At 55.2% G+C, this 55,341-nt stretch carries 55 protein-coding genes, 1 tRNA gene and 1 pseudogene (1 of these 57 only partly in view); 25 read left to right on the forward strand and 32 right to left on the reverse strand.

Annotated elements, in window-relative coordinates:
- Window positions 1-83: 83 nt before the first annotated feature.
- Window positions 84-161 (reverse strand) — tRNA-Glu (locus E3E36_RS07805).
- Between the two features lie 115 nt (window positions 162-276).
- Between E3E36_RS07805 and E3E36_RS07810 the strand changes: the two genes are divergently transcribed.
- On the forward strand, window positions 277-1,272 hold the full coding sequence (locus tag E3E36_RS07810; protein WP_167894903.1) for a class I SAM-dependent methyltransferase family protein: 996 nt from the start codon (window positions 277-279) through the stop codon (window positions 1,270-1,272).
- Window positions 1,273-1,379: 107 nt separating this feature from the next.
- Here the strand turns inward: E3E36_RS07810 and E3E36_RS07815 are convergent, their stop codons facing one another.
- Window positions 1,380-2,705 (reverse strand): TldD/PmbA family protein, encoded by a 1,326-nt coding sequence (locus E3E36_RS07815; protein ID WP_167895324.1) that lies wholly within the window; start codon window positions 2,703-2,705, stop codon window positions 1,380-1,382.
- Window positions 2,706-2,715: 10 nt separating this feature from the next.
- Window positions 2,716-4,083, reverse strand: a complete 1,368-nt coding sequence (locus E3E36_RS07820; RefSeq protein WP_167895325.1) for a TldD/PmbA family protein — start codon at window positions 4,081-4,083, stop codon at window positions 2,716-2,718.
- A 316-nt stretch (window positions 4,084-4,399) separates the two neighbouring features.
- Here E3E36_RS07820 and E3E36_RS07825 point away from each other — a divergent pair, with 316 nt between their 5' ends.
- The 4 genes from E3E36_RS07825 to E3E36_RS07840 are packed head-to-tail and all read left to right on the forward strand — an operon-like array spanning window position 4,400 to window position 6,966.
- Window positions 4,400-4,648 carry a hypothetical protein gene (locus E3E36_RS07825; protein ID WP_167894904.1) on the forward strand — a complete coding sequence of 83 codons (249 nt, stop codon included), beginning with the start codon at window positions 4,400-4,402 and terminating at the stop codon, window positions 4,646-4,648.
- A gap of 35 nt (window positions 4,649-4,683) precedes the next feature.
- Entirely contained in the window at window positions 4,684-5,028 is a 345-nt protein-coding gene (locus tag E3E36_RS07830) for a cupin domain-containing protein (RefSeq protein ID WP_167894905.1), read from the forward strand.
- A 2-nt stretch (window positions 5,029-5,030) separates the two neighbouring features.
- Window positions 5,031-5,759: an amino acid racemase gene (locus E3E36_RS07835; RefSeq protein WP_167894906.1), complete on the forward strand. Its 729-nt coding sequence runs from the start codon at window positions 5,031-5,033 to the stop codon at window positions 5,757-5,759.
- A gap of 13 nt (window positions 5,760-5,772) precedes the next feature.
- Window positions 5,773-6,966 (forward strand): redox-regulated ATPase YchF, encoded by a 1,194-nt coding sequence (locus E3E36_RS07840; protein WP_167895326.1) that lies wholly within the window; start codon window positions 5,773-5,775, stop codon window positions 6,964-6,966.
- Window positions 6,967-6,980: 14 nt separating this feature from the next.
- Here E3E36_RS07840 and cyaB read toward each other — a convergent pair whose 3' ends face one another.
- The 3 genes from cyaB to E3E36_RS07855 are packed head-to-tail and all read right to left on the reverse strand — an operon-like array spanning window position 6,981 to window position 8,520.
- Window positions 6,981-7,502, reverse strand: a complete 522-nt coding sequence (gene cyaB / locus E3E36_RS07845) for a class IV adenylate cyclase (RefSeq protein ID WP_167894907.1) — start codon at window positions 7,500-7,502, stop codon at window positions 6,981-6,983.
- The gene (locus E3E36_RS07850) at window positions 7,503-7,985 is read right to left on the reverse strand and encodes an Lrp/AsnC family transcriptional regulator (RefSeq protein WP_167894908.1); all 483 of its coding nucleotides are present in this window, start codon (window positions 7,983-7,985) and stop codon (window positions 7,503-7,505) included.
- A gap of 1 nt (window position 7,986) precedes the next feature.
- Window positions 7,987-8,520: a UbiX family flavin prenyltransferase gene (locus E3E36_RS07855; protein WP_167894909.1), complete on the reverse strand. Its 534-nt coding sequence runs from the start codon at window positions 8,518-8,520 to the stop codon at window positions 7,987-7,989.
- Window positions 8,521-8,622: 102 nt separating this feature from the next.
- Here E3E36_RS07855 and E3E36_RS07860 point away from each other — a divergent pair, with 102 nt between their 5' ends.
- Entirely contained in the window at window positions 8,623-9,426 is an 804-nt protein-coding gene (locus tag E3E36_RS07860; protein WP_167895327.1) for a diadenylate cyclase, read from the forward strand.
- A gap of 4 nt (window positions 9,427-9,430) precedes the next feature.
- Here the strand turns inward: E3E36_RS07860 and E3E36_RS07865 are convergent, their stop codons facing one another.
- The 4 genes from E3E36_RS07865 to E3E36_RS07880 form a co-directional block, all read right to left on the reverse strand.
- Window positions 9,431-10,672 (reverse strand): NDP-sugar synthase, encoded by a 1,242-nt coding sequence (locus E3E36_RS07865; protein ID WP_167894910.1) that lies wholly within the window; start codon window positions 10,670-10,672, stop codon window positions 9,431-9,433.
- A gap of 87 nt (window positions 10,673-10,759) precedes the next feature.
- A complete protein-coding gene (locus E3E36_RS07870; protein ID WP_167894911.1) occupies window positions 10,760-11,014 on the reverse strand; it encodes a FeoC-like transcriptional regulator in 255 nt (84 codons plus the stop codon).
- Window positions 11,015-11,023: 9 nt separating this feature from the next.
- A complete protein-coding gene (feoB, locus tag E3E36_RS07875) occupies window positions 11,024-13,003 on the reverse strand; it encodes a ferrous iron transport protein B (RefSeq protein ID WP_167894912.1) in 1,980 nt (659 codons plus the stop codon).
- 9 nt (window positions 13,004-13,012) lie between these two features.
- A complete protein-coding gene (locus E3E36_RS07880; RefSeq protein WP_167895328.1) occupies window positions 13,013-13,240 on the reverse strand; it encodes a FeoA domain-containing protein in 228 nt (75 codons plus the stop codon).
- A gap of 198 nt (window positions 13,241-13,438) precedes the next feature.
- Here E3E36_RS07880 and E3E36_RS07885 point away from each other — a divergent pair, with 198 nt between their 5' ends.
- The 3 genes from E3E36_RS07885 to E3E36_RS07895 are packed head-to-tail and all read left to right on the forward strand — an operon-like array spanning window position 13,439 to window position 15,655.
- Complete coding sequence (locus E3E36_RS07885) at window positions 13,439-13,801, forward strand: DUF4870 domain-containing protein (RefSeq protein WP_167894913.1); 363 nt, start codon at window positions 13,439-13,441, stop codon at window positions 13,799-13,801.
- 37 nt (window positions 13,802-13,838) lie between these two features.
- The gene (locus E3E36_RS07890) at window positions 13,839-14,636 is read left to right on the forward strand and encodes a 7-cyano-7-deazaguanine synthase (RefSeq protein ID WP_167894914.1); all 798 of its coding nucleotides are present in this window, start codon (window positions 13,839-13,841) and stop codon (window positions 14,634-14,636) included.
- A gap of 5 nt (window positions 14,637-14,641) precedes the next feature.
- Complete coding sequence (locus E3E36_RS07895; RefSeq protein WP_167894915.1) at window positions 14,642-15,655, forward strand: AIR synthase family protein; 1,014 nt, start codon at window positions 14,642-14,644, stop codon at window positions 15,653-15,655.
- Between the two features lie 8 nt (window positions 15,656-15,663).
- Here E3E36_RS07895 and E3E36_RS07900 read toward each other — a convergent pair whose 3' ends face one another.
- The 4 genes and pseudogenes from E3E36_RS07900 to pepQ all read right to left on the reverse strand — a co-directional run bounded on the left by E3E36_RS07900 (window position 15,664) and on the right by pepQ (window position 19,442).
- Entirely contained in the window at window positions 15,664-16,359 is a 696-nt protein-coding gene (locus E3E36_RS07900; RefSeq protein WP_167894916.1) for a multidrug transporter, read from the reverse strand.
- A pseudogene (locus E3E36_RS07905) lies at window positions 16,356-17,186 on the reverse strand (ABC transporter ATP-binding protein); the annotation flags it as partial. The pseudogene E3E36_RS07905 and the gene E3E36_RS07900, both read right to left, overlap by 4 nt.
- Window positions 17,187-17,261: 75 nt before the next feature.
- On the reverse strand, window positions 17,262-18,335 hold the full coding sequence (locus E3E36_RS07910) for an mRNA surveillance protein pelota (protein ID WP_167895329.1): 1,074 nt from the start codon (window positions 18,333-18,335) through the stop codon (window positions 17,262-17,264).
- 60 nt (window positions 18,336-18,395) lie between these two features.
- Window positions 18,396-19,442 carry a Xaa-Pro dipeptidase PepQ gene (gene pepQ / locus E3E36_RS07915; RefSeq protein ID WP_167894918.1) on the reverse strand — a complete coding sequence of 349 codons (1,047 nt, stop codon included), beginning with the start codon at window positions 19,440-19,442 and terminating at the stop codon, window positions 18,396-18,398.
- 118 nt (window positions 19,443-19,560) lie between these two features.
- On the opposite strand from pepQ, the gene E3E36_RS07920 reads away from it, so the two are divergent.
- From E3E36_RS07920 to E3E36_RS07935, 4 genes are all read left to right on the forward strand, one after another.
- Window positions 19,561-20,223 carry an HAD family hydrolase gene (locus tag E3E36_RS07920; RefSeq protein ID WP_167894919.1) on the forward strand — a complete coding sequence of 221 codons (663 nt, stop codon included), beginning with the start codon at window positions 19,561-19,563 and terminating at the stop codon, window positions 20,221-20,223.
- A gap of 50 nt (window positions 20,224-20,273) precedes the next feature.
- The gene (locus E3E36_RS07925) at window positions 20,274-20,540 is read left to right on the forward strand and encodes a 50S ribosomal protein L35ae (protein WP_167894920.1); all 267 of its coding nucleotides are present in this window, start codon (window positions 20,274-20,276) and stop codon (window positions 20,538-20,540) included.
- A gap of 46 nt (window positions 20,541-20,586) precedes the next feature.
- Window positions 20,587-21,723, forward strand: coding sequence for a tRNA (guanine(10)-N(2))-dimethyltransferase (locus E3E36_RS07930; protein ID WP_167894921.1), 1,137 nt, complete (start codon window positions 20,587-20,589; stop codon window positions 21,721-21,723).
- 67 nt (window positions 21,724-21,790) lie between these two features.
- Window positions 21,791-22,885 (forward strand): VIT1/CCC1 transporter family protein, encoded by a 1,095-nt coding sequence (locus E3E36_RS07935; RefSeq protein WP_167894922.1) that lies wholly within the window; start codon window positions 21,791-21,793, stop codon window positions 22,883-22,885.
- Here E3E36_RS07935 and E3E36_RS07940 read toward each other — a convergent pair.
- From E3E36_RS07940 to E3E36_RS07960, 5 genes are all read right to left on the reverse strand, one after another.
- Entirely contained in the window at window positions 22,882-23,286 is a 405-nt protein-coding gene (locus E3E36_RS07940) for a type II toxin-antitoxin system VapC family toxin (protein WP_167894923.1), read from the reverse strand. The genes E3E36_RS07935 and E3E36_RS07940 overlap by 4 nt on opposite strands.
- Complete coding sequence (locus E3E36_RS07945; protein ID WP_167894924.1) at window positions 23,273-23,494, reverse strand: hypothetical protein; 222 nt, start codon at window positions 23,492-23,494, stop codon at window positions 23,273-23,275. The genes E3E36_RS07940 and E3E36_RS07945 overlap by 14 nt, the downstream gene beginning before the upstream one ends.
- 47 nt (window positions 23,495-23,541) lie before the next feature.
- A complete protein-coding gene (locus E3E36_RS07950; RefSeq protein WP_167894925.1) occupies window positions 23,542-24,942 on the reverse strand; it encodes an MATE family efflux transporter in 1,401 nt (466 codons plus the stop codon).
- 113 nt (window positions 24,943-25,055) lie between these two features.
- Window positions 25,056-25,247: a 50S ribosomal protein L37e gene (locus E3E36_RS07955; protein ID WP_167894926.1), complete on the reverse strand. Its 192-nt coding sequence runs from the start codon at window positions 25,245-25,247 to the stop codon at window positions 25,056-25,058.
- Between the two features lie 28 nt (window positions 25,248-25,275).
- Window positions 25,276-25,506, reverse strand: coding sequence for an LSm family protein (locus E3E36_RS07960; protein ID WP_055428824.1), 231 nt, complete (start codon window positions 25,504-25,506; stop codon window positions 25,276-25,278).
- Between the two features lie 206 nt (window positions 25,507-25,712).
- Between E3E36_RS07960 and E3E36_RS07965 the strand changes: the two genes are divergently transcribed.
- The 3 genes from E3E36_RS07965 to E3E36_RS07975 all read left to right on the forward strand — a co-directional run bounded on the left by E3E36_RS07965 (window position 25,713) and on the right by E3E36_RS07975 (window position 30,401).
- Complete coding sequence (locus tag E3E36_RS07965; RefSeq protein WP_167894927.1) at window positions 25,713-28,004, forward strand: alpha-amylase family glycosyl hydrolase; 2,292 nt, start codon at window positions 25,713-25,715, stop codon at window positions 28,002-28,004.
- A gap of 98 nt (window positions 28,005-28,102) precedes the next feature.
- A complete protein-coding gene (glyS, locus tag E3E36_RS07970; RefSeq protein WP_167894928.1) occupies window positions 28,103-29,815 on the forward strand; it encodes a glycine--tRNA ligase in 1,713 nt (570 codons plus the stop codon).
- Window positions 29,816-29,846: 31 nt separating this feature from the next.
- Window positions 29,847-30,401, forward strand: coding sequence for a DUF402 domain-containing protein (locus E3E36_RS07975; protein ID WP_167894929.1), 555 nt, complete (start codon window positions 29,847-29,849; stop codon window positions 30,399-30,401).
- On the opposite strand, the gene trmY is transcribed toward E3E36_RS07975, so the two are convergent.
- The gene (gene trmY / locus E3E36_RS07980) at window positions 30,338-30,943 is read right to left on the reverse strand and encodes a tRNA (pseudouridine(54)-N(1))-methyltransferase TrmY (protein ID WP_167894930.1); all 606 of its coding nucleotides are present in this window, start codon (window positions 30,941-30,943) and stop codon (window positions 30,338-30,340) included. The genes E3E36_RS07975 and trmY overlap by 64 nt on opposite strands.
- Before the next feature lie 58 nt (window positions 30,944-31,001).
- On the opposite strand from trmY, the gene E3E36_RS07985 reads away from it, so the two are divergent.
- Both E3E36_RS07985 and E3E36_RS07990 read left to right on the forward strand, forming a co-directional pair.
- Window positions 31,002-31,286: a DUF167 domain-containing protein gene (locus E3E36_RS07985; protein WP_167894931.1), complete on the forward strand. Its 285-nt coding sequence runs from the start codon at window positions 31,002-31,004 to the stop codon at window positions 31,284-31,286.
- A 94-nt stretch (window positions 31,287-31,380) separates the two neighbouring features.
- A complete protein-coding gene (locus tag E3E36_RS07990; RefSeq protein ID WP_342764397.1) occupies window positions 31,381-32,496 on the forward strand; it encodes an aromatic amino acid transport family protein in 1,116 nt (371 codons plus the stop codon).
- Window positions 32,497-32,554: 58 nt separating this feature from the next.
- Here E3E36_RS07990 and E3E36_RS07995 read toward each other — a convergent pair whose 3' ends face one another.
- Complete coding sequence (locus E3E36_RS07995; protein WP_167894932.1) at window positions 32,555-33,559, reverse strand: phosphorylating glyceraldehyde-3-phosphate dehydrogenase; 1,005 nt, start codon at window positions 33,557-33,559, stop codon at window positions 32,555-32,557.
- A gap of 167 nt (window positions 33,560-33,726) precedes the next feature.
- On the opposite strand from E3E36_RS07995, the gene E3E36_RS08000 reads away from it, so the two are divergent.
- On the forward strand, window positions 33,727-34,485 hold the full coding sequence (locus tag E3E36_RS08000; protein ID WP_167895331.1) for a molybdopterin-binding protein: 759 nt from the start codon (window positions 33,727-33,729) through the stop codon (window positions 34,483-34,485).
- A 65-nt stretch (window positions 34,486-34,550) separates the two neighbouring features.
- Window positions 34,551-35,378 (forward strand): translation initiation factor IF-2B subunit alpha, encoded by an 828-nt coding sequence (locus E3E36_RS08005; RefSeq protein WP_167894933.1) that lies wholly within the window; start codon window positions 34,551-34,553, stop codon window positions 35,376-35,378.
- Window positions 35,379-35,394: 16 nt separating this feature from the next.
- Here E3E36_RS08005 and E3E36_RS08010 read toward each other — a convergent pair whose 3' ends face one another.
- Window positions 35,395-37,467, reverse strand: a complete 2,073-nt coding sequence (locus E3E36_RS08010; protein ID WP_167894934.1) for a DUF4350 domain-containing protein — start codon at window positions 37,465-37,467, stop codon at window positions 35,395-35,397.
- 140 nt (window positions 37,468-37,607) lie between these two features.
- Between E3E36_RS08010 and E3E36_RS08015 the strand changes: the two genes are divergently transcribed.
- Complete coding sequence (locus E3E36_RS08015) at window positions 37,608-38,123, forward strand: cob(I)yrinic acid a,c-diamide adenosyltransferase (RefSeq protein ID WP_167894935.1); 516 nt, start codon at window positions 37,608-37,610, stop codon at window positions 38,121-38,123.
- Here E3E36_RS08015 and E3E36_RS08020 read toward each other — a convergent pair.
- The 6 genes from E3E36_RS08020 to E3E36_RS08045 all read right to left on the reverse strand — a co-directional run bounded on the left by E3E36_RS08020 (window position 38,116) and on the right by E3E36_RS08045 (window position 43,294).
- The gene (locus E3E36_RS08020; RefSeq protein ID WP_167894936.1) at window positions 38,116-39,393 is read right to left on the reverse strand and encodes an MFS transporter; all 1,278 of its coding nucleotides are present in this window, start codon (window positions 39,391-39,393) and stop codon (window positions 38,116-38,118) included. The genes E3E36_RS08015 and E3E36_RS08020 overlap by 8 nt on opposite strands.
- Before the next feature lie 73 nt (window positions 39,394-39,466).
- On the reverse strand, window positions 39,467-40,120 hold the full coding sequence (locus E3E36_RS08025; RefSeq protein WP_167895332.1) for a DUF4097 family beta strand repeat-containing protein: 654 nt from the start codon (window positions 40,118-40,120) through the stop codon (window positions 39,467-39,469).
- A complete protein-coding gene (locus E3E36_RS08030) occupies window positions 40,110-40,784 on the reverse strand; it encodes a hypothetical protein (protein WP_167894937.1) in 675 nt (224 codons plus the stop codon). The genes E3E36_RS08025 and E3E36_RS08030 overlap by 11 nt, the downstream gene beginning before the upstream one ends.
- A 133-nt stretch (window positions 40,785-40,917) precedes the next feature.
- Window positions 40,918-42,222 (reverse strand): hypothetical protein, encoded by a 1,305-nt coding sequence (locus E3E36_RS08035; protein WP_167894938.1) that lies wholly within the window; start codon window positions 42,220-42,222, stop codon window positions 40,918-40,920.
- Window positions 42,219-42,632: a helix-turn-helix transcriptional regulator gene (locus E3E36_RS08040; RefSeq protein ID WP_167894939.1), complete on the reverse strand. Its 414-nt coding sequence runs from the start codon at window positions 42,630-42,632 to the stop codon at window positions 42,219-42,221. Before E3E36_RS08040 ends, E3E36_RS08035 begins: the two co-directional genes overlap by 4 nt.
- A 176-nt stretch (window positions 42,633-42,808) precedes the next feature.
- Window positions 42,809-43,294, reverse strand: coding sequence for a PadR family transcriptional regulator (locus E3E36_RS08045; RefSeq protein WP_167895333.1), 486 nt, complete (start codon window positions 43,292-43,294; stop codon window positions 42,809-42,811).
- A gap of 117 nt (window positions 43,295-43,411) precedes the next feature.
- Between E3E36_RS08045 and E3E36_RS08050 the strand changes: the two genes are divergently transcribed.
- The 3 genes from E3E36_RS08050 (at window position 43,412) to E3E36_RS08060 (ending at window position 49,507) form a co-directional block, all read left to right on the forward strand.
- Complete coding sequence (locus E3E36_RS08050) at window positions 43,412-47,464, forward strand: MMPL family transporter (protein ID WP_167894940.1); 4,053 nt, start codon at window positions 43,412-43,414, stop codon at window positions 47,462-47,464.
- A 95-nt stretch (window positions 47,465-47,559) separates the two neighbouring features.
- A complete protein-coding gene (locus E3E36_RS08055; protein ID WP_167894941.1) occupies window positions 47,560-48,438 on the forward strand; it encodes an AEC family transporter in 879 nt (292 codons plus the stop codon).
- Window positions 48,439-48,487: 49 nt separating this feature from the next.
- Complete coding sequence (locus E3E36_RS08060) at window positions 48,488-49,507, forward strand: M42 family metallopeptidase (RefSeq protein ID WP_167894942.1); 1,020 nt, start codon at window positions 48,488-48,490, stop codon at window positions 49,505-49,507.
- A 71-nt stretch (window positions 49,508-49,578) separates the two neighbouring features.
- Here the strand turns inward: E3E36_RS08060 and E3E36_RS08065 are convergent, their stop codons facing one another.
- From E3E36_RS08065 to serK, 3 genes are all read right to left on the reverse strand, one after another.
- Entirely contained in the window at window positions 49,579-51,966 is a 2,388-nt protein-coding gene (locus tag E3E36_RS08065; protein WP_167894943.1) for an ABC transporter substrate-binding protein, read from the reverse strand.
- Between the two features lie 215 nt (window positions 51,967-52,181).
- Window positions 52,182-52,847 (reverse strand): HAD family phosphatase, encoded by a 666-nt coding sequence (locus E3E36_RS08075; protein ID WP_167894944.1) that lies wholly within the window; start codon window positions 52,845-52,847, stop codon window positions 52,182-52,184.
- A gap of 107 nt (window positions 52,848-52,954) precedes the next feature.
- Window positions 52,955-53,683, reverse strand: a complete 729-nt coding sequence (gene serK, locus E3E36_RS08080; protein ID WP_167894945.1) for an L-serine kinase SerK — start codon at window positions 53,681-53,683, stop codon at window positions 52,955-52,957.
- A gap of 170 nt (window positions 53,684-53,853) precedes the next feature.
- On the opposite strand from serK, the gene E3E36_RS08085 reads away from it, so the two are divergent.
- Window positions 53,854-54,999, forward strand: coding sequence for a DUF763 domain-containing protein (locus tag E3E36_RS08085; RefSeq protein WP_167894946.1), 1,146 nt, complete (start codon window positions 53,854-53,856; stop codon window positions 54,997-54,999).
- 141 nt (window positions 55,000-55,140) lie between these two features.
- Here E3E36_RS08085 and E3E36_RS08090 read toward each other — a convergent pair whose 3' ends face one another.
- Window positions 55,141-55,341 carry the 3' portion of a hypothetical protein gene (locus E3E36_RS08090; protein WP_167894947.1) on the reverse strand. Its footprint extends 1,890 nt past the window's final position, so the window shows 201 of its 2,091 coding nt (coding positions 1,891-2,091); its start codon lies off the right edge, out of view; it ends in the stop codon at window positions 55,141-55,143.

Raw genomic sequence — 55,341 nt, forward strand, 5'->3', positions numbered from 1 at the left:
TAACAGGTCTCGTTTCATTGAAGATGCCGTTTTAGAGCGGCTCTCAACGATAGAAGGGCGTGGAGTTGAGAGAAGTGCGATTATGGTGCCCCGGCCGGGATTTGAACCCGGGGCGCGGGCTCGAAAGGCCCGCATGTTTGACCGGGCTACACCACCGGGGCTCGATATTAGGGAAGGGTGAGCGTTTAAAAATCTTTCGTCGCTGGAGCTTGGCAGTAATATCCTAGGAAGTCAAAAACGGCAAACCTTTTGAACCTCCAGCGTAACTAACCCCTGATGCTCGCCGTAAAAGTCCCTAAGAGAGAAGCCGAAAAGACGAGACGAAAGCTCATCGAGCTTGGTGTTCTGGCTAGGGGCTACTCCGTGAAGCGGGAGGGCGAGTTCATACTCTTCCCCGTCACCGGGCCAGTTGAAGGCTTTGAAATCGTGGAGGCAGAGTTCGAGAAGACTAAGCGGAGGCCCCGCAGCTACCGCGAGGTCGTTGAAGTTCCCGAGGACGTTAAGCCCCTCCTCCCGAGCTCTTTTGACATAATCGGCGACATTGCTATAATCGAGCTTCCCGAGGAGTTGATGCCCTACGGGAAAGCCATTGGCGAGGCAATTCTGAAAGTCCATAGGCACATAAAGGCAGTCTTCGCTAAGGGGAGCAAGGTTGAAGGTGAATACCGCGTTAGGGAGCTGATTCACCTTGCCGGTAAGAGGAGGACCGAAACGCTCCACCGAGAGAATGGGATACGGCTCAGGTTGGACGTTGCTAGAGTCTACTTCTCGCCGAGGCTCGCCACCGAGAGGATGAGGATATTCGAGAAAACCCAGCCGGGTGAGATCGTCTTCGACATGTTCGCCGGCGTCGGGCCATACTCGATACTCCTCGCAAAGAAAGCAAAGCTCATCTTTGCTTGTGATATAAACCCTTGGGCGGTTAGGTACCTCGAGGAGAACAGACAACTGAACAAGACGCCGAACGTTATCCCCATACTGGCCGATGTAAGGAAAATCGCTGGAAAAATCGAGGCCGACAGGGTGATAATGAACCTTCCCAAGTTCGCCGACCGCTTTTTGGGGGAGGCAATGTTGAGCGTTAGGAGCGGTGGAGTTGTCCACTACTACGGCTTTGGACCTGAGGAAGACCTCTTCTCGGAGCATGAGGCAAGGATAATGGCCATAGCGAAGGAGCTCGGCTTCCACGTTGAGTTTTTGGATGAGAGAAAGGTTCGCCCCTATGCGCCGAGGCAGTTCAACATTGCGATTGACTTTAGAGTTCTGAAGTGAATGTTTTGTGGAGAGAACATTCTTTTTTAGCTGCCATGTCCTATTAACAGAACGGCCAGGTGTGACATTGAGAACAGAGACATCAAAAGTTGAGAAAAAGAAAAACGTCACTTTCCGGCGATTTTCACGTTCTCGAACCTGATGAACGGCGTTATCATCGTCGTCATGAAGGGCATAACGATCTGCTCCTTACTGACCTCGCTGGCCTGTTTAAGCAGTTCATAGACGTTGCCCGCTATGAGGAAGACGCTGGAGCCGACGACTTCGCCGTCCTCGATGAGGTAGGCTGGGTTGGCCGTTACCGCGAAGTTTCCGTTGTCCGGGTTGCTCGAGTGTGCACCCTGGAAGCCGTCCACGAAGTAGCCTCTGTCAATCTCGCTTATCATATCCTCAAAGCTCTTTTTACCGTTCTCGATTGCCATGGTGTGGAAGCCGATGTTTATTCCGCCGCTCCTCAAATCGCGCTTGCCGTTTCCTGTGCTCTCAGTGCCGTAGATTTTGGCCCAGTAGTTGTCCCAGACGAAGCCCTTGAAGGTTCCTTTCTCGATGAGGACGTTCTTCCTCGTTGGAACACCCTCACCGTCGGCTATAACCGGCTCAATGGCGAGCTCGTGGAACGGGTCGTCGTAGATAGTGAGAACATCGCTCGCTATCTGTTCCCCGACCTTGTCTGCAAGTGGAGTGGTCTCCTTGACGAGCCTCTCGCCGCTGAAGGCCGGGAAGAGCGCGTAGCTGAAGAGGCCCGCTATCGCCCATGGGCCAAGGATTATGGGCACTTCCTCGTTCTTGCTGGCTTTCACGTTGTAAGCCCAGCCGACCTTCCGAACGGCCCTTTCAACCACACCCTCAACGTTGAGGTTGAGGTCTCTCCTCGCTTCGAAGTCGAATATGCCCGGGGTTACGACACCTTCTTTCCTGCCGACCAGCTCGAGGAATATGTAGGCAGCTCCGCCCTCCTGCGAGACATCAATGCCGTGGGAGTTGACGATCTGCCTCTCCTCCCAGGTTACGCCGCCTTCTCCACCCGCAACGATAGCGTTGGGGTCTTTCTCGCGGGCGAGCTTTATGCCGTGAACCATCATCTCGACCAGCTGGTCAGGAGAGGTCTCCTTAAGCTCGTAGTTCGGCTTTGGAGCCTCGCGGTATTTGCCTGGCTCCGGAAGTGAAACCCACTTCTCATCCGGGCTGTTGAGCTTCGCCATCTTTGCAGCCTGCTCTATTGCCTCCCTTATTCTTGCCGGCTCGTCGCTGTCGATTATGGCCAGACCGAGGCGCTTGTCCTTTATTCCCCTGATTATCGTTACGGCGCCGCTTCTGACGCTCGCCATTGAAATCTCGTTCAGTTCAATGTTGACACTAACCTTGCGGGAGCGGTAAACGGCTATTTCGAGCTCGTCGAAAAACTTCTCGCCGAAGCGTATAAGCTCCTCCATCTTCATCACCTTACCCGATAAGTATTCCCCCGTCAAAGCGCATGTGCGAACCGCCCGAGCTGACGAAGGCCGTCTGTCCCTTTCCGCAGAAGCCGACTTCAAGACCGAAGTCCTTACCGACCGCGCTTATCTTCTTGAGGGCCTCTATTGCCACGCCGGTGATAGAGGTGTCCCTTATAGGCTCTGCAATCTCGCCGTTCCTGATGACGTAGCCTTCCTGAATTCCAACCTGGAAGGCTGAGTTGAGCTGTGCTTGGCCGCCGCGGAAGTCAACCACGTAGTAACCGAACTTTATGTCCTCTATGAGCTCCTCGAAGGAGTAATCACCGGGCTCGAAGACGGTGTTGCGCATCCTGATTATCGGCGGGTAGCGGTAGCTCTCGGCCCTCGCATGGCCGTTCGGCTCCATGCCCCACTTGTGGGCGTACTCGCGGTTGAGCATTATCTCCTTGAGGATTCCGTTCTCGATGATGTGGATGTCCTTAACCGGAACACCCTCGTCATCGTACTTATCGTTGCCAAAGCCGCCCTCAACATAGCGCTCGCTCATTGTGACGTACTCTGGGGCAATCTGCTTGCCGATGAGATCCTTAAGCGGTGAGTTTATCGTTAAGTCTGCCTCTGCAAGGTGGCCAAGAGCTTCGTGGGCGATGATGCCGACGACTATTGGGCCCGCTACGATGGGCCACTCGCCGCGCTTTGGAGCGATGCCGTCCAGCTGGGAGTGCATCTTTCTGAGGAGCCTCTCAGTTACCTTCTCGTTGGGCTCGTGGTCTGTCATGAGCTCCCAGCCGTAGTCAACGGCTCCGATGCTGTCCCTTGCCATCGCAAGCTTTCCTTCCTTCTTTCCGGTAACGTGGGTTCCCTGGAAGAGGTAGTTGTAGTCCCACTCTATTCTGGTCCCCTCGTTGGTAAGGAGTATCTTCTGCCCGCTGCCGTCTTCGTAGCGTATCTGAACGCTCTTTACTGCATTATCCTCCTTGAGGAGCTTCTCAAGCTCCCTGAGGTGGGTGACTTTCTCCTCGACGTCTACCTGGGCAGGTTTAATCTTCATCTTGCTCTTCACGAAGTCCTGAACAGGCTTTATCTCAGCCAGCTCAATCTTCTCTTTCTTGGTCTGAGCAGCGGCCCTGGCGAGTTTGTAGGCCTCCTCGATGGCCTTCTCGAGGTTGTTAAGGTCGCTCGTCGAAGAAAAACCCCAGGCACCGTCGGCGAGAACCCTTATCGCAACGCCCTGATGGAACTTGCCGGTGAAGCTCGTAAAGACGCCATCCTTGAGGCCGAGCGTCGTTTTTCTTAAGTTCTCATACCTTAACTCTATGTATTCCGCTTTCAGGTTGTCCTCAGCCCACCTAAGGGCCTTCTCAAGTGCCTCCATGGTCATCACCGTTTACGTTTGTCCATTAATGCCTCTGCAGTTAACGTATAAAAGTCTTTTGAGCATTCAGATGGGAATCGAAAAGGGGTGGGAATATTACCCAATTATAAAACAAATGTCCAACAATGTCCGCCGATAACTCTTCTTCCGAGCGAAAGTGTTATATATTATGGGTGAGAATAACCTAATGCAAGAACCCGTTGGGGGGTCGATGAAGAAGCGGGCACTGCTGGCCATGTTTGTGGTTGTGCGACAAGGGAAGGGAAAACGGAATGAAAATGCTGTGGAAGCCCAAACATGAAACCGGGTGTCACAAATGTCTGCCACAGTGAACCCATGGATCGGGGTCTTTATAGTCCTCGGCATCCCTCTCCTCATCTATTTATACTCCAGAAAACGGATGAACACCCCTAAAGCCGGTCTGATAGCCATTACAACGTATATTCTCCTTGGACTGGCCCTAATAGCCCTCGGCTGGAATGTCAGTCCGTACATAATAGTCCTTCCTGGCCTCTTCGTTGCACTTCTTGATGTCCTCCAGCTCCGCAGTGGGACTGAAAGCTAGCAACCTTTTTATTTCCCCTTTCCTGAGCAGTAATTATGAAAGCCGAAATCAAAAACCTCATTGACAGGGGTACTTACCGGAAGCTCCCGCTCTTTGAGGGAGAACTGCCCGAAGGCTCGTACGCCCAGATAGTCGAGGTCAAACCGAGGCAGACCGTCAGAAAGCACTATCATCTCCACCAGTATGAGCTGTTCTACATAATAAGCGGCGAGGCCAGGCTTGGCATTGGTGAGACTGAGTACCTCGCAGAGCCCGGCGACATCTTTCTTGTCAAGCCCAAGACGGTTCACTGGGTAATCAATGAGAGGGACGAGCCCTTCAGGCTCTTCGTGGTCAAGCTGAACTACTACGGCGATGACTCAGTCTGGCTGGAGGAGTAGCGATGGTCGAGAAGGTCATCGGAATACTCGGCGGTATGGGACCGTTAGCCACCGCGGAACTCTTCAGGAGGATAATCGAGAAGACGCCAGCAAAGAGAGACCAGGAGCATCCGAGGATAATCATCTACAACAACCCGAAGATACCTGACAGGACGGCTTTCATCCTCGGGAAGGGCGAAGACCCAAGGCCGGAGCTGATAGCCAGTGCCAAGAAGCTCGAAAGCTGGGGGGCTGATTTTATAATAATGCCCTGCAACACGGCGCACTTCTTTGCTGAAGACATCCAGAGGGCGATAAAGGTTCCCCTTGTCAGCATGGTGGAAGCAACTGCCGAGAAGATAGCAGAGATGGGCCTCAGGAAGGTCGGCCTTCTCGCGACCGACGGGACAGTGAGGGGCAGGGTTTACGAAGGGCCCCTTTCCAGGAGGGGGATAAAGCTGGTCGTTCCAAGCGAAGGGGATCAGAGGCTTGTTATGAAAGCCATCTACGAAGGTGTGAAGGGCGGGAACCTCGAAATAGGCAGAGAACTCCTCCTTGGGGTGGCCAGAAAGCTTGAAAAAAGGGCCGAGGGCATAATAGCCGGCTGTACCGAGGTAAGTGTCGCTTTAAGGCCCGAAGACCTAAGCGTCCCCCTTATAGACCCTCTGGACGTGATAGCCGAGAGAGCCGTTAGGATAGCGCTCGGGGTTGAGCCCCTTCCGAAACCCCTTAAAACCCTCCCGCGAATTTAGCCCGGTGGGGAGCATGGAGATAGGAGTGGTCGGAAAGCCAAACGTTGGGAAGTCAACCTTTTTCTCAGCGGCGACCCTCGTTGACGTTGACATCGCCAATTACCCGTTCACGACCATCGACGCTAACGTCGGCGTTACCTACGCGATAGCTGAACATCCATGTAAAGAGCTGGGCTGCACGCCGAACCCGCAGAACTATGAGTACAGGGACGGAAAGGCTCTGATACCGATAAAGATGATAGACGTTGCCGGACTCGTCCCCGGTGCCCACGAGGGCCGCGGTCTGGGCAACAAGTTCCTCGATGACCTCAGGATGGCCTCCGCGCTTATCCACGTGGTTGATGTTACAGGAAAGACCGACGCAGAGGGCCAGCCGACGGATCATCACGACCCAGTGGAGGACATCGAGTTCCTTGAAAAGGAGATAGACTACTGGATATACGGCATCCTCAGGAAGAACTGGGAGAAGTTCGCAAAGCGCATTAAACTCCAGCGCCTCAAGCTCGCCCAGGCGATAGCCGACCAGCTGACGGGCATAGGCGTCACAGAGGAGGACACCTTCGAGGCCATCCACAAGCTCGGCCTCGACAACGACCCGACCAAGTGGAGCGATGAGGACCTCTTCAACTTCGTTCGCGAGCTGAGGAAGATCAACAAGCCGATAATAATAGCCGCCAACAAGGCCGACGCGGCTGCCGATGCCCAGATAGAGCGCCTGATAAGGAAGGGGAAGAGCAGGGGATATATAGTCATCCCCACGAGCGCAGCGGCCGAGCTGACGCTGAGGAAGGCAGCTAAAGCAGGATTCATCGACTACGTACCCGGTTCAAGCGACTTCAAAATCCTCAAGCCAATGAACTCCAAGCAGGAAAAAGCTCTCCAGCTGATAAAGGAGAAGGTTCTCGATCGCTTCGGCTCTACCGGAGTCCAGCAGGTAATCAACACTGCCGTATTCGAGCTCCTCGACCTCGTCCCGGTTTATCCGGTCGAGGACGAGCACAAGCTCACAGACCAGTTCGGAAACCTCCTGCCGCACGTCCATCTGCTCCCGAAAGGCTCGACTCCCAGGGATTTAGCGTACAGGGTGCACACCGACCTAGGGAAGACCTTCCTCTACGCGGTTAACGCAAAAACGCACAGGCGCGTCGGTGAGGACTACGAGCTCCAGTTCAACGATATAATCAAGATCGTCGCAACGGCGCGCTGATAGAGGCCGGTTTTTTATTCTCCCTTTTCTTTGGCCTTCTCCCGAATGAGTTCTTGATAGAGTCTCGGTTCAACGTCCTTCTCGCCCAGTCCGAGTTTTCCTGCCATCTCCCAGATTTTCCGCTTTGCTTCCTCCACGTCGTCGGAAATAACCTCAATGTCAAGAAACGCTCCAAGGCCTTCGACCTCGCTCAGTTCGAACGTGATGTCCTCGAGTCTGTAAACCAGACGGCGCTTCCTTACAATGACGTCCTCGATGAAGCCGAGACGCCTGAGAATCTCGACTGTGGTTTCAAAGTCGGAAACCTCCACCTCCAGCTCGTCAAACTCCTCGTTTCTGCCGGGATCTGCTATGCGCTTGTAGGTGAGAAAGGAGCGGCCGAGGTTGGTTATCCGCCTCACCCTGAGAAGTTCGGGAAGGGGGACTGAGAGGTAAACGTCCTCCTGTATCTCCTCTCTTATGAAAGCGGCTCCGATGGATTCTATCGCCCTCTTTGCCTCTGCGAAGTCGACCCGGAACTTGACCTCGATCTCCATTCAAACACCCACGAGGAAGCCTACAAGACCGCCACCCTTGATGAACTCGTCGAGTATAAACACCTCCACCCTTTTGAGGGTCGGGAGAACCCTTATGGTCTCGTCGACAAAACGGTTGAGCTTTTCTATGCTCTCCTCGCCGATGAGTGCGAGTATGCCGTCACTGCCGCTCCGGGCGACGGCCAGGACGTTCGGGAGCAGGGAGAGGGTTCTCATTATGTGCTGGACGTATTTCTCAAGGAAGTCTTCTATTATGGGCGTCTCGGCCTGGATGTAGACCGCCGCGAGGACTTTGGGCTGTATCTCCCTGCCCAGCACTATCGTGTACTTGTCAATTATGCCCTTTTCCTGCAGTTTCTTGATCCTGAAGTGTATCGTTGATTCCGGCCTGTTGAGCCGTTCTGCTATCTCCGAGATAGTCAGCCTCGCGTCTTCCTTCAGAATCCGGAGAATTGCCCTGTCGAGGTCGTCAAGCTGGATCATTTTAACGCCTCCATCTGGGATACATCTCGTTCTCTATCCCGAGGAGATCTAGGATTTTTCCAATTATAAAGTTTATCATATCGTCCAAAGTTTTGGGTTTTGTGTAAAATCCTGGGGAAGCCGGCATAACAACTGCTCCTGCTTGGGTAACCCGCACCATGTTTTGGAGATGTATCAAGTTCAGCGGGGTTTCCCTGACGAGAAGAATAAGTTTTCTTCGTTCTTTTAGAGCAACGTCAGCAGTTCTCGATATCAGATTGTCAGCATAGCCGCTGGCTATTGCGGACAGGGTCTTCATGGAGCAGGGTGCTATCACCATGGCATCAAAGGGGTTTGAGCCCGATGCTATGGGGGCGAACATGTCGTCCTCAGTGTAATCAGGTTTGAAGTCAACCCCAAGTTCGTGCCTGAGGACTGCCAGTCCTGTCCTGGACGCGACGGTGACCACGTCGTGCCCAAGTTTGTTGAGAACCTCTATGAGCCTGACACCGTATATAGATCCGCTGGCCCCAGTTATCGCAACGACCACCCTCATATTCTCACCACGTTGAGGGTATTCCTCTGCCATTTTAATGCTTTCTGGACGCGGTAGATTTTTATACTTGCAGGGGCTACCCTACCCTTGGTGTTGGACGGCATGCGGTCGGGAATCCCGGGGGTTCTGATAAAGGGCGCCGTCAGCCTTGTGAGGGAGCTCGGAGCGAGGGCCCTTGTGGTTCTGGACGACATCGGGGCAGAATATGTCCCTGATGTCGATGTCACCGTGGTGGTCGTGAGCTCATCCTTTGATGTTGAGAACGATAGGATAAAGAGGGTTTCCATCCCCCAGAACCTTGACCTGAACAACATCCTCAACCTGATGTCCGCGTTTCTCCTGGAACACGGCATCGTGGGGGAAGGGGACTCGTTCGTGTACGTGACCAGGGACGTAATAGGGATAAAGACCGTTAAAAGGGGAATATCCGCAATGAAGGGATTCTTTGCCCAGAACCAGAGCGTCCTTCAGAGACTGCTCGAAATAGCGATCGAGCTCAGCGTTGAAGGGCGCGAAGGAACCCCCGTGGGCACGATATTTGTTATAGGAGATACCAGAAGGGTTCTTAAGCACTCCCACCAGCTGATACCAAATCCATTTAAGGGCCACAAGATCAACGTCCTCGACAGGAACAGCAAGGAGATAATAAAGGAGTTTGCGCAGCTGGATGGAGCATTCATCGTCAGGGACGACGGCAGGATAGCCGCCGCAGGGAGGTATCTGGAGATAGAGCCGAAGGTTATTGACCTGATGCTCCCGCCCGGCCTGGGAAGCAGGCACATAGCCGCCGCGGGCATAACCAAAATTACGCGGGCAATGGCCATAAGCCTTTCAGAGAGCGGCACCATCAGGATATTCAAGAACGGTCTCATGCTCCTGGAGTACAACCCAAGAATAAAATACTGAGGGCTCAGAAGAGCCACTGGTTCTCTATGCACTCGTCACACGGCGGCTTTTCGCCGGCTATGGCCTTGAACTTGGTGTAGATGCACTCCGGGAGGCCGAGCGGACAGCGCTCCGGGGTAATTCCTGGCCTGACCTTCGTCGGATCGAGCCTTATCTTGATGTAGGCCTCGTACTCCTCGACTTTCTTCCACGGAAGTATCTTTGCCCCGTAGATGACGAGGTTGTCGTATATCTTAGCGTAGTCGCCGACGACCGCGTTCTCCTTGAGGATGACGTTCTTTCCAACGACGACACCCTCACCAAGGATCGTGTCTTTCAGCTCGGCACGCTCTTTGATTATGTCACTTCCCACGAGTATTGCCCGCTTTATGTACGCCCTGTCTCCTATCACGGTGTTCGGGCCGATGTAGGTGTACGCCTTTATCTTGACGCCGCGGCCTACCTTGACCCCCTCATCTATGTAAACCGGCCCCTGAATCTCAACGTCTTCCGGAACTTCGGCCGTCTCCTTGATGGTCATGTAGCCGTTCTCTCTAGCTATCTCATCGAGGGCTATCTGGTGGGCGTAGAAGAGGTCGTCCGGAGTTCCAAGGTCAACCCAGTAGTAGCCGCGCGGGATCTGGTGGGCGTACACCTCACCACTGGCGACGTACTTCGGAAGAACCTCACGCTCAAAGTACACCTCTTTTCCAGAGGGGATTTCTTCAAGCACCTTTTTGTTCACAACGTATATTCCCGCATCCACAAGGTTGGTCTTGGGCCGGTGGGGCTTCTCCTCGAAGTGGGTCACCTTGCCCTCTTCGTCGGTCTCCACCACACCGTAGCGCTCCGGGTCGTAGACTTTGGTAACGGCGACGGTTACCAGGCCACTGTTCTTCCTGTGGGCCTCAATCAGCTCCCTGAAGTCGAAGTTCGTGAAGACATCACCGTAGATTACGAGGAAGTCCTCGCTTACATAATCTTCAACGTTCTTGAGCGCTCCGCCGGTTTCGAGCGGCATAGGATCGTTGACGAAGCGTATGTCCTTGGGGTAGTCCGCCATCTTCTCATCTATGAACTCCCTTATCTCACCGCGCATGTAGTGAACCGAGAGGATAACCTCGTCTATTTCCGGTATCCTCTCCAGTCTTTCCAGTATGTACTGGAGGTTGGGCTTTCCGAGAACCGGGACCATGGGCTTCGGTCTGGTCGATGACAGCGGCCTCAACCTTGTTCCAAAACCGCCTGCAAGAATAACAGCTTTCATGTTATCACCATTTAACACTGCGGCGGGGAACTTATATATTTTACGGCCATTAAATATGTTCAGCAGTGGACTAGAAGTGCATTCTGCTCATTTTCGAGCATCCATTCCGAAATCGTGGATTAGGTACACTTTTCCCTTGAACCTAAAGCACGACCCAGGGCAAACGCTTTTCAGCGGACAGGAGCCGCAGAGGGGGCTTCCGCCCTCGACCTTTTCGACGTAGCCGAGGCTCTCCAGCACCTTTATTGCCCCCTCCACCTCCTCTCTGGGCATCGACAGCTCCCTTGCGATGTCCTCAATGCTCTTTCCCTCCCTGAGCAGGTCAAGAACCCTCTCAAGCATCGTCCCACCTCACAGCCCCAGCACACCACCCAGCCGCCAGAGGGCCATGCCCACGGCGCTGGCAAGGGCGATCATGTAGACCACAGTGAAAAGTGCCCACTTCCAGCTGCTCTCGGCCCTTATGGCCGCTATCGTAGCTATGCACGGCACGTAGAGCGTGGTGACCACGGCCAGGACATAGGCCTGCAGGGGGCTCATAACCCCGACTATCGCGTCAACGCTCCCGTAGATTATACCGTATGTCGAGATGACATTCTCCTTGGCGATTACCCCGAAGAGCAGGCTCACAGCGGCCTTCCAGTCAAGGCCCATAAGCTTCATGTATGGCTCGAAGAACATGCCGAGCCTCTCGGCGTAGCTCCCACCCGTGCCGATCGGGACGGGATAGCTGCTCAGGTACCATATGCCTACTGAACCTGCCAGTATTATCGTCCCTGCTTTCTTTACGAACTCCTTGCTCCTCTCCCACGAGTGCAGGAGGACGGTCTTCCACGACGGGATGAGGTATTCGGGGAGTTCTATTATGAACTGGGCCTCCTCCCCCTTCACGACAAACCTGCTGAGCACCCAGGCCACGGAGAGGGCCAGCAGCACTGCGGTCGCATAGATGCTCACCGCCACCAGCGCCCGGTTCTCTGAAAAGAACGCCCCCGCCAGGAAGCTTATGACGCTCAGCCTGGCGGAGCAGGGTATGAGAGGATTAACGAGCATGGTTACGAGCCTTTCCCTCTCGTCGTCCAGTGTTCTGGTTGACATCACCGCGGGGACGTTGCACCCGAGGGCCAGCACGAGAGGTATAAAGCTCTTTCCGGGAAGCCCGAACTTCCTCATTATCCTCTCCATGACCACTGCGGCCCGGGCCATATAGCCGATGTCCTCCAGTATAGAAAGCGCGAAGAACAGCAGAAACACCAGCGGAAAGAAGCTGAGCACGGAGCCCACGCCTGCTATGATACCGTCAACGAGAAGACCCCGAAGGGCCTCGTTCGCTATATGTGGTGCCAGCCACTCTCCGAAAGATGCAAAGGCTCCATCGAGCATCTCCTGAAGGGGGAGGCCAAAGGCAAAGACGAACTTGAAGACAAGGTAGAACACACCAAAGAGCGCGATGATCCCGTAGAGGGGGTGGGTGAGGATGCCGTCGAGCTGGTCGCTGAGGCTCCCACCTTCTTCCTTCGAGTACCGGACAAAGCGGTGCATCAGACCGTCGATGAACTCGTACTTCTGGCTTGCTATTATTAGATCCATCGCCCTCTTGTAGCGCTCCTCGACCTCGGCGATGTGCCTCATTATCTCGTCAAGCTTCTCGCTCCCAAGGTATCTAAGGACGAGCTTTATGACGCCGTCGTCGCGCTGGAGTAGCTTAACCGCGAGCCAACGGAGGCTGTATTCCCCTGCTAAGGGAGTATCCCTGAGAACCTGGGTTATGTGTCCTATCTCCCGCTCGACCTCCGGGTCGTAGCGGGGTGTAACCGGCCTCTCCTTCAGGACGCCGCTGGCCACCTGGTGTATTTTCTCCTTCAGCTCTTCGAGGCCAACCCCGTCCTTTGCGTTGACCGGGACGATAGGGACGCCGAGAGTTTCCTCCATCTTTCTAATGTTTATTTCGATGCCGTGCTTCTCTGCTAAATCCACCTTGCTGAGAGCTATCACGACGTTGTTCAGGCCCATCTCAAGTATTTCCATGGTGAGAAATAGGTTCCTCATCAAAGCGGTTGCATCGACGACGTTCACAACGACATCGGCACTGCCCTTTAGGAGAAAGTCCCTCGCGACGAGCTCATCAACGGAGTGTGCGGTGAGGGAGTACGTGCCGGGGAGATCCACTATAAGGAACCTCTGTCCCCTGTACTCAAGAATCCCCTCCTTCTTCTCGACCGTCACACCGGGCCAGTTGCCGACGTGCTGGCGCATTCCCGTCAGGGCATTGAAGAGGGTCGTCTTCCCGACGTTTGGGTTTCCAGCCAGGGCGATGACCTTCATAGCCATTCTACCACCTCAGAGCTTTCTGACAATCACCTTGTCGGCCATTCCCCGACCTATTGCAAACTTCACTCCCCCTGCGGAGATTATTATGGGGCCGTGGCTGTGGGCCTCAAGTATTTGAATGATCACACCCGGTGTGAGGCCCATCCCGACGAGCCTCTGCCTAGCCCTGGGGCCGCCCAGTATGTTTACGACGACCCCCCTATCACCGGGTCGGAGTGAGCTTAAGGGTACAGTCATGAGCATCACCGTTAGGCTTTCCTAATTCGATATCGAAATCTATAGAGTACCTTAAAAAGCTTTGGTGAGCCTAACAAAGCTCTGGGGTTCGAAATCTGAAAGGTCGGGGTTCAGATGGCTCCCATCCCCCTGGAATTTTGGAAAGATATTTAAGGAATTAAGTAAAATACGATTAATTGAACTCTGGAGGTGTGTCATATGGAGGAGACTCCACAGGGAGGGCCCGCAAAGACCTCACTGGGTATGGACGAAAACGTGGAGGGGCTTCTTGCCTATCTGCTGGGCCCGATAACCGGAATTATCTTCCTGCTGCTTGAGAAGGAGAGCGATTTCGTCCGTTTCCACGCGATGCAGTCTACAGTGACCTTTATTGCCATCTGGATTCTGCAGCTGGTTTTGAGGATTATACCAGTCTTCGGGATGCTCATTGGCATGCTCCTGTCCCTGGTTGCGCTGGCGTTCTGGGTGCTGGGCATGCTCAAGGCATACCAGGGCGAGCGCTACAAGTTCCCGATATTCGGCAACCTCGCCGAGCAGTGGGTCGGCAAGGTCAACGTCTGAGGCTCAAGTTTTTAAGTGCCTCCTTTTATTTTCTCCCATGCCCGCGGTTGGAGATGTTGTTGAGGAGATAAAGAGGTTTTCCAAGGAGAGCGGGCTTTCCGGGAAGAGGATACTCGTCCTGTTCTCCGGTGGAAAGGACAGTTCGCTCGCCTTATACCTGCTGAAAGAGGCCGGCCTGGACGTTTCAGCCCTCACATTCTTCCACCGCTGGAGCTGGAGGGAGACGCTGAACTGGGCGATGGGCTTCACCAAAAGGCTCGGCGTCGAGCACTTCCTGGTGGACGTAACCGACGGTCTTCTGCGCGAAGCAGTTGGGAGAAAGGGGCCGATATGCATCAACTGCAAGAAGGTAATGCTCTGGAACGCCAAGTGGTTCGCCCTCAACAACGGCTTTGACGTCCTTGCCAAGGGCGACAACGCGAACGACAAGATAATAGGGGCCCTCCTTGACCAGTGCAAAACCAACATACGGCTCTGCGAACTGCCGAAAATTGGAGTGCCGTTCTTCAGACCGCTGATAAAGTACACCGCTGAAGAGGTCGAAGCCCTGGCCGATGAAGCGGGAATAAAACCCTACCGCATGTACGAGCACGCCCGGAGGAGGCAGTGGCGCGAGGGCTGTCCGCTCCAGTACATAGATCGGGAGGAGACGGTAACCCCCGAGCTGATGGATTTGGCTTACAAGGCAAACTACGAGGTGAGCAAGATTGCGAGGAAGCGTAAAGTCCGCGTGAGCGTCAGGGTTCCTAGCTTTGAGATAATGTGCTGGGACTGTGACGGGGAAACCCTGAGAGAGGTTGAATCCGTTGTGAGAGAGTTTAAGGGCAAACGGTGATCGCTATGGATCAGCTTCCCCCGGGAAAACTCAGGAACAAGATATTGCGGGAGGTCGTCTTTCCAAACCTCGGTGTTGAAGACCCCAAAGTCATTTACGGGCCGAGAGAGGGCTTTGACTCAGCCGTTCTAGAATACGATGAAGAGCACTACCTTGTGGTTGCCACTGACCCAGTCATCGGCGTACCTAAGGAGGCCTTTGGGTTCTTCACCTATCACTTCGCGGCGAGCGATGTGGCTGTTTTTGGGGCAAGGCCGAGGTGGCTGGTCATTGACCTTCTGTTCCCTGAGGGAACGGAAAAGGGGTTCCTGGCGACTGTTATGGGGGAGCTGAACGCGGAGTGCAAATGGTACGGAAGTGCGATAATCGGCGGCCACACGGGCGTTTATCCGAGTGTGGCTGAGCCAACCGCTACCACCACCGCGATGGGGCTCGTTAGGAAGGACGAGCTGAAGCTCCCGCTGGCCAGGCCCGGTGATAAAATAGTCGTCACGGCCAAGGTGGGCCTTGAATTCGCCGTTTCGGCGGCGTATTTCCACGAGACAGAGCTTAGAAAGCTCCTGTCCTTCAGGGAGATCAGGGAACTGAAAAGGCTCTACCGCTTCGAGACCGTCCTCCCCGACGCGCTGGTGGCAAAGCCCTTTGTTAGAGGAATGCACGATGCAACAGAAGGCGGTTTAACGGCCCTCCACGAGATAGCGGACAACTCTGGGGTGGGCTTTAGAGCCTATGCTGAAAAACTCAGGCTCGACCCTCTCGTGGAGAGGGTTCTCGACTTCTACGGGCTGGAGCCATGGAGCGTCTCCTCAAGCGGGACGCTGATAGCGATAGTCCCACCAGAAAAATCCGATTCTCTAATTACAGAATTACAGAAAAATGGAATTATTGCATTTGAGCTCGGGGAGTTCACGGAAGAGAAAGGGAGGATTTTGGTAGAGCACGGTGAAGAGAGGCCGTTCCCGCGCTTTGAGGGTGACCCCTACGTGGGGCTGTATAGGAAGGAAGAAAAGAGCAGTTAACGGACTTTTCACTCTTCCCTCATCTCCATGAGGATACCCAATCCCAGCGAAAGGCCCGCCCAGAGAAGGAGGGAAGCCACGGCAAGAGTTCCGTATTCTCTGCCGCCAGACATCAGGTGGGAGGCACTCACCGTCGGCAGGAGGAGCGCTATGGGGCGCACCTTCTCCGGAAGGAGAGCCAGCGGGTAGTAAACCGGCGGAAAGATTGTGATGAGTGTGACGGTCACGTTTGAGAGCCTCATTACAGTGAGGGGCTCCTTAATCCTAGCCCCCATGAGCATCCCAACCGAGACGCTCCAGAGCCACAGGGTCAGCCCTCCCAGTAACAGGGGGGCCAGCAGGGAGGCCCCCGACTGCGCGAGGAGCAGAGCCGAGAGGACAACTAAGTATGGCAGGGCAGGGAGGCTCATACCAACGGAGATTCCGAGCATCTTCTCGAAAGTACTCCCGGGGAGGCCCATGATGATGTCGTAGAACTTCGAGCGGACTTTCATGCCGACGAGCTCTATGGGCAGGTCGGCCATCCCGACCCCGACTATAAAGCTCACCATCGCCCCGGCCATCGCAGAGGCGAGGAACCTGCCGCCGCTAATGACATAGACGATGAATATGAACGAGACTGGCTGGATTGCGAAGCTGAAGAGAGAGAACTTGCTCTTTGTAAGGGCGCTCTTATAGTACTCAACTATCGCCAGGAAGGTCATCCCAGCTCACCCACCAGGAAGACGTCTTCAATCGTCAGCTCCTCTTTTTTGAAGGGCAGTCCCGCTTCCTCAAGCTCCCCCATGACCTCACGCTCTTCAGCGGCGGATTTCAAGTAGACGACCGTGTTCCTCCCCGCCTTTCTGACCGTGTGCCCCTCCCCGGCAAAATCTCCAAAGACCACTATCTTCGAATGAAACGCGGACAGGTAGCGCTTCCCTATCCGCTCCGGGGTGTCGAAGGCGATTACCCTGCCCCTCTTCAGGAGAAGCACCCTGTCACAGACTGTGGAAATCTCGTTGAGGTAGTGGCTCGTCATCAGTATGCTGGCCTCCCTGGCCTTATCCCTCAGAATCTCCCAGAGTTTCAGCCTATTCTCAACGTCAAGCCCGACGGTCGGCTCGTCTAGGTAATAGACCTTTGCATCCGCCGAAAGGATCATCGCTAGAAGGGTTTTTCTGACCATGCCCCCAGAGAGCCCTGACATTATCCTGTCCGCGTATTCTATGCCAAACTCCTCGACCGCTTTTTCGGCCCTCAGCCTGGCCTCTTTCCTTGGTAGCCCCCTCATGCGGAGGTAGTGGTAGATGTAGTCGCGCGGTGTGAGTGTGTAGAAGTGCGCCCTGGCTTCCTGGGGAAGAAGGGCGAAAAGCTTTCTGACCTCGAAGGCCTCAGAGGCCAGTTCGTGCCCGTAAACTTTCACCTCCCCACCGTCCGGTTTGAGGAGGCCGCTGAGAATTCTCACCAGTGTGGTCTTCCCTGCGCCGTTGGGACCTATAATCCCGACGATCTCCCCCTCTTCAACCGAAAAGGTAACCGAGTCGAGGGCTTTAACTGGGCCGAAGCTTTTGGTTAGATCCTTGACCGTCACGGCCTCCATCCCAGTCCCCCGCCGGAGCAGACTTCATTTCACCCTGAACCTCAGTAGCGCCGCAAGGCCGCCCAAAGCTTTGAGCTTCTCCCCACCCTCGTGCTCCGAGCTGACGACTATGACTTCGCCCCTCGAATACCTCACCGCGTCCATGAGCTCCTCAATCTTCTCTCTCATCTCACCCTTGAGCAGTTCGTCGAGAACCAAAAGCGTCTCCACCGCACCGTAGTTCACCGCTTCCTCGACTTCCCTGAGGCCGTAGGCAACTAGGCCGTTGTTCTTCGCTATGTTCTCGAGCACCTTCTCGACGAGCTGGACTTCTTTCGCAACGCGGTTCTCGTGGTAGACCTTGTCAACTGTTCCGCGCTTGATGACCTCGTAGATGCCCGTTCTGCCGGTCACGCTCGTGTCCTCGATGACCACCTTTTTGGCCAGCTCTGGGTAGTTTTCGCGCAGGAACTTGTAGAAGTCCTCCTTGACGAAGCCCGGGCCGGCCACGATGGCCCTCTCTATGCCCTCACGGTTTATTATCTCCTCCATGCTCTTGGCGACATCGTGGAAGAATTTCTTTTCCTCGCTCTCGCGGTTGGTGTTGTAGCGCTTCCCCCCGAGGTTGTAGCGTATGCCCTTCAGTATCTCGACGCCGTACTCCCTGATTATCGCCATGTCAGCCTCGCCGTCGTCTATGACGATTATCATCACGCGCGCCCTCTTGGATGCCTCAACGGCCTCCTTAAGGCGCTCGATGTGGTGCTCCTTCCAGCGGGGCTTCTGGATCGTGACCACCGTGCCCTCCTCTATCGCTATGGTGTGGTACTTGCCGAGGGGGACGTCGTCCCTGCTGGCGTAGACTATTGGCCCGGTAACGCGTACCTGGTTGGCGAACTTGTGGAAGTTTATCTTCTCCGCCCTGACTCCAAGGAAGACTGGGATAACCTCGACCTTCTCCGCTCTCAGGGAGTCGCTCCTCTGGCTCTGCTTTCTGAGCGTTTTGGCGTAAACGGTATCTCCAGGGTCGATTATATGGTAGAGGTGCCAGAGATCGTCGAGAGTCTCTGCCTTGACCTTCACCTTGCCCTCCTTGGGATCCTCGTGGATTATCTGCACCTTCTCACCTCCCAAGAAGAGTTGGCGTTTAGGTTTAAAAAGTTGCCAAAGGGAGAGAAATCAGATAAGTTCCCTCTCGGTCTTTGTAAGCCTCCTGGCACCGTTCTCAGTTATGACGACGGTGTCCTCTATCCTTACTCCACCGAACTTGGGGATGTATATGCCCGGTTCGATCGTTATCACCATTCCGGGCTTGAGAACGGTCTCGTCCTGCTGGCTCACGCGCGGCCACTCATGGATCTGCAGTCCAACGCCGTGCCCGGTCGAGTGTATGAAGTTGTCCCCGTAGCCGTACTCCTTGATGACGTTCCTGACGATAGTGTCCAGTTCCTTGGCGGTTATGCTAGGCTTGGCCGCTTCAACGCCCTTCCTTTGCGCCTCAAGGACAGCATAGTATATGTCCCTCTGCTTCTCGTTGGGTGAGCCCACCACTATGGTTCTGGTGATGTCGGAGTGGTAGTGCCTGTAGAGGGCACCTTCGTCTATGACGACGAGGTCGCCCCTTCCGATGCGCTTGTCGCTGGCAACGCCGTGCGGTAAAGCGGATCTCCATCCGCTCGCTATTATCGTGTCGAAGGCTGTCTTTTCCGCCCCGTTCATCTTCATGACGTACTCCATCTTTGCCGCTATCTCCCTTTCGCGCTTGCCCTCGCTTATTTCCTCAAGGGCAGCCATCATGGCCATATCAGCTATCTTGCACGCCGTCTCGATGACCTCAATCTCCTCCGGGGTCTTGATTATCCTCAGCTCCTTGATTACCTCGTCTATCGCCGCGAACTCCTCAACGCCTACCTTTTCTCTGAGCGTCTGGACGGTGGAGAAGCTTGTCCCGCCCTCAATGCCGAGCTTTCTGAGCTTGAGGGAAGAAAGCCTCTCGTAGAGCTCCTTTCCTGTCTTGAACTTTTCCACAGGGACTTTTGAGGTCTCCCTTGCCTCCTCGTATTCGAGCTCTGGAACTATGAACATGGCTTCATCGAGGGTCACGACCAGATATCCCCCCAGGACGGGCGAGCTTCCTGTGAAGTAGAAGAGGTTTGGCTTTGAGGTGATAAGAACACCATCAAGTTCCTTTTCTTCTATGAACGCTTTAATCCTCTCGATCCTCATCGCATAATCACCGACCTCTGTAACCTCGCCGGCAATAAAACCCTTTCGGGAACGGTGTTCTCAGCACCGGCTCGGAAGGGATATAAACCCCCCGGAAAAATTCCTGTGGGGATCCAAAGTGACCGTGTACCTGTTTGATTTTGACGGCACCCTCGTGGACAGTACCGGGGCGGTCGAAAAGGCCCTCCGAATCGCGATCGAGAAGACAATCCCCGCAGTAATAGAGAGCGATCTGTACGAGGACTACTACAAGGCGCTTTTCCTCTTCATCAAGGGCAAGCTCACCTACCAGTACCTCGGAGTCATCCACGAGCTCGTTGCCCAGGGCACGATACACGAGTACTACAAGCTCATGCCCCGGTACATCAAGGACTTTCCATTCGCCAGGGAGGTCGTCAGGGAGCTCAGAAGACGGGGACGACGTGTGATAAGCTTTTCTGGGGAGCATACGTATCCCGGAGGGAAGGTCATCTTCATGAAAAAGACGAACTGGTACGACGAGTTCGATGAGGTCATAACATTTAAGGGCACGAGGGACATGCTCAAGAAGTTTGAGACACTGCGGGAGCTCTATCCGGAGGAGCCGTTTGTCTGGGTCGACGACAGTCCCAGCAGGTTCACGTATGTTCTGGACGAGAACACCCTCTTTGTCCAGAAGTTCTCCCCCTACAAGAGCGACGTTGCCCTACTGTTTGACAGGGAAAACTTCATCAAGATCAAGAGCATACGGGAGATCCTAAGCATAGACGACGGACTGGCGGGCTTTGAGGATAAACCTTAAAAATCTCCCACACAACCCCGAATCGGTAGGAGTCGGTGGAGGTGGGGACGATGGCCAGGGTTAAGGCGCTCGTCCTTGCCTACGCCGGTACGCATGAGCACCAGGACAACCACCACATGATTCTGAAGCCCCTCGGTATCGACGACAGGAACGAGGCGTCGAGGCTGATAGGCAGGAAGGTCGTCTGGAAGACCCCGACCGGCAGGAAGGTGTTCGGGAAGGTTCTCAAACCCCACGGCAACCGCGGCGAGGTCAAGGCCTACTTCAAGCCGGGCCTCCCTGGGCAGGCACTTGGAGACATCGTTGAAATTCTCTGAGCAAAAGCCTTTAAACGCCCCCGCCTTTTCTTTCCCCGGTGGGAGGATGGAACTCGTTGAAGTGAGCGAGGGACTCGTGAGAGTACTCGTCCCAAAGGCCGAGCGCATATACGACGCCCCCGTCTTTTACAATCCGGTCATGGCCTTAAACCGGGATATAAGCGTCCTAGCTGTTAAACTGCTCGAACCCAAAACCGCCCTTGACGCCCTCTCCGCCACCGGAATTAGGGGCATCCGCTACGCCCTCGAAACTCCGGCTGAGGAAGTCTGGCTCAACGACATAAACCCTGAAGCGTTCAACCTGATCCTGAAAAACGTCCGGCTGAACCTCGGCGTTGATGGGGAGCGGATAAGTGAGAAAAGGATCGCTTTTCGCGGGGAGAAAGAGGTGGTGGCCAACCTAGACGACGCGAACAGGTTAATGGCAGAGAAGTTCAGGTACTTTGACTTCCTGGACTTGGATCCCTTCGGCTCGCCGGTCGAGTTTCTCGATACGGCTCTGAGGAGCATTCGGAGAAGGGGTGTTCTTGCCGTCACCGCAACGGACACGGGCGTTTTATGTGGTGCTTACAGGCATGCCTGCCTGAGGAAGTACCTAGCGAACCCCATACGGGGTGAACTCTGCCACGAGGCTGGGCTGAGGATTCTCATCGGGACGGTGGTTAGATACGCGGCCAAGTACGACCTCGGTGTTGACGTTCTCCTCGCGTACTACCGCGACCACTACTTCCGTGCATTCCTGAGGCTGAAGAGCGGCGCGAGGAAGGCCGATGAGAGCCTTTCAAATCTCGGATACCTGCGGCAAGACGAGAGCGGAGGGTTTGAATACGAGAGGGGTTTTCTGCCAGAGAAGCCCAAAGCCCACGGCCCGCTCTGGCTCGGCCCCCTGAAGAGTCAGGGGTTCGTGGAAGACCTTTTGAAGGCCGCCAGGGAGCACCCGCTGGCCCATAAGAAGACGCTTCCCTTCCTTGAGCTACTGGCTGGGGAACTGGACGTGCCGTTTCACTATGACACCCACGCACTGGCCAGAAGGAACGGTCTGCAGGCGAGGAAGCTCGCGGAGATGATTGAAATCCTGCGCGGGAAGGGCTACAGTGCGACGAAGACGCACTTCTCGCCGGTGGCGCTGAAGACCGACGCACCCTTTGAGGAAGTTCTTGGGGTTCTGAAATCCCTCCAGTAAGTTACAGTTTCGAACTTTTCGATATGTATTTAACTTATCTCTGTGTGGTTTTATTGGGGGTGAGGAAATGGACGAGATGCTCAGGCTCGCGAGGGACTTTTATAAAGACGAATACGCCGACTCAGTCCTCTACGCCCAGCTCGCAAAGATAGAGAAGGACGATGAGATAAAGAACGAATTCCTCAGGCTTTCCAACATCGAATCAAAGCACGCCAAGTTCTGGCACGACTTTATAAAACGACACGGTGGGGAAGTTCCAAAGCCTTCCGTGAAGAGGCTCACAATCTTCAGCGTCAAGCTCCTCAGAAGAATTCTCGGGCCGGGCTCAGTCGCTTCTCTCCTGGAAATGGGTGAAAACAGCGCGATACAGAAGTACTTCAGGTACCTCACAACCTACGCCGACAGGTTCAGCGAGGAGGAGATGAGGGAGATAAAGGAGGTCATACTCGACGAGCTGGAGCATGAGAAGTTCTTCTACAAGAGCAAGGAGCGCTTCCACGTTGAGAACACGCGAGATCTCGTCCTCGGCATGAATGACGGACTGGTCGAAATCCTCGGTGCAGTGACGGGTCTCTCCGCAGTCTATCCCAACAACCCACAGCTCGTCGGAATAAGCGGCCTCATCGTTGGAGTTGCAGGGGCGCTTTCGATGGCAATAGGCACCTTCGTCTCCGTCCGCTCCCAGAGGCAGGTGAAGGAATCAATCCGCGACAGGATGGAGGTTCTCTTCCGGGTCTCTCCGGACAGGGCCGCGGAGGAGCTGATTGACAAGCTTGTTGAGGGAGGCATGCCGGAAGAAGTGGCAAGGGACGTGGCAAGAGAGCTTGCCGACAACAGCGATGCGATAATGGGGCTCCTCCTTCCTGAGGCGGAGGAGAACGAAATAAGGGCGGCGCTCTACACTGGTCTTTCGTACCTCGCTGGGGTCGCGTTCCCCGTTACGCCGTATTTCCTCGCTTCCAGCTCGCTGACTGCGCTCCCCTTCTCGATACTGCTGGCCGGTTCCGCTCTGGCTATAGTGGCAACGCTGATTTCACTCCTTTCCGGAATCTCGATCAGAAAGAAGGTTGCCGAGATGGTGACAACGGGCCTTGGCGCTGCATTCCTTAGCTATCTCTTCGGCCGGCTCATGGAGGCGCTCTTCAACGTCTCGGCGCTTTAGAGGTAGACGACCTCAACGCCGAGCCTTTTTGCTATTTCTCCCTGTTTCTCGTCGCTCGTTGCGAGCGTTCCATATTTGAGGGCCTGGGCGATGTAGAGGGCATCGTAAACAGTGATTTTATGTTCTAAGGCTATTTTCTCTCCTTCTGAAAGATATTGGAGCGGATTTTCGTACAGTATTATCCCCTTGGTGGCATGGAGATAATCGAGTATCCTCTGGGCGGTTTCAAGAGATATGTCCTTGTACAGATTGTATCTTTTCCACACGGCATTGGCACCCTCAACCAGTGCCATTTCCAGCGAGGCCAAGTCCCCGCTGTTTCTGAGGAATTCCGAAACCTCCCTCCACCCCCCTTCTTTGAGGAGGTACTTTATCAGAGCAGAGGTGTCAATTACTATCACGGGAATCCCTCACGAGCTTTGTGGCCTTTCCGCTCTCAAGCTCGGGGACGTTTTTGAGGAAGGAGTCAATCTCGTCGAGCAGCTTGGTCTTTTCTTCCTCCCGGATCTTCTGCTCTATAAAACGTCTTATCTCCTCGCTCCAGTTGATGTCAAGCTCTTTCATCTTCGCCTTGAGCTCGTCGGGAATGCGGACGCTTATGACTGCCATACGACCACCGTTTACAGAAACGCATTACAAAAATATAAACATTGCCGTCATACCTTCACGTACTTCCACTTTCCACGTTTGAACGCCCACCAGAAGAGCGCCGCTGTGGTGAAGGTTTCGAGGCTCATGGCTATCCAGGCCGCTATGATTCCAAGGCCTTCGAAAGTAAAGCCTGGGAAGGTTATACCGAGCACATCAAACGACGGAATAGAGAAGCCAAAGCCGAGTAAATACGCCGGAACTATGCGGAAGAGCAGCTTGCTGACAGCGGTTATGTACATCGGGGTCTTTGTGTCGCCGGCACCCCTCAAAGCACCGCCGAGGACGAAGAGCCAGCCGAGGGGGATTTCGCTGATTCCAACGATGATCAGGTATATGCTGGCAAGCCTCATAACTTCTGAGTAGTCCGGGTCGCTCGGGCTTATGAAGGGCATGACCAGATAGCGCGGGAAGACTATCAGTATGAACGCCATCACACTCATGAAGACGCCCACCATCTTGAGGGCCTCGTAGACGGTCTTTTCCGCCTTCTCGGGGTTTTCTTCACCGAGGCTCTGGCCGACTAAGGCGGAAGTTGCCACGTTGAAGCCGAAGGTGGGCATGTAGGCTATGCTCTCGACGCGCAGGCCCACCTGGTGTGCGGCCAGGGCTACCGTGCCGAAGCGAGTAACTATGCTCATATAGAGGAAGTTGTAGAAGCTGAATATTCCGCGCTCGATCATCGTGGGGATGCCTATGCGGAGTATCCTCCCGGCCATGTCAGGATGAAAGCTCCAGCTGGGCTTAAAGCGGAGTATAAGCTTCCCGCCCCAGAGGAGGTAGAGACCGATTAGGAAGGACGTGGTTATTCCAATCCCCGAGGCCCAGGCGGCACCAACGGCGCCCAGCTCCGGGAAACCCAACTTGCCGTATATCAAGAGGTAGTCCAGAATCGCGTTGATGACGTTCATAAGTATACCGAGCTTCATCGGCGTTTTAGTGTCTCCTGCGCCCCTCAGGGCGGAGAACGCTGTGAAGCCCGCGAAGCGTATCGGGTAGAAGGCGAAAAGAACCTTGATGTACTCGTAGCCGAGGGCAACCACGTCGGGCTTCGCGCCCATTACCCTGAGTATGTCATCGCCCAGAAACCAGCCGAAGAGCATCACAGGGATTCCAAGGAGAAAAGCAAGGTAGATGCTCTGCTCGAGGGCGAGGGTGGCGTTTTCACCCTCCTTCGCCCCAACGAACCTCGCAACGAGGGCGAGCGTTCCGGTCGCAACCGCCGCCATTATCGGCATCATGAACCAGCTGACCTGGCCGCCGAGGCCAACGGCCGCCAGAGCAAGGGCACCGAGCTGGCCGACCATCATCATGTCCACTAGATTGAGCAGCGTCTGGGATATGTTGCCCATTATCGCGGGCCAGGCGAGGTCCCAGAGACGGCGCTGGTTCTCATTAAGGTGTACCATTAAGACGTCCCTCTAAACGAACAGAACGGAGTTTAAGTTAATAAGGGTTGCGGTGACCGTTATTGGTATCCCAAGCTGCAGAACAGTCACTCAAAAGGAGAAAATAAAAGAGCTCAGTAGGCGAGGTTCCTCTTTTTCCTCCACTTGTGGGACCAGCTGTACTTCCTCATGCGCCTGCTCCTGCCGAAGCCGCAGGAAGCGCAGTAGCCCTTCTTGATGTTGTAGGCGCGCTTTCCACAGCGCCTGCACCTGATGTGAGTTGGAGTGTGGTTCCTCCTGCCCTTTGGCTCGGTTCCCGCTCCCATGGTATCACCCCGCTAAGGTCTCACTTCTTCACTCAATCTCGACAGGGGAAATCGCGAGAACGTTATCTCCCCTGATAACGATTTTACCGTACTTCTTAACGACCTCGCCGTCCTGGATGAGGGCCGCGTCGGCGAGGACGACGTTCAGGTGGATGTCGTAACCGATGAGCCTGCCCCTGAACTCCGAACCCCTCTTCAGGAGCACGAGGACGTCCTTGTCAAGCGACCTGTGGATAACATCGAGTGGTCTTTCCGCCATTTTCACGCACCTCCAAATAATCAAAGCTCATAGCCTTAACGAGGGAAACGGTTTATAACTCTTTCCTTTCTCTCTACCCGTTCCTCCAGAGGATGCCACAATTTCCCCCGCATTAGACACGGTGGGGACACGGCGGGGGCGATTCTACAGGGCCACACCAGAAAACCATATAACCATATATCACCTACGGTGACTACGGTGGTATCATGAAAAAGAGCGGTCTGCTGCTCTTGGTGCTGCTTCTGACTGCTATAGTGAGCGGGTGCATCTCGGGGGAAAGGCAGAGTCCAACGGGCACGACTTCAACGACGATGCCCACAACAGCCACGTCCCCAGCGTTTACTTCGACATCGACATATTCCCCGCCTGAGAGGGGGGAGCTCGAACTGCCGGAGGGCAACTACACAGCGATCTACACCGGCCTCGACAAGTCATGTCCAACCGGGAGGGTTCCCGTCAGGTTTACCTATTATCCGGGAAACGAGACGGTAAAGTTGGTCAGTCTGCGCGGGAGTTTCAACAACTGGGCTGAGTGGCCAATGAAAGAAGAGAACGGGACTTGGAGCACAACGGTCTGCCTCAGGCCCGGGAGGTACGAGTACAAGTACTTCATCAACGGCCAGTGGGTCAAGGACATGTCAGATGATGGCACCGGAAGACCTTACGATCCCGACGCCGATGGATATGCCGATGACGGCTACGGTGGGAAGAACGCGGTCAGGGTCGTTGAGGGGAAGGCGAGCTTTTACGTGGAGTTCGACCCTGGGGACCCGGCCTATCTGAGCGTTGCCGACAACCGGACGGTTGTGAGGGTCGAAGCAAAGAGGAAGGCCGTAAGCTCGGCCGTCCTTGTGACCGACAGAGGAAACTACACTATGAAGCTCCAGGTATGGTGGGACTCGGGGGAGGTGTGGCGCGCCGAGGTGCCATTCGTTGAACCTATGAGCTACTACATCGTTATAAACTCCGCCGACGGGGGGAGATTCGCCATCCTTAACACAAGCGAGAGCCCGTTCTTCAGCTTCGACGGCGTTGATAAGTTTCCTCAGCTGGAATGGGTGAGCAACGGGATAGCCTACCAGATATTCCCTGACAGGTTCAACAACGGGAACGAAAGCAACGACGCCCTGGCACTGAACCACGACGAGCTTCTCCTCAACCAGGTCAACCCGGGAAGGCCCCTACTCTCCAACTGGAGCGACCCGATAACTCCCCTCCACTGCTGCCATCAGTACTTCGGCGGGGACATAAAGGGAATAACCGAGAAGCTCGACTACCTTCAGGGCTTGGGCGTCACGATAATCTATCTCAATCCCATCTTTCTCTCCGGGAGCGCCCACGGCTATGACACCTACGACTACTACAGACTAGACCCGAAGTTTGGGACGGAGGAAGACCTCAGGGAGTTCCTCGATGAGGCCCACAAGCGCGGCATAAGGGTCATCTTCGACTTCGTGCCCAACCACTGCGGGATTGGCAACCCTGCATTCCTCGATGTCTGGAAGAACGGAAAGCAAAGTCCCTACTGGAACTGGTTCCTCATCAAGCGGTGGCCCTTCAAGCTGGGCGATGGGAAGGCATACGTCGGCTGGTGGGGAATTGGCAGTTTGCCAAAGCTCAACACAACAAATCCGGAGGTCAGGGAGTATCTCATTGGTGCCGCCCTCTACTGGCTCGACTTCGGCTTTGATGGGATAAGGGTGGACGTCCCCAACGAGGTTCTCGACCCGGCGACGTTCTTCTCCGAGCTGAGAGAGAGGGTAAAAGAGAAACATCCCGACGCCTACCTCATCGGCGAGATATGGACGCTCTCGCCGGAGTGGGTTAAGGGCGATCGCTTTGACTCGCTCATGAACTACGCCCTCGGGAGGGACATACTCCTAAACTACGCAAGGGGCTACCTAAGCGGTGAAGCCGCAATGAAGATGATGGGCAGGTACTACGCCTCTTACGGTGAGAACGTTGTTGCAATGGGCTTCAATCTCGTTGACTCCCACGACACATCGAGGGTTCTCACCGACCTCGGCGGCGGGAGCCTTGGAGATGAACCTACCAACGAATCTATCCAGCGGCTCAAACTGCTTTCAACCATCCTCTACTCGCTTCCTGGGACTCCAGTAACCTTCCAGGGCGACGAGAGGGGTCTGCTGGGCGACAAGAACCACTACGACGAGCAGCGCTACCCGATACAGTGGGATCACGTGAACGAGGACGTACTGAACCACTACAGGGCGTTGGCAAAGCTCAGGAAGAGCGTTCCCGCGCTGAGGAGCAGCGCCATAAGGTTCTACACCGCGAAGAACGGCATGATGGCCTTCTTCAGGGGACACAACGATGAAGTTCTCGTTGTGGCAAACAGCTGGAAGAAGCCTGCCGAGCTCCAGCTTCCGTCCGGGGAGTGGAGGATCGTCTGGCCTGAGAACTACACGGCATCCGGGCCAGTGTCAGGTGCCATTGAGGTGCCCCCAGTCAGTGTCCTCATACTGGAGAGGGGCTGACCCTCCCAGCAGTCTTTTTTTCTGTATTGCCACTCTGACGATTCCCGCCCCAAAAGCTTTTTATGAAATGTCCTTACTCCAGTTTCAGGTGGTGAGCGATGGGAGAAAAGCCCGACAGATACGAGATTCTGCAGGATTTGATGAGGAGGAGAGGATTTGCGTGGGGCAGCTTTGAAATCTACGGTGGTTCACGCGGATTCTATGACTACGGCCCGCTCGGAGCGGCCATAAAGCGTAAAATCGAGCGGAAGATTAGGGAGGCCTTCCAGAGGGAGGGCTTCTTCGAGCTTGAGACCCCCGATATAACCCCTGAGAAGGTCTTCATAGCGAGCGGCCACGTCGAGAAGTTCGTTGACCCACTCGTGGAGTGTAAAAAGTGCGGCGCGCGCTTCAGGGCCGACCACCTAGTTGAAGATGCTTTAGACATAGACACCGAGGGGATGAGTGCCGACCATTTGACCCAGCTTATAAGGAATCACGACATAAAATGCCCCGAGTGCGGCGGCGAGCTCAGCGACGTCTGGTACTTCAACCTCATGTTCGAGACCAAGATAGGCCCCTACGGCGACCAGAAGGGATACCTGAGGCCCGAGACGGCCCAGGGCATCTTCGTCAACTTCAGACGCTTAAACGCCTTTGCGAGGAACAAGCTCCCCTTCGGTGTGTTCCAGATAGGAAAGGCCTACCGCAACGAGATTTCCCCGAGGCAGGGGATGCTCCGCCTCAGGGAGTTCACGCAGGCTGAGGCCGAGATATTCTTCAACCCGAAGGAGACCGAACACCCCCACTTCGATGAGGTTAAGGACGAGGTTCTCCGCCTCTACCCGATAGAGCACCAGCTCAAAAACCTAGGAGAGATCGAAATTACCGCCGAAGAGGCTGTTAAGAAGGGCTACATCATGAACACCTTCTTCGCATACTACATGGTCATGGTGAAAAGGGTTCTCCTTGACATTGGCATCCCGGAGGACAAGATACGCTTCCGCCAGCAGCTTCCGGAGGAGAGGGCGCACTACTCGCGCGATACATGGGACGCGGAAATCCACAGCGAGCGCTTCGGCTGGGTGGAGTGCGTCGGAATAGCCAACCGCGGCGACTACGACCTCAGCAAGCACATGAAGATGAGCGGGGCTGACCTAACCGTCCTCATCCACTACGACGAGCCGAAGGTGGTGAAGCGCCTCAAGGTAAGCCTCAACATGAAGCGTGTCGGGCCAAAGCTCAAGAAAGATGCTAAGAGGATAAACGAACTGATTCAGGGCTGGGAAGAAGAAAAGAAGCGCGAGCTGGTTGAACTCCTCGAAAAGGATGGGAAGGTCACCATCGAGGGCTACGAGCTTGAGAGGGAGGACTTCATAATCAAAGAGGTTGAGGAGAAGATCACCGGAGAAAAGATAGTGCCTCACGTCCTTGAACCCAGTTTCGGTATTGACAGGCCCTTCTACCTGCTCCTTGAGAACAGTCTCGTCATAGAGGAGGACAGGGTTTACCTGAAGATCAAGAAAGATATGGCGCCGATAGAGGTAGCTGTTCTGCCCCTCGTCGCCAAGGAGCCGCTCAAGAGCATCGCCTACAGGGTTTTCAGGACGCTCCAGAAGGCGGGCTTCATAGCAGTCTACGACGAGAAGGACACTGTTGGGAGGCGCTACATGCGCTACGACGAGATTGGAACCCCCTACTGCGTCACAATAGACAACCAGACGCCCGAGGACAACACGGTGACGATTAGAGACCGCGATACAAGGGAGCAGGTGAGGGTGAAGATCGAGGAGCTGCCGGAGAAGCTGAAGGAGCTGATTTTCGGAGAGTAATCTCCCACCCAACTCTTTTTTGGTGTTCCCGATGAAAATCCACCTCATCTACCGTCGCATCCCCAATCGCGTCCTTGAGCGGTACGATGAGGTTATAGATGATTTAGGGGATGTCATAGTCGCCAAATCCCGTTTTTCCGGCATGCTTGCTCCCCTGAGGGTAAACGGCGTCGAGGTCATCAAAAACGGCTACACCATGATCTACTTTGCCTTCGTTGGGGAAAACTACGACATCCTAAAGATCTATGATGAGAAGAGAAACTTCAAAGGCCTCTACATCGACGTCCTGGCTTACACGAAGAGGGAAGGGAACACGCTTGAGATGCTAGACCTTTTCCTTGACATCTTCGTCTTCCCGAGCGGCGAGGCCTTCCTCCTCGATGAAGACGAGCTCGAGATGGCACTGAACTACGGAGTGATTGACAGAGAGACCTTTGATTTCGCCTACAGAGTGGCAAGGGAAATCCTTGGAGGTCTAAAAGAGGGCAGGTTCCCACCGGCCATAGTGTGGAAGTACAGCCTTCAGGGGACGCCGAGCGAGTCGAGGGTTATGTTCATGAAGGAAACGACGTGGGAAGCCAGGTAGCTCTTCGGCCCGACACTCACCCTCTCTGCGACACCGCTCAGAAAGGCTTCATCTTCCCTACCCAGCCCTTTGTGGTCGCCGAGGACGAAGGCGACATTTTTTCCGAAGTTCGCCTTTCCAATAGGCTTGCCCTCCTCGTGGAGGTAGTAGAGCTCAGAGCCCTTCAGTGTTCTTCTTATGACGTCCTCAAAAGTCAGGTTGCTGACGTAGATTCCCGGCAGAACCTCAAGCTCCTTCGAGGGTTCTCTAAGCCTTTCACCGGCCTTTAAGGCCTTCACTATGAGCTTCGCTGTGCTCAGCTCGTCGGGGTTGAGCCTGACCCTCAGCCCTGGCCCTTCGAAGCGTATCGCCTTCGGCGGTTTAGGCGGGCCGTAAAGGAGGAGCCAGACCCTCACGTTCTTCCTTATGCCGTGTGAGAGGAGGAAAGCGCTGTTGAGGAATCGGCAGAGCAGATCTATCCTCCCGCTTGTGCCGGGTAAATCCTTCAGACTGAAATCGTAGGCAGTGTGGGCCTCGTTTGCCTTGACTATGAAGGTTCTCATGTGACCGGCTAGGGGGTTAGGGTTTAAAAGTCTGCACCCTAATCCTCCCGGTGGTGATATGAAGTTCCTGAAGGAGACGAGGGACGGAACTATCATCCTCATCCATGTGCAGCCGAAGGCAAAGAAGAGTTCCATTGAGGGTGTCGATGAGTGGCGTGGACGGCTGAAGGTTAGGATAGCGGCGCCGCCCGTGGAGGGGAAGGCGAACAAGGAGGTCGTCAGGTTTTTCTCGAAGCTCTTCGGGGCCGAGGTCGCGATAGTCAAGGGAGACACCAGCAGGGAAAAGGACCTGCTCGTGAAGGGGCTCAGCGCGGAAGAGGTTCTGAAAAAACTTGAGCTCTGATGTTCACGGTTGTCCTGGGCTCTTTCCTTTGTTTCACCGAGGAACATCCTTTTTCAGGCAAAGCTTAAATCTATGAACCTTTCTTCAACCATCGGTGGTGGTCGTGAAAAAGCTCACCCTCGCCGAGGCAAGCGCAATATTGATAGGCACTCAAATTGGGGCGGGAGTTCTGGGTCTGCCCTATGCGTTCAGGGAGGCGGGCTTTGCAGGGATCGCTGTCATAATGGCTGTCGGGTTACTCACTCTGTTAACTGCCCTCTTCGTCCTCGAACTGGCCGTCCACAGGGGCGGTACGATGACCTCTCTGGCGAGGGAGACCCTTGGAAACGCCGGCGGCTGGCTCATGCTGGCGAGCATCTCCGTCCTCAGCTACGGTGCGCTCATAGCCTATATAGCCGGGAGCGGGGACATAATCTCGTCTCTCACAGGCATCAGCGGGACAGCGGCATCAATAATCTTCTGGCTCGTGATGAGTGGGATATTTCTCATGGGGCTCAAGGCCTCGGGCAAGGCGGAGCTGGTGCTCAACTTCCTCTTGCTCGGTGCGCTGGCGATTGCGGTTGCCCTGATGCTCCCGAAGGTCGAGCCGGCAAACATGTCCCTAACCAACACCGGTGCAGTGGTTTCAGGGATAGGTGTGGCGATATTCGCCTACGTCAGCCACATGGTTGTCCCCGAAATGTACAAGGGGCTCAGAAGCGTGGAGAAGACGAAAAAAGCCGTCCTGATAGGCTACCTTGTGCCGATGGGCTTCTACGCACTCTTTGTCCTTGCCTTCGTCGGCGCCCTTGGAGAGGACACACCGCAGCTGGCAACCTCGGCCCTCGAGAACTACTACGGCGGTATCGGAAAGATTCTCGGACTTGTCCTCCCGCTGGCGGCGATAAGCACGAGCTACATAGGGATAGGCTTTGCCCAGATGGACAACCTCAGGGAGGCCTTCAATCTGGACAAAAGGATTGCCTGGCTCCTCACCGTCCTGCCCCCTCTTGCGGTGTACTTTGCAGGGCTGAAGAGCTTCGTCAGCGCCCTATGGCTCGCCGGGACGTTCGGTGGACTGCTCTACGCCGGAATCCTGCCGGTGGCGATGTACCTCAGGACGAGGGACGTCCACCCGCCGGAGTGCGTGAAGGTTCCGCACGGCGTTGCCTACCTCGTCGGGGCGGTGTTTTTCCTCGTGTTCGTCTATTCAGTGGTCTCTTTGGTCTGATTCCCTTTTTCGTGGGGAAGCATAAAACGTTGCAAGAAATTGGGAGATAACAGGAAGACTATTTCAGAATCCCCAAACTCTCGTTCGTCTTCTTTATGCTCTCCCACTTGTTGGCGAGCTCGAACATCGCCCTTATCGCGTCTATGTTCTCCGGCACGACGTCACTCTCCTGGTGGACGGCCTGGATGTAGAAGAGCCTGTTTCCTCTCACGCTTATGCTCTCCTTCCAGACGGCTATCTCGTAGAGGTTGTTCCACTCGCGGTGCAGGTCGCGGGCGAACTCTATGAGCTGCGCGGTGCTCTCGAAGCCCTTCTCCTTCTCGAAGAGAAGGACGCGGGTTGTGTTCTCGAAGATGTCAACGACGTCCTTGGCTTCGAGCGGCTTCTTCAGCTCGACCATTATGCTGTGGACGTGCATGAGTGTTGTCGGCACAACGAAGGCTGAAGTTTCAATGTTTATCGGGATGACCGTTTGAACATCCGGCCCGTGGTGTGAAGGGACCGTCACGCTCGGCTTTATCGCGTTGACTGGACCGCGCTTGGAGTCGTTCGGGTCTGCCGCGCGGCGTATCATGACCGCGTAGACGTAGTCTATATAGTCCTGAATCGCTGAGAGCGTTCTCGTTAATCCGGTCGTGTTGCAGGAGACGACGCGGACGTAGTCTTTTCCGAGGGCCTTCTCGTAGTTGGCCTGGGCCACGAAGGAGACCTCAGCAGTTGACGCCTTCTCGCCGCCCTGGAAGATTGCTTTTACACCGGCCTTCTCGTAGAGGGCCCTGTTCTTTGCCCCCATCCCGCCGGGGGTGGCGTCGACTATGACGTCAACCTTTTCGAGCAAATCTCCGAGCGTCCCGGCAACCTCGAAGTTAGCTTTCTCGAACCTGGAGAGAAATTCCTCGCTCGCGGCATAGACCGGAATCCCCAGCTCTCTGGCGCGGTAGGCCTCGAAATCCGGCTTCGTCTTGGTGACGCCGATGAGCTCCATATCGTCCTGCTTTGAGACGGCGTAGGCGACGCGCTTGCCTATCGTCCCATAACCGTTAATGCCGACCTTCACCTTCATGTTACCACCAGGGAATTTTATAGCGATAAAATACTTAAGTCTTGTTTTCACTCGTGGTGAAAAGTGCACTCGACTGGGTCCTGTTTTTACATTTGTCTGCAAAACCGCTCCGCTTTTTGACCGGGGGAGTTATAAATTTCCCCGCCCAAAAACCTTCGGTGGTGGCGATGTTCGCAGAGATACTCACGGTAGGCGATGAACTGCTCACAGGGAATACCGTTGACAGCAACTCGGCGTTTATAGCCCGGAAGCTGACCGAAAGGGGCTACTGGGTGAGGAGAAAGACGACCGTTGGCGACGACGTCGGGGAGATAAAGGGAGTCGTGAGGGAGATACTCAAGAGGAAGCCCGAAGTCCTCATCATCAGCGGCGGCCTGGGGCCGACCCACGACGACGTCACCATGCTGGCTGTTGCCGAGGCACTTAACAGAGAACTCGTTCTCTGCGAAGAGTGCCTCGAACGAATCAGGGAGTTCTACCGGATGCTCTACGAGAAGGGCTACATAGACGACCCCGAGCTCAACGAGGGGAGGAAAAAGATGGCATACCTGCCCGAAGGCACTGAGCCGCTGGAGAACACAGAAGGCGCCGCCCCTGGGGCTTACATCGAGCAAGAGGGCGTTAAAATCTTCGTCCTCCCAGGGATGCCACGCGAGATGAAGGCGATGCTCGAAAAGGAAGTCCTCCCAAGGCTTGGAGAGAAGAAGTTCATCCAGAGAAAGCTCCTAGCGGAGATAACCGATGAGAGCAAGCTCGCCCCGGTGCTCATCGAGGCTCTCGAACGCTTTAATGTCCGGATCCACTCTTCCCCCAAGGGCTTTGGGAAGTACATTGGGATAATAATCTTCGGCGAGAGCGTGGAGGAGATAGAGAGGGCTAAGGCCTTCATGGAGTCTCGGGGGGTCCGCTTCGAGGAGGGCTGGTAGCGAAAGGGTGATAAAGGAGAAGCGACTCTGAATCTCCGGGCCTTAACTGAGACGCGGTGTTGACAATGCTCCCGCAGGAAGTTCGCTCGATACTTGAGGAGATGCGCGCCGAGCGCATAAGGGGTGCCAGCTGGCTCGCAATGAGGGGTGCGGAGGCATACATGATACTCGCGGGCCTGCTTGAGGGGGATGAGCTGAAAAATGCTCTCCGGGAGATGAGAACCGAAGTCCCCGCGGTAAACAGGACAATGGCGTCGCTCTACAACCTCTCACGCTTCATACCCATAACGGGCAACCCCGAAGTGGTGCGGACGAAGGCCGAGGAGTTCGTCCGCCTCGCAGGGGAGGCCAAGCGCGAGATAGGCAACATCGGCAGCGAGCTGATAGACGAGAACGAGGTAATAATCACCCACTCGTTTTCCTCGGCAGTTCTGGAGATATTCAAGGCGGCGGTAAGAAAGGGCAAGCGCTTCAGGGTCGTCCTCACGGAGAGCGCGCCTGACTACGAGGGGATAGTGCTTGCGAGGGAGCTTGAGAGGCTCGGGGTTCCCTTTGAGGTCATAACGGATGCCCAGATAGGTCTTTTTGCAGAAAAAGTCACACTGGCCCTGGTGGGTGCCGACAACGTTACCAGGGACGGCGCGGTTGTCAACAAGGCCGGGACTTACCTCCTCGCTCTCACCTGCCACGACAACGGCGTGCCCTTCTACGCCGCCGCGGAGAGCTTCAAGCTTCACCCCGAGCTGAGCTCCGAGGATGTCGAGATTGTGGAGAGGCCCTACGTGAGGCAGGGCTACCGCGTGAGAAACCTGCTCTTCGACGTTACCCCGTGGCGTTACGTCAGGGGCGTAATAACCGAGTTCGGAATCCTGGTGCCACCGAAGGAAATCTAAAAGAAAAGGGAGCGGCTCAGCTCTGGTGGGCGAGCCAGAGCAGGACGCCTTTGATAAAGGGCCAGTTGGTCTTTATGTAGTTGCCGTAGTATGTGTTGCTGAGCGCCCTGCTGGAGCCGTAGGCCACTATCCTTCCGCTTCCAACCTCCACAGCCGCGGCGACGATGGGCTTTGATCCTTTCTCATAGATGATGTTTCCGTCTATGTCCTCAGAGTAGGAGGTTTCGTATCCAGTGATGAGCCAGACGACGTTTCCTGTGATGGTCAGTGTGTCTCCATTGTAGTACATCTGGTGGTCCTCGGTGAGGAACTGCATCGCCGGATGGTCCAGGTTGTAGATGCCGACGAGCGGGAACCACTTCCTTCCGGTGTTTATATCGTCGTCCATGAGTTCGTCGTTGTTGAACTGGATTCCGTACTTGCCGACCACCCTGTTGAGGCTCCTGTAGTAGACGTGGCCGTAGTAGCTCTCACCGAGTATGAGCAGGCCTCCTCCGCTCTCCACGAACTGCTGTATGGCCTGGGCCTCATCGTCGGTTATGTCGCGGCTCGGGTTGGTGATTATGAAGACGTCGTACTCCTTGAGCTTTTCGTAAGTTACTGGTTCTGTGTTTATATCCACGACCCACCCCAGCTCGTTCTTTATGTTCTCTATGAGGGATGACATGCCGTTCTGGTCGGTCTTAGTCGGGTTGTAGTACTGGCCGTGGGATGCGTCTATGAGCACCTTTATCAGGCGAACTGTGGCGTTTTCCGGAGCCTGGGTCTCGTTGCCCGGTGTGCAATAGGCTTTCTGGGCCTCGCGGAGTATCGGCAGGACAAACTGGACTTCCCTAGTGACCTTCTGGGTCAGGGACAGCATGTGCCGGCTGTACATGAGGAGGAGAACCTTGTAGTAATAGTGTCCCCTGCTAACGACTCCACGATCTGTGCCAACAAGCGCCTTCATGTTTTTATACATCTCGTACTCACTCTGGATAAGGGCCATCTTGGCCTCTATATCCTTGACGTAGTCCTCAACGTCTCCCAGACCAACACCGCATCCTTCAAGCTCCTTTATCAGGGACGTAAGGTTGTCGTAGAGCGGAGCGAGGGAGTTCATATTCTCCAGGTACTTCTTCTCATAGTATGGAGCCAATCCGGTTGATATTTCATATATGTTCGCTGCCACGTTCACCTCGAGTATCTTCTCGCTGTCCTCCGCCCTGACTGTGAGAGTGTGCTTCCCGGTGGTGTTGGGGGTTATGTAGAACTCCACTCCCCTCTTTTCCCCGGGCAGGAGCTCAAAGGTGCCGGAGTACACCACTACATCGTCGAAGAGCGCAACGAACGTCACGTTGCTCGCGGTGGTTCCATTGTTGAGCACGGTGGCGGTGACTTTTGTCTGAATACCCTTCATGAAGGAAGAGTAGTCCACGTCCACGACCTTTACGGAGGGGTTGTAGAGAGCGTATTCGACCGGGAGAACCTCGTAGTCGTAATTGTACACGGAGACAACGCCGATAAAGTACTTGAACTTAGCGCCTGGTTCAAGCTCCTGGGGGAGGTTCTTGCTGGAGAAGATGTACGCCTCGCCGCTTCCGTCGTCTATCCACAGCTTGGTATACCAGCTGTCGTACCTCCCGGTGATCTTCGCATCAACGAACTTGACGAGAACGCTCTGGTATTCGGGCCTGTCGTAGTCCGCGGTTGGTATCACTGCGGGCTGGGGCACTTCTGCAGTTCCGACGACGGAATAGTACTCCCCGTAGCTTGGATTGACCGACAGCTCCCTGAGACCTTTGTAGTACTTGGGATACCCGTAGACCTCTACGACATCACCTGGCTGAACCGACGGGTACGACTTGTAACCCGTGTAAACGTATATGCCCGTATACGCCCCAGTGCCGTTCTGTATCGTAAAGCCGTTGCTGTCTACGTACGTTACGATTCCCTTCGTGAGAACGTCGCCTCCGTAGGCGTAGCTATCGAAGTTCTGGTTGAGTTCCACTAAAGGCACATAAGTGGCCGCCTGGACTGGTTTTACTGTCCATCCCGGAACAATTCCCAGGAACAGTATCAATATCAAGACCACTGCTGATTTCCTCATGGGTATCACCCAACCAAAAACGGCATCGGTGTATAAATAGGTTTTTCTAATCCCTGTCGGTGGCAGTTTATCACTCCTAGTGTCCATCCATGGCCCAAAGGCTAATAACCGGGGTCGCCCAAGGAGCGTCGGTGGTCCAAATGCCGATCACAACGAAGACCGGAGATAAGGGCCTGACCGGCCTCTTCACCGGCGACCGCGTTGCGAAGTTCTCCCCCATCATGGAGGCCAATGGCACAATAGACGAGCTCGACAGCTTTCTGGGAGAGGCAAAGCACTACGTCCCCGAAGAGATGGTTGAGATTCTCGAAAAAATCCAGGTTCAGCTCTACGACCTTATGGCGGAGCTGGCGAGCAAGGGGAAGTACGCAAAAGTCGATGAAGAGGACGTTAGGTGGCTCGAAGGGCTTATCCATAGATACGAAGAGGAAGTTCAGCTTAAGGTCTTCGTCCTTCCGGGTTCAACACTCGGGAGCGCTAAGCTCGACGTGTGCAGGGCAATAGCAAGGAGGGCCGAGAGGAAGGTCGCAAAGCTCGCCCTCGACTACGGCTTTGGAAAGAACGCCCTTGTCTACCTCAACAGGCTCAGCGACCTGCTCTTTATCATGGCGAGGGCGATAGAGAAGAGGGAGGGGAAGCTGAGGGAGGTCAAGTAGCCTTGGTTTCGCCCTTGGCCCCTCCAAACTCCCCATATTCCCGCTCCCTCAGGAGAACATCCCTGTACTTGACGTAGTAATAGGCTATCACCGCGCCCTGGATCAGCCATATCGCGAGGGAGACCGACCAGGCGGCGTAGCGGTCTAGGAGTGGGCCGACCGCAACGAGGCCCAGGGGTGTTGAGAGGTTGACGAGCAGTGCCAGAGCAGCGAAGACCCTGCCCCTCAGCTCCGTCGGTATGGCGCGCTGGATTTTAGCCTGGAGCGGGATGTTCACCACGGCGTTGCTGACGCCCCAGAGCAGTCCGATGCCGGCGAGGGTCATGAAGGCGGCGTCCCTTGAAATCCCTGCCCAGGGCGATATGACCCATACAAACGCCAGGATCATGACCCCGCTGAAGGCAAGGGCCTTGAAGAAGTAGCTCCCGGCTTTTCTCCCCAGCTTCACGGCTATTATGAGGTTTCCGAGGAGCATGCCGCCCATGAAGAAGCTCTCCAGCAGGCCGAACTGCTGGCTGCTGAACTTCAGAACCTCCCTAAAGGCGTAGGGCATTATGACCGAGCCGAACGGTGCACCTACCGCGTTCATGAACAGCGCGAAGCCCATCAGCACCATCAGGTAGCGGCTCGAGCGGAGGAAAGCGAGGCCGTCCTTGATGTCCTGGATGACCTCCCCCGCGCTCTCAATCTCACGCGTTTTCCATTCGTACCGTATGAGGGTCTCAAACAGGCCGGAGCCGAAGAAGCTGACCGCGTTGATGAGAATGGCTATCATTATCCCTCCGAACGCATAGATGACGCCGCCGAGGGCGGGTCCCACGAGGCGGGCTATTATCGAGAAGGAGCTGACGGTGGAGTTTGCCTTCTCCAGCTCCTCCGGTTCAACGAGGTCAGGGAACATTGCGCTCGTAGCAGCACCGAAGAACGTCCCCATGACCGCCATGACAACCTGGACGACGAGGAGCTGGTAGATCCCGAGGAAGTTGAACGCTATCACCCCAAAAAGCAGGACTCCACGGAGGACGTCAAACCAGACCATGAGCCTCTTCCGGTTGTATCTGTCGCCCACGACCCCGGCGAAGGGCATAATTATGAGGGAGGGGATTATGTCCGCCAGGACGAAGAGCGTCATCATTGAACCACTGTGGGTCTGGTCGAGGACGTAGAGGGGCAGCGCAACTTCCTGCACCGCCCATCCGAGCTGGCTGATAAAGCGTCCGACCGCGAAGAGCCAGAAGTTCCTGCCCAGGCTCCGGAAGCTTTCGAGCATGTCCGCTGACCCCCTCAGCTTCCACATAATTCTTTGATTCAGCAATTACTGAGTTGGCCAAAAACTGAAAGGCTCAGACGAGCTCAACCCTCACATCCCCGTTGACGGTGCTCACTTTGACTGTGAACTCTCCCGTGCCTATCACCGGGTCGTCCGGGTCTATCCCGACGAGCTTGACGTCCCCGTTCACCCGCTTGGCAATTATCCTGGCGTCGCAGAAGTCCGTGAGCCTGAGCGTTATGTTACCGTTGACGCAACCCACGTCTATGTCATCCTCCAGCTCCTCGATTGTCAGCTCTATCTCCCCGTTCACGGTTGATGCCTTCAGCGGGCCCGCAACGGCCAGATGGGCATTTATCTCCCCGTTCACGGTGCTCAGCTTCTTGGCCTCACAGTCCTTAAGGGATATCTCGCCGTTGACGGTTGTGGCCCCTTCAAAGCGCACGTTTCTCGCGTTAAGCTTGCCGTTCACGTTCTTGGCATTTACAATGGCTGATCTGGGAACCCTCACCTCTATTTCGGCCCATCCACTGTCCTCAAGTGGGTTGAAGAACTTCTTTTTCGGTTCTTCCTTTATGATGAGTTTGCTGCCCTTCTGCTCAACATTGACGCTGACCTCACCGTGCGGAACGTAGTTAACTTCCACGTAGTCGTTTTCCCAGCCCTCAATCTCCAGTCGGCCGCTCACGGCCTTTATCTTAACTTCCTTCACGTTTTCAAACATCATCCTCATCACCTTCACAGAAAGTTAATTCCACTATTCCACCAATATCCGCCCTGAGCGTTATGGTGTCCCTTCCATCGCCGAGAACGGGGTCTTTCGGATCAATCCCATCTAGCTTGACGACCCCGCCGTTGTTCTCGACGCTTATCGAGGCATCGCAGTCCAGAGGGAGGCATATTTTTAGTATCCCCATGTTGCTGACCGCCTTAATGCTGCCTCTAAGTTCCTCAACCTTGAGGGCAACGGTTCCGGCCATTGCCATTACGGACGCCTTTTCCTTCACCACAACTGATCCGCTGAGGGTGGAGACGGCAGAGATTAGGTCTCCAATGATGCATCCTTTTAGCGAGGTTTTGCACTCGCCAACCGAAAGGCTCTCAAAGTGCACACCCTCTGCCGTAACCTGCCCCCTCTTGATCCCCACCGAAACTGGAACCCCGAAGGGAACGTGGAGTTCCAGGGGTTCCAGGCTCCTGTCCCGCTTTATAGTCTTCCCGAGCTTCCATATGGCCTTGTAGTCCACCGAAAGCTTCCCATCTTTGACTCGGATTTTGATACCCTTCTCTGAGCGGGGGTTAAGCTCCACGTAGTCTCTGTCCCAGGCGGCTATTTTGAGGTCAACGTCGACGAGCTTCATCCAGACCCTCTCGATACCTTCAAACCTCACAGCCAGCCCCCCAATGGAATAAGGTCAAAAAGGGGCCGCTCGTGCCCCGTCTTCTCTTCACATTCACCGTTTCTGCGCTCGGTGGCCGAGATTTCTTGAGAGACTTCTGCTAATGCTGAGGTCTCCACGTTCTTCACCCCAGATACCTCATCAGCTCGTCGAGAAGCTCTTTGACGCGCCTGCCGAGGAGCATTCTGTCTATACCAAGGCCCTCTATCAGCTCGGCGCTCTGCTCTTCAACGATATCCTTGGCCTTCTTCACGACAAGTTTGTACGCGTCGGAGTCCTCTATAGTGTAGGCCTTCCCACCAGCCCTTATGCGTACCTTTCCATCCCTGGCAGAGATGACAACGTCTTCAATCTTTATTTTCGTCCTTCCCCGTCCAACGGTTATGGAAACGTCTCCTGAACGGAGAGACACGTGTTCCGTGCCCAGGCTCAGAACCTCGTTTCCGCTCCTATACACTACCCTGCCGTCCTCTACCTCGATGGAGTACTCCTCTGTCTGAACCTTCAGCCTGTTGCCCACCTTCGTGAGCTGGAAGCCGTTGGTTAGCTCTCTTATCGTGAGCATGTTCGCGGGGGGCGTCTCGGGGCTACCTTCGCGGAACCTCATGGGCCCTATCTTGACCTCCTCGCCGGTTGGGGTCTCAATGACCTCAATGAAGGGCAGCTTAACGTACTCAAAGTTCTCACCCTTGTAGACCTTGATGAAGCCCAGATCAACTACGCTGTCCCTCTTGCCTTTCCTGTAGAGCCTCTCCGGGTTCACCAGTTCGTTTACCTGGGAGACAAAGCCCGGATCGGGCGAGGTCTTCTTTCCGGCTATTTTCTCCTCCGTCCAGACGATGGCCGGCGAGAGGAGCTTCTTGCTAACCTTGCCGAGGGGCGTCTCTGCCTCGACAACCATCTCGCCGTTCAGAACCCACCCGACATTCTTCCTCCCGAACTTCACGGGGTAGGCCTTTCCATGGCCGACAATTTTGACCTCACCAAAATCGGCACCACTGAACTCGTAGGCCTTCTTCTCTACCTTCACATCGAACCTCTTCTCGTCGAACTTGGCCAGTAACAGGCCCGCTATGGTCAGGACAACCGCGTAGGCAAAGGCCGTCCCATCGTAGGCGTGTAGGTTTTCGCTCATGCCCAGCCAGCCCCCGAAAAACAGGAAAACGCTTGTCCAGAAGAACCCTTTAGCGAGGGCAAAGACTATCCCGCTGATCGTTACCCCAAACCACTTGCCGACGCTCAGCAGTTCAAAGGCGAAGATGAGCGCTATTATCGCGTAGACTATCTGGTCATTGTACGCCTCAAGTCGAAGCGGCCCCTTGAACAGCCAGGCTATGAGCAGTATGGCAGTGGCGGCTTTCAGGTATTCAGCCACCCTAAACCTCGGGCCCTCGTGTCTAGCGGTCCTGTACTTCCACACAAAACTCATTCTTCCACCTCCTCAAGGGCAGTGATTATCTCGAGCAAACGCAAAAACAAACGTCCGTTGGGCGAAATCTGATACCTGTCTCCCTTCCTCACCATCTCCGTCCTTGTAAGGAGCTTCAGGTGGTGGGAGACCGTGGGGCTCTCCACTCCGAGGGCTTCCTTTATCTCCTTGAAGCCCATCGGACTCTCCGATAGCATCTTGAGTATCCTTATCCTGTCAGGATTGGCAAGGGCTTTGAGGGTCTTCGCCGCCTTCTCCTCGTCGAGCTCTGGCAGCTTCCCACCCTCAAGCTTTCTCCTTAGACGGGCCTTTATGGAGAGCATGACCTCGTCCACGGGGTCGATGTTCTCCTCGAGCACCTCCAGCTTCTTTTTCAGCTCTTCGAGCTGAACCTTCAGGTCGTTCTCCATGGTACCACCTGGTACAGATTTATGTAGTACATTTTTCTGTACTAAATTAGCACGGTGGGTATATATAAGTTTATCGGTAGATGTGCAAAAACATCTATGCGGGACAAGGTTCCGGCAGCAGAAGGGGGCGGGAAAGGCCCTCCATCCCATAGGGAGAGCCGGTCAAAAGAAAACCCTCAGTCTCCCGTCAGCTCGGCCTCTATCGTTCTTATCTCCTCGTCGAGTATGTCGCGTATCCTCTTGAGGAGCTCCAGGTAGGTCCTGACGGTCTCCCTGTCCATCGGCCTCTTAAGCTCCATCTCCTCGAGCTTTTTCTTCAGTGCCTCATGGTAGTTCACAGAGGTGTACAGAACCCTCAAGGCGAGGTCGTTGGAGGTTTTGAGGTACTCCCAGCCCTTCTCGGTGAGGCTGTATTTGACCCTCCTCACCCTACCCCTGTACTCTTCCCTTGGCTCCAAAAGTCCCTCCTCGACCATCTTGTTGAGGAGAGTGTACAGGTTGCTGTGACTGGGCTTCCAGAGTCCGATGGCGAACTTTTCAAGCTCCTTTAGAATCTCGTAGCCGTGAGCTTCTCCCTTCAGGCCGACGATGACAAGTATGATGTTCTTCAGCGGAACTGTGAATAGGCCCTTGATTATCCTCCGCTCCACGTCTTCCCCCATCTCGACCACCCATGGTTGAAGGTTGAACCACAACCCTTATAAACGCTTCTCTCAACGACATGTCGAACTTCGACATGTTTGAATTCATCATGTTGATAAGTGACAATGGTGGTGGGGATGGCGTGGAATGACTGGATCGTTAAGCACGCAAAGGCCATTGTGGCCCTCTGGATAATAGCAGTTATAGCCGCGATGCCCCTGGCTGCAAAGCTAGCCGACGTGACCAACTACAGCATGGATCAGTTCCTCCCGAAGGACGTGGAGTCCGTCAAGGTTCAGGACACCCTGGCAAAGGAGTTCCCCGAGTTCTCGACCAGCGACAACCAGACCTACATGATAGTGAGTGGAGTGGACGTGAACGACCCCGCGACGAGAGAAGCCTACGAGCGCTTCAAGGCCGAGGCAAGGCCCTACGGGAGCAATTTCACCTCCTACTACGATGCAATTGATCTGCTCCACAACAGATCCTATGAGATAGCGCTCAACCTCACCAGGACGACCGCCAACCTGACCGGGATATTCTATGAGTCGGCGATAAACGCCAGCAACGCCTACGGGATGACGCTTACTCAGATCGAAAACCTTAGCGACCAGGTTAAGACCCTCAACGAAACCGTTCCCCAGCTGGCTAAGGCCTACCTCGCGCTTGATGCCAACCTCACCGCACTCTACAACCAGAGCCTCGCCCTCAGGGATGCCCTCAACGAGACGGACACCGCTTACGTCGCCCTTCACGAGAACCTCACCATGGCCAGCGAACAGCTGAAAGCGCTGAACTCCACGATAGCCGGGCTAAACGTCGGCCTCTACAACCTGAGCGATAACTACGCGAGAACTTACCTCGGAACGATAGGGGCCTACGACGCCCTCGTCCAGGCGGGGGCCTACGGGAGGGGCCTTGATCAGGCGACGGCTCAGGCGATAGCCGTCCAGCTCGGCGTTCCTGTTGAGTTCGTCTACGCGGTCTACAACGCGACTTACCCGGCCTACTCGACCTACGGCTCCGGTGCGATAACCGACGGCTTCCTGGCCAACGTCACGAAGGGAATGATTCTAAGTCAGATTAACGACCAGATGCAGAAGAGCCTCGCCGAGGCCTATTCCATTGCCTTTTATCAGGGCGTCGTGGCATTCGACGGCAAAGCTGGAAGCGATTATGCTCTAATCAACCTTGGCAAGAACGCGGCCAAGCCCGTCGAAGAAATAGCGGGTGAGGCCCTCAATAATCTTCCCGGCATCATCGGGAAGGCCGGCGGGAGCTTTGAGGTTCCGGGCTTCGGCGGGATTCCCGCCCAAACACTGGCCTACACTGTGAACGTCTCGATAAGTCTTGGAAGAAACCCAGCACCGCCAGCCATTGAGAACGCGACTATCGAGGTTGCCAAGGTCATTATGACTGGAAGCCCTCTCCTAGAAATGCCAAACCCTGACGAGGTACTCAGGACGCTCCTCGTTTACGGTCCGACGAAGGAGCTTGAGGAGAGCCTGCTCGTCGGTGCCCTGGAGGACAAGCTTCCGGCGGAGCAGAATGCACTCGCCGAGCCAATAGTCAGGACCGTTGTGAGCTTCGACGCCAACGCCACCGGCGTTCTGACCAAGAACCCTGCCCTGCTGAAGAAGGGCACAGTCTCCCTGCTCGCGGAGATTCTTAAGGAAAAGGGCGTCGAGCTTCCAGAGAGCGTTATTAGAGAGATCTACGACTCCAACGGGAACGTCGCCCCGATTGCGAGGGAGCTTTTAATCCAGGAGACCGCTGAGGAGGTTGGAAGCGAGAAGGTTGCTGAAACCATCGTTGATACCGTCCTCAAGAACCCCGAGGAGCTGGGGAAAGGCAGGGGCGTTAAAGAGACCGTCAAGGAGATAATCACGAGCCTGGCCGGAGACGTTCCGATAGACCTCGGCAAAGTTGTGGACGGGGTTTACGCCGGCAAGAGTCGGGAGGAGATAGCCTACACCCTGTTCGAACAGGGCGTTGATGAGAAGCTCGCCAGCGTCAGCGCACCCGAGGAAGTGAAGGAGACGCTGAGGGAGATAATGCTGACCGTTGCCAGGGACTACCCGATGAGCGACTCCCGGATTGAGGCCCTGGTCAGGGAGGAGGCCGTTAAGTTCGTCGAGAAACTCATCAGGGAGATTGACCTCGGAGTTCCGCTCCACATCAACGCGACCAGGCTTGTGGAGATCGCTTTCAAATTCAGGGACGATCCAGGAGCAATTACCAGGGAGGACGTCAAGCCCATTGAAGAGCAGGTCTACCCATCCATTTACAGCCTCGCAGAGAGTTACATCGGCATGCTCAAGAGCCCGGACAACAGGACGATGATGATACTCTTCGTCCCCAAGGGTCTCGAGGGAGTCAGCGACCTGGAGAAGCAGAGCAAAGCGCAGTACGAGAGCTCACTGAAGGTCAAGGAGGTCGCGCTGAGGGAGTTTGGGAAGGTCTCACCGGAGGTTAAGGCCTACGTCACCGGAACCCCCATCCAGACCTACGAGGCCATCAAGTACGGCAAGGAGGACAACGACAAGACCACCAAGTTCAGCATAGCGGGGGCACTGCTCGTGCTCCTGGTACTCATGGGTGCGGCTCTACTGGCGACGCTCCTCCCCTTCACCGGCGTGGCAACTGCAACCCTCACCGCGCTAGGGATACTATACCTGCTCGCGAAGGGAGACTACCTCGACGTCGGGAGCTGGGCCCAGATGCTGACCGTCACAACGGCGCTCGGACTGGGGATAGATTACTCTACATACTACCTGCACCGCTTTAGGGAGTACCTGGCTGAGGGCTACGACCACGAGAAAGCGGCGAGTGAGGCGTTGAAGAGGGCAAAGGACGCTGTTCTGGCCAGTGCTTCAACGGACATCATAGCCTTCGCAAGCTTTGTCCTTGCCTGGGAGTTCCCGATATTCAAGACAATGGGCATCATAGCACCCCTCGCCGTCGTCATAGTCCTCCTCGCCAGTCTGACCTTTATTCCGGCGATAACGGTTCTCATAGGGGACAAACCGGCCTTCTGGTGGCCAAAGCACATCGAGCACCACCTCAGCAACGTAAACCTTCACGAGAGGAGCAGAATAGCGGAGTGGGCCGTTAAGCACGCCAAGGCTGTTGTGCTCGTGGCGCTCCTCCTGGCCGTCCCAGCAGCTTACAATTTTGCCAACTTCAGCGGCACCCACGACATAAAGCTCTTCATCCCCAAGGACAGCGAGACCTACCGCTTCCTCCAGCTCAGCGAGAGCACTGTTGGCGCGGGCGTCACATCACCGACCTACGTGGTCATAGACCTCGGCCACCCGCTGAGTGATGGAGACCTCCAGACCATCAAATCCCTGGCCGAGAGTATTTCAAAGGTGGAAGGCGTCGAGTACGTCTACACCGTGACCCAGCCCTACGGGAGGCCCGTGAACGTCAGTGTGAAGGAGCTGAAGTCCATTGGCGGCGACCGCTATCTGTCCAGGGACGGCACCAAAGTGCTGATTCAAGTAACCGGGAAGTACGAGGCCACCGATGACCGCTCCAAGGACATGGTGAGGGAGATAAGGGTGATAGTGAAGGGCGAGGAAGAGTCAGGGGCAATAAAGTCCGGAATGGTCGGAGGCAATACCGCTTTAGCCCTCGACCTCAGTGACCTTATCAACGACGTCTTCTGGCACAGGATCTTCCCGGTGGCACTGCTGCTGATGTTCCTCTCGTTGATACCGACCCTCAAGGGACTGCCAGCGGTTATAACCACCATAGGCACCATAGCAGTCGGCGTGCTCCTCAGCATAACGGTCTCCAGCTGGCTCTTCGAGAGGGTCTTTGGCCAGCAGGTCATGTGGTTCCTGCCCATGATGGTCTTCGTGGTGCTCATGGGCGTTGGCATAGACTACAATAGCTTCTATCTCGTCAAAGCAAGGGACGAGTTCGAGCGCAGGAGCGCGAGGGACGCGCTGGTGGTCGCTGCTGGAACGATGGACACCCTCGTCGTCGGCCTCGCGGCGGTGCTGGCGGTGACCTACGGCTCGCTGATGACTGGGGCGACCTGGGGCATCAGGGAGATAGGCTTCGCCCTGGCCGTTGGAGTCCTGCTGACGGCCACTGCAGCCGTCTACTTCATAGGGCCGGCCACGATGGCGCTCTTCGGAGAAAAGGCCTGGTGGCCATTGCACAAAGGAAGGAAAGAGTAGTCCCGCTCTGTTTTTATTTTTGTTCGTTCCTTCGCCCCAACCCCTTCCATTTTTATGTTCGACATACTTTTAAACGCTAAGTCCGAGCTTTTAGTATGGATGTCTATCAGATGCTCGCCCTCATAGCCCTCGGATACGTCCTGAAGCGCTTAATTAAGGACGAGAGGCCATTCTATTGGCTCAACCTCTTCTCCACCCGCATTCTCCTGACGCTCTTCGTCTTCGGCAACGTCGCGAGCAAGGACCTGGGCTACCTCCTGAGCATAAAGCTAGTTTTCATCTATGTCCTCCTCATCATTGCCCTCAGTCTGGGCCTCTCGTACCTCTACACGCGGCATTTCGTTAAAGACGAGGACTGGCGCGGGGCGCTCATGATACTCTCGACCTACCCAAACACCGCGGCGATGGGCTTCCCCATAGCGAGCCTTTTTCTCGACGACATAACCCCTGCAATACTCTACTCGACCACCAACAGCCTCATCGTTCTCCCGCTGGTGACTTTTATAGCGGCCCACTACTCGAGCGGAAAGGCGTCAATCAAGGACAGCCTCGTCAAAGCCCTCAAGTTTCCTCCGACGGCGGCAAACCTTCTGGCCCTCTTCATAGTCCTGGCGAGAGTCAAACTGCCCTCCTGGCTCCTCGAACCGGCGAAATCAATAGGCTGGTGGAGTATACCTCTCCTGCTGGTCTACTTCGGCTCGATAATAAACCTCCGCGAGTTCAGACTGAGGCATCTGGCTGAAGTCGGTCTCTTCAGGAGCGTGATTCCCTTCCTCTTCGTCCTCCTGACGCTGAGGGGGGCCGGAGACATATACTACGCCGTCCTCGTCGAGGCCTCGATGCCCCCGGCCATAATGGCCAACGTAGTCTTGGCCCACTACAAGCTGAAGGCCGGGGAGGGAATAGGCGTCACGGTGGTACTGACGCTCATAACCCTTCTTTTCTTCATGGCCATCAAAGCCTTAGGGGCATGAAACCGATGCCCTTTTCAAACCTTCGAGCGATTTCTTAACGGTGATCCACATGGAGCGCATCGTTGAAATTCTGAGGAAAATCCTTGAGATTCCTTCCCCGACAGGATACACGAAGGAGGTTACAGCCTACATCGCCCAACTCCTAAACGAGAACGGAATTAAAACGTACTACACGAACAAAGGGGCGCTTGTGGCGGGCAACCACCCCAAGCCAAAGCTGGTAATAGCGGCTCACGTTGACACCCTCGGTGCAATGGTAAGGGGAATCCTGCCCGACGGGCACCTTACCTTCACGAGGATTGGCGGCCTCCACCTGCCTGCCTTCGAGGGCGAGTACTGCACGATAATCACCCGGTCGGGCAAGCGCTACCGCGGAACGCTCCTCCTCAAGAACCCGAGCGTCCACGTGAACAAGGAGGCCGGTAAGAAGGAGAGGAAAGAGGAGAATATGTACATCCGCCTGGACGAGCTCGTTGAGAAGAAAGAGGACACGGAGAAGCTCGGCATAAGGCCCGGGGACTTCATAGCCTTCGACCCGAAGTTTGAGTACGTTAACGGCTTTGTCAAGGCCCACTTCCTCGACGACAAGGCGAGCGTTGCAGTCCTCATTGACCTGATGCTCGACCTCGGTGCTGAAACTCTGGAAAAGCTCCCGGTGGCTTTCTTCTTCTCGCCCTACGAGGAGGTCGGACATGGAGGTTCGAGCGGCTATCCACCGAGCATGAGGGAGCTCCTCGTCGTTGACATGGGTGTCGTTGGCGATGGTGTCGCCGGCAAGGAGACAGCTGTATCGATAGCGGCCAAAGACTCGAGCGGCCCTTACGACTACGAGATGACGACGAAGCTCATTGAGCTTGCCGAAAAGAGGAATATCCCGCACGTGGTCGATGTCTTCCCTTATTACGGTTCCGACGGGAGTGCAGCTGTCAGGGCTGGCTGGGACGTCAGGGTAGCCCTCATCGGCCAGGGGGTCCATGCAAGCCACGGCATGGAGAGGACGCACATCAAGGGCATGTTCGCCACGAAGGAGCTGATAAGGGCCTACATTGAGGAGGGGTTTGGAGTTTAAGCCTTCTTTTCCTCTTAGTTTTGAATCTGAAAAAGATAGGAAAGTCAACTAGCTATGTTGCCTCTCAGGCTTCATCTTTTCCAGCCCATGAGGAGCACCAGCACCAGTATCAAAAGGCCCGCCAGGCCAATTGCATAGATGAGCGAGGTGTTGGTGGCCGTTTGGTGGTCATCCGACCCGTTAGTTGGTGGTGGGGACTCGCTTTGAGAGGATGAAGTCGAGACCTGGGACGTCGTGGGGGTCGAGTCTGAAGGAGTGACCGGCGATGCTCCCTGGAATGCCCTCAATTCCAAGAACAGGTTCTCCGGCTCGTATTTTTCAATGTAGAACGGCCCGTTGCTTATTACCGCATGGCCCTTGGCATCAATCCACTCGATTGCTCTGGTGTAGCCCTCTCTCGGATCGCCCACATCCTCAGTAATCGCGGCGGGAACGGCATTTTTATCCCTTAGAACCATCAGAACCTTTCTCAGATCAGCAACGTACTCCTTAGAAAGGAGGTTGAGGCACTCCACACCGCGACCGCTCTCGCTGAAGGAGTACTTCGTTTTGGTATCATAGGCGCTCGAATTGGTCACGAGCTCGCCCATGGCATAGTAGAGCTCCCACGGGAGGTCGGGATAGAATACGTAGGCCTTTGCGGTGACGTCGTCGGCGAACGGGTGGGCGTAGCTGCCATAGACTATGTAACTGTCGTTGGTGAACTGGAAGCCGAGGATATTCCTGAGCGATGCCGCGGTGTCTGAAAGGGCCCCGTCGTAGTACGGGTCGTCGGCACCGTCCTTGTAAGCCCAGGTGTAGAGGAACGCGATGTAATACTTGAGGTCTGCAGTTCTCATCTTGACGCCATCGTGCCACCGGCCAAAGTCGCAGGTGACCCTGACCTTGACCTTAGCACTTTCACCGGCGTGGGCCGCTATCCAGCCCTGGGTCTGGTTGTAGATAACCGCATCGCCCGGAACTGTGAACTCACCCCTCTCAATCTCCCACCTGCACCTGTACGGGGTGTAGAGGCCGTCGGGGCCGACGAACCCTCCTGGGTCGTGAACGAGGCCCCACAGGTTGGCTGGGAAGACGTGAGTATCAAAACCACTAACCGGATTGAATGGAAGACAAAACCCCCCGCAGGTCGGGATGAAGTAGGCCACCTTGAGCACTCCGTCAGGTGTCTTTGCGTTCAGGACGCTCCAGCGGTTGAGGATTCCGGTGGCCGGATCAGAGACTATGTCGGTAACTCTCTCCCTGTTCACAGGCGAGAGCTCCCACTCCTCGACAAGGAAGACCCTGGCACTCTCCATTATTCCGATGCCCATAGCTATTTTCTGGAGATCCCAGTACTGGTCAGCGTTGTTGATGGTGTAGCTCCTGCCGTTGACCTCAAGGCTGAGGTTGGTGAGAAGTTTTGTCAGCTCTTCTTCCGTCCAGTTGAGCATCTCCCCGAGTTCCGAGGTGTTCTGGTAGTAAGCCGCACCGATGGCGCGGAGACCGGCGTTGGCGTTGCCGTTGCCGACTTCATTGAGGAATTCCAAGACAGTTACAGTGTTCCTGTGCTTAGGCTCTATCGCTCCCGGGAGGTAACCGTACCAGGCCGAGTAAAACCAGGCGGCGTAGTCGTCGATCCAGAGACTGGGACTCCCTCTAATGAGCCAGCCGCCAGTGTAGATATTCCACTCGTAGTTGCTCGGCGGCTTGGCGAAGACGACCTGACCGGCCTTTTGCCTGTCCCAGAAAAGCTCCTCAACGGCGAAGCCGGCCTTCTGGAGCTGCTTTGAGACATACATTCCTATCTCTTTCCTCTCGTCCTCGATACGGATGACGAACTTGATAGTGACCGGTCTGCCGTCGAAGTACCAGAAGCCGTCGGCTCTCCTCTCCAGAACGTGACCGTACTTGGCAACCTGCTCGGCGGCTTCGCCCATGGCCTCGTCTATCATCTTGAGGGCCAGCCCCTCATTTCCGCCCCCTGTGAGGTTTAAAGCAGTATAAACCGCTTCGAAGTACTTGCTGGCCGGGTGACTGGGCCTGATGCAGCCGAACATCGGGGCGCCGCCATTTTGGTATACATTCTGCACGACGTAATCCCTGCTTATGAGGTAGTTCATTGCAAACCTAACTTCCATGATGGCGAAGGGATTGAAGTAGGTCTCGTTCCCCAGGGTGACGATAGGGGCATCCTTGTCCGGGTCATGGTAGGTGTTGAAGGTCAGCTCGTTGTAGGAGACGACGGTCTTGTAGAGTTCGAGGTTTTTGAGGAGGTCTTTATCCAGACGCCGGTATTCATCGGCCGGAAGGGAGAAGAGCCCGATATCGTATTCACCCTTGGCTATCCGGCGGAGAACCAGTTCGGGGTTCTGAACTCCCTGGAACTTGATGACGTCTATTGGAGACCATTCCTCGGCTCCCGCTAATGGTGCCAGAAGAACGAGCAGGAGCAGAGAAAGGGCAATTACCGACCTCATAAACCATCACCGCGATGTTACTCAGTGAGGTAAAGCCGACGGAATAATATACCCTTCGGGACTATATAAGCCTTACCACTGCAGGGAAAAAGGGAAGAAAACTCACTCCAGCTTGGCACCGCAGGCCGGGGGATATTCGGGAACGAGAACGTTGACAAGTCTCTCAACTGGCTGGATGGCCTTGAGGTCGGCATAGACGTCTTTGAGAAAGAGTTCTACGGGGAGTGAACTCCCATCTTTTTTACCAGCTCCACAAGCTCCCAGAGATCCTTCACGTAGTAGTCAGCACCCTCGATTTTTCCGAAGCGCGTCACATTAACGACCTTCATTCCAGCGCGCTTTCCTGCGAGTACGTCGTGATAACTGTCGCCTACCATCATCGCCTCTTCGGGTTTCAGACCGAGCGCGTTTAGGGCTTTCTCAACAAGATATGGACTGGGCTTGACGCCATCCAGATTAGAGTAGTCCTTCCCATAGACAACCTCAAAGTATTTCCTCAAGCCAAAAAGGCCAAGAACGAACTCTGTGCACTCCTGGGAAGCGTTGCTCACGGCTGCGAGCTTCATGCCCATCTTTTTCAGTTTTCCCAGAGCACCAACATCGGGGAACGGCTTTATCCTGCCGAGCCGCGCCATTTCCCTCCGATAGCGGAGGTTCACCTCATCCACGATTTTCCAGAACTCCACGTGGTCTATCCCAAAGCGCTCCACGTAACTCCTGGGCAGGTCTCCCCTCACAGTTCTCCGGTAGGTCTCGTAGTCGAGGTCAATACCATGCCTCCTCAGCTCGGGCAGAACCCAGCCCTCGTACCATTCCCTGTGGTCGTAGCCCTCGTAGTAGACGAGGGTCTCGTCAACGTCGAATATCAATCCCTTAAGCATGCCTCAGCCTCCTGGACTGTTCATCACGGCGCCGCGTGAAGCGCGGTCTCAGCCGGTTGATCCTTCTTCATCGGCGGAGAAAGTAGGAAAGAGGGGGTTAAAAACCTTCAGAACAGCTCCTCGAGCTTGACGTCTATCTTGTCCGGGTTGAAGGGCAGGACGTGCCTGGTGGTCTTCGGGGAGTAGACCTCGCCGCGCTTGACGAGCTCCATGACCTCTTCCTTGCTTGGGGCCTTCCTGATGAAGACGTAGTCAATCTCACCCTTGGCCATATCTTCCCTGGCATCCTCCTTGAGGCCGTAGTAGATGAGCTCTATCCTGCCCTCAACGCTCATCTCGTCGAGAACCTTGCTGACCTTCTTCTGCTCCTCAAGGCCGCCGGGGATGGCAAAGCTCTTCTCGCCGACGAGGGCGAATGCTATCTCGCCCTTCTCGGCCTTCTCCTCGGCCTCTGGATCCTCGATGACCTCGAGACCCTCAGCCTTGAGCCTCTCAAGAACCTCCTCAAGGCTGCCCTTGAAGGCCGGGTACCAGGTGTAGACCTTCACGTCGTCGCTGAAGTAGTCGAGTATAACCGATGGAGCTCTCTTGGCGCCGAGCTTCTGAAGGCCGGCCCAGCGGTGGTGGCCGTCAACGATGAGGTACATGTCCTCACCCGGGACCTTCGCGAGGAGCATTGGCTTCCAGAAGAGGCCGGAGCCGGTAACGCTCTCGATGAATGCCTCGAGCTCCTTCTGGACGAGCTGCTCGTGGGGCTTCATCTTGTCGAGCTCAATAAAAACGTAATCGACCTTAATCGTGGGGATGTCGTACTTCGGAACCTTTTCAACTCCCATTACCGCGACCTCCTTCAGTATTAAACCTGCAGACGAAAATCGAGGTAGAGGATAAAAAGGCTTTCCTTGTTTTACTGCCAGGTTAAACCGATGATTATGCATCTCACCTGGCCCTCACATGAGGATTTTCCGGAACAAGGGTTAAAACCTTGAGTGACGATATAACCCTGATGAGGAACGTCGCTGATTTACCCCTCCACGGTGGCCACGTTCCGCCATGGCTCGCCCAGAGGATGAGGAAGCTGACGCGCTTAGTCCTGATTCTCGCCATCGAGGAGTACGGGACTAAAGGTCTCTTAGAGAGGCTCTCAGACCCGGTGTGGTTTCAGGCCTTTAACAACGTCATCGGCATGGACTGGGACTCATCTGGGAGTACGACGGTAACGGCCGGGATGATAAAGGACGCCCTCTGGCGGGAGGAGCTGGGCGTTAAGGCCGCTGGCGGAAAGGGCAAGAAGAGCAGGGCAACACCGGAGGAACTGAAAACCATAGCCGAGATCTACGACCTCGACCCGACTCCATACGTCAGAACGTCCAGGCTCGTGGCAAAGGTCGATACCGTTGCCCTCCAGACGGGCTACCAGCTGTACCACCACGTCTTCTTCCTAGACGAAGAAGGCAACTGGGCAGTGATACAGCAGGGTATGAACGAGGCCGAGAGGATGGCGAGGCGCTTCCACTGGTTTGATGCAGAGGTTTTCACACTCGACCCTCACAAGGGGATTGCAGGTTTAAAGAGGGAGTTCGCGCTGAACACTGTCTCGAACGAGGCCAGGGAATACCAGAAGACGCTCCTCGATATCATCCAGGAAAAGCCCGCGAAGATAGAGCGCGAGCTTGAGAGCCTCAAGGCCATAGCGAGGGGCTACCGACCGCTGGTTTATTACAAGCCCCGCGATGTGGATGAGAAGACCCTTATTCAGAAGTACGAAAGCCTAGGCAAGCTGGAGCTTAACAAGAGAGCCCTTGAGTTCGCCCGCGAGCTGAGTGTGAATAACTACGAAGAGCTTCTCCTCCTGAAGGGCCTCGGTCCAAGCACGCTGAGGGCTCTATCGCTCGTTCTGGAGCTTGTTTACGATGTCCATCCGTCGTGGAAGGACCCGGTAACGCATCCACCAGATCCCTTCAAGTTCACCTACGCGGTTGGTGGCAAAGACAGGGTGCCCTTCCCGATCGAGAGGAAGACCTACGACGAGCTGATAAGCTTCCTCGAAAAGCTCGTCGAGAAGAACCCAGGGGAGAAGGCCCTCGTCCGGAACGTGACGAAGATAACGAAGAACTGGAAGTTCCCTAAGGGGGAGAAAAGACTCACTTAGAGTGAATTGTTGCACCATAATTAGTCTAATCGTGTTGCAACTACTAAGCCTTTCTACGAGATTGTGCAGTACAGTGCACAAAATTCAGGATTTTTGTGCAGTATATTGTCCTAACTGCACAAACCGGAGAAATGTAAAAGTTTAGAGGCCTTCAAGAAGTTTCCTCGTCTTTCCAAGGCCTATCAACGTTACCCTTCTTGGTCTTAGCGAGGGCATTGAAGCAAGCGTCCTCACAAGGCTGTCGTGCAGGCCTTCATAGCTTCCCCCTTTGAGGGCCTCCATGAGGTGGCCCTCTATTGTGAGATAGCGGGCGGCCCTCGCATGGGCGTAGGCGAAGAGGAA

Origin of the sequence: Thermococcus sp. M36 (genome assembly GCF_012027355.1) — an archaeon.
GTDB lineage: Archaea > Methanobacteriota_B > Thermococci > Thermococcales > Thermococcaceae > Thermococcus.

Excerpts from the sequence above, each read along its gene's own strand:
- E3E36_RS07810 (WP_167894903.1), top strand. The coding sequence starts at position 277 with ATGCTCGCCGTAAAAGTCCCTAAGAGAGAAGCCGAAAAGACGAGACGA.
- E3E36_RS07815 (WP_167895324.1), bottom strand. The coding sequence starts at position 2,705 with ATGGAGGAGCTTATACGCTTCGGCGAGAAGTTTTTCGACGAGCTCGAA.
- E3E36_RS07820 (WP_167895325.1), bottom strand. The coding sequence starts at position 4,083 with ATGGAGGCACTTGAGAAGGCCCTTAGGTGGGCTGAGGACAACCTGAAA.
- E3E36_RS07825 (WP_167894904.1), top strand. The coding sequence starts at position 4,400 with ATGTCTGCCACAGTGAACCCATGGATCGGGGTCTTTATAGTCCTCGGC.
- E3E36_RS07830 (WP_167894905.1), top strand. The coding sequence starts at position 4,684 with ATGAAAGCCGAAATCAAAAACCTCATTGACAGGGGTACTTACCGGAAG.
- E3E36_RS07835 (WP_167894906.1), top strand. The coding sequence starts at position 5,031 with ATGGTCGAGAAGGTCATCGGAATACTCGGCGGTATGGGACCGTTAGCC.
- E3E36_RS07840 (WP_167895326.1), top strand. The coding sequence starts at position 5,773 with ATGGAGATAGGAGTGGTCGGAAAGCCAAACGTTGGGAAGTCAACCTTT.
- cyaB (WP_167894907.1), bottom strand. The coding sequence starts at position 7,502 with ATGGAGATCGAGGTCAAGTTCCGGGTCGACTTCGCAGAGGCAAAGAGG.
- E3E36_RS07850 (WP_167894908.1), bottom strand. The coding sequence starts at position 7,985 with ATGATCCAGCTTGACGACCTCGACAGGGCAATTCTCCGGATTCTGAAG.
- E3E36_RS07855 (WP_167894909.1), bottom strand. The coding sequence starts at position 8,520 with ATGAGGGTGGTCGTTGCGATAACTGGGGCCAGCGGATCTATATACGGT.
- E3E36_RS07860 (WP_167895327.1), top strand. The coding sequence starts at position 8,623 with ATGCGGTCGGGAATCCCGGGGGTTCTGATAAAGGGCGCCGTCAGCCTT.
- E3E36_RS07865 (WP_167894910.1), bottom strand. The coding sequence starts at position 10,672 with ATGAAAGCTGTTATTCTTGCAGGCGGTTTTGGAACAAGGTTGAGGCCG.
- E3E36_RS07870 (WP_167894911.1), bottom strand. The coding sequence starts at position 11,014 with ATGCTTGAGAGGGTTCTTGACCTGCTCAGGGAGGGAAAGAGCATTGAG.
- feoB (WP_167894912.1), bottom strand. The coding sequence starts at position 13,003 with ATGGCTATGAAGGTCATCGCCCTGGCTGGAAACCCAAACGTCGGGAAG.
- E3E36_RS07880 (WP_167895328.1), bottom strand. The coding sequence starts at position 13,240 with ATGACTGTACCCTTAAGCTCACTCCGACCCGGTGATAGGGGGGTCGTC.
- E3E36_RS07885 (WP_167894913.1), top strand. The coding sequence starts at position 13,439 with ATGGAGGAGACTCCACAGGGAGGGCCCGCAAAGACCTCACTGGGTATG.
- E3E36_RS07890 (WP_167894914.1), top strand. The coding sequence starts at position 13,839 with ATGCCCGCGGTTGGAGATGTTGTTGAGGAGATAAAGAGGTTTTCCAAG.
- E3E36_RS07895 (WP_167894915.1), top strand. The coding sequence starts at position 14,642 with ATGGATCAGCTTCCCCCGGGAAAACTCAGGAACAAGATATTGCGGGAG.
- E3E36_RS07900 (WP_167894916.1), bottom strand. The coding sequence starts at position 16,359 with ATGACCTTCCTGGCGATAGTTGAGTACTATAAGAGCGCCCTTACAAAG.
- pepQ (WP_167894918.1), bottom strand. The coding sequence starts at position 19,442 with ATGAGGATCGAGAGGATTAAAGCGTTCATAGAAGAAAAGGAACTTGAT.
- E3E36_RS07925 (WP_167894920.1), top strand. The coding sequence starts at position 20,274 with ATGGCCAGGGTTAAGGCGCTCGTCCTTGCCTACGCCGGTACGCATGAG.
- E3E36_RS07930 (WP_167894921.1), top strand. The coding sequence starts at position 20,587 with ATGGAACTCGTTGAAGTGAGCGAGGGACTCGTGAGAGTACTCGTCCCA.
- E3E36_RS07935 (WP_167894922.1), top strand. The coding sequence starts at position 21,791 with ATGGACGAGATGCTCAGGCTCGCGAGGGACTTTTATAAAGACGAATAC.
- E3E36_RS07945 (WP_167894924.1), bottom strand. The coding sequence starts at position 23,494 with ATGGCAGTCATAAGCGTCCGCATTCCCGACGAGCTCAAGGCGAAGATG.
- E3E36_RS07950 (WP_167894925.1), bottom strand. The coding sequence starts at position 24,942 with ATGGTACACCTTAATGAGAACCAGCGCCGTCTCTGGGACCTCGCCTGG.
- E3E36_RS07955 (WP_167894926.1), bottom strand. The coding sequence starts at position 25,247 with ATGGGAGCGGGAACCGAGCCAAAGGGCAGGAGGAACCACACTCCAACT.
- E3E36_RS07960 (WP_055428824.1), bottom strand. The coding sequence starts at position 25,506 with ATGGCGGAAAGACCACTCGATGTTATCCACAGGTCGCTTGACAAGGAC.
- E3E36_RS07965 (WP_167894927.1), top strand. The coding sequence starts at position 25,713 with ATGAAAAAGAGCGGTCTGCTGCTCTTGGTGCTGCTTCTGACTGCTATA.
- glyS (WP_167894928.1), top strand. The coding sequence starts at position 28,103 with ATGGGAGAAAAGCCCGACAGATACGAGATTCTGCAGGATTTGATGAGG.
- E3E36_RS07975 (WP_167894929.1), top strand. The coding sequence starts at position 29,847 with ATGAAAATCCACCTCATCTACCGTCGCATCCCCAATCGCGTCCTTGAG.
- trmY (WP_167894930.1), bottom strand. The coding sequence starts at position 30,943 with ATGAGAACCTTCATAGTCAAGGCAAACGAGGCCCACACTGCCTACGAT.
- E3E36_RS07985 (WP_167894931.1), top strand. The coding sequence starts at position 31,002 with ATGAAGTTCCTGAAGGAGACGAGGGACGGAACTATCATCCTCATCCAT.
- E3E36_RS07995 (WP_167894932.1), bottom strand. The coding sequence starts at position 33,559 with ATGAAGGTGAAGGTCGGCATTAACGGTTATGGGACGATAGGCAAGCGC.
- E3E36_RS08000 (WP_167895331.1), top strand. The coding sequence starts at position 33,727 with ATGTTCGCAGAGATACTCACGGTAGGCGATGAACTGCTCACAGGGAAT.
- E3E36_RS08005 (WP_167894933.1), top strand. The coding sequence starts at position 34,551 with ATGCTCCCGCAGGAAGTTCGCTCGATACTTGAGGAGATGCGCGCCGAG.
- E3E36_RS08010 (WP_167894934.1), bottom strand. The coding sequence starts at position 37,467 with ATGAGGAAATCAGCAGTGGTCTTGATATTGATACTGTTCCTGGGAATT.
- E3E36_RS08015 (WP_167894935.1), top strand. The coding sequence starts at position 37,608 with ATGCCGATCACAACGAAGACCGGAGATAAGGGCCTGACCGGCCTCTTC.
- E3E36_RS08020 (WP_167894936.1), bottom strand. The coding sequence starts at position 39,393 with ATGCTCGAAAGCTTCCGGAGCCTGGGCAGGAACTTCTGGCTCTTCGCG.
- E3E36_RS08025 (WP_167895332.1), bottom strand. The coding sequence starts at position 40,120 with ATGATGTTTGAAAACGTGAAGGAAGTTAAGATAAAGGCCGTGAGCGGC.
- E3E36_RS08035 (WP_167894938.1), bottom strand. The coding sequence starts at position 42,222 with ATGAGTTTTGTGTGGAAGTACAGGACCGCTAGACACGAGGGCCCGAGG.
- E3E36_RS08040 (WP_167894939.1), bottom strand. The coding sequence starts at position 42,632 with ATGGAGAACGACCTGAAGGTTCAGCTCGAAGAGCTGAAAAAGAAGCTG.
- E3E36_RS08045 (WP_167895333.1), bottom strand. The coding sequence starts at position 43,294 with ATGGGGGAAGACGTGGAGCGGAGGATAATCAAGGGCCTATTCACAGTT.
- E3E36_RS08050 (WP_167894940.1), top strand. The coding sequence starts at position 43,412 with ATGGCGTGGAATGACTGGATCGTTAAGCACGCAAAGGCCATTGTGGCC.
- E3E36_RS08055 (WP_167894941.1), top strand. The coding sequence starts at position 47,560 with ATGGATGTCTATCAGATGCTCGCCCTCATAGCCCTCGGATACGTCCTG.
- E3E36_RS08060 (WP_167894942.1), top strand. The coding sequence starts at position 48,488 with ATGGAGCGCATCGTTGAAATTCTGAGGAAAATCCTTGAGATTCCTTCC.
- E3E36_RS08065 (WP_167894943.1), bottom strand. The coding sequence starts at position 51,966 with ATGAGGTCGGTAATTGCCCTTTCTCTGCTCCTGCTCGTTCTTCTGGCA.
- E3E36_RS08075 (WP_167894944.1), bottom strand. The coding sequence starts at position 52,847 with ATGCTTAAGGGATTGATATTCGACGTTGACGAGACCCTCGTCTACTAC.
- serK (WP_167894945.1), bottom strand. The coding sequence starts at position 53,683 with ATGGGAGTTGAAAAGGTTCCGAAGTACGACATCCCCACGATTAAGGTC.
- E3E36_RS08085 (WP_167894946.1), top strand. The coding sequence starts at position 53,854 with ATGAGGAACGTCGCTGATTTACCCCTCCACGGTGGCCACGTTCCGCCA.